The sequence below is a fragment of the Hymenobacter sp. 102 genome (assembly GCF_049949205.1).
Lineage (GTDB): Bacteria > Bacteroidota > Bacteroidia > Cytophagales > Hymenobacteraceae > Hymenobacter.
This window is the reverse complement of the sequence record NZ_CP188173.1, coordinates 170,746-226,893: the sequence shown is the minus strand read 5'-3', so window position 1 is coordinate 226,893 and position 56,148 is coordinate 170,746. Positions and strand designations below refer to the sequence as shown.

The window sequence follows — 56,148 nt, the reverse complement described above, 5'->3', positions numbered from 1 at the left end:
CATTCTCATTGATGAAGTCCATCGAGCCTTAGCGCTTTATAAGGCAGGTAACCGTCAGCAGCTACTCCAATACGTGTTACGCGTGGCCTCCACTGCCGAGCAGCCTTTCTGGCGTGTGCTCACGGCACTAGTCGAGGTATTGCCTGCTGGCTCAGACGACCAGACTCAAGCTCTCGGCCTACTCGCCGACAAGGAAAGCGTGCTGCGCGAAGCTATCCTACTCCAGCAGCAGCGCCCCGTCACTGTCCAAGGTCAACTCGCACTCTAATTTAGGTTATGCCCATCTCCCAATTTCAGCAGGACAACCTGTATAAAAGCCTTGGTCTGTTCATCGACGGTTTCCGCCCTTATGCCGTATCGGTGCTCCAGCGGCACTACGGCGAGACGTGGCCAGGTGACTTTGTTCGAGGTTTATCCGAAGGGCAGCGCAAATCCTGGAATGACGGACAGCGCGCAGGTACCTTACCTGAGAACCTGCTTGATTTTCAGTACCTGCCGTCGTTTTCCCTTCAACTAAAGGAAATACTTCGTAACGATTTTCAGCGCACTGTCAATAAACTGCCCACTTGGCTCGGCGAAATCACCGATGTTCGCCACAAGATTGCCCATTTCCAGCCTATTGACGAAGACGATGCATCCAAGGCTTGGATTCATATGAAGGCTATTGCCAAGCAGCTAGGCATGAGCGAGCTGGAGGTAGAATTGCAGAAGCTCCAAACCCTAACACCAGCTACTGCTGCCGTAGCTACTCCCGTTGTCGCCGCTCCTAGTGGACCTCGGGCTTGGTTTCACGTCGTCACGCCCCATCTTGATATCCGAGAAGGCCGTCTGGACGAGAGTGTCTTCGCGGCCAACCTCACTGAAGTAGCACTAGGTACCGGCCGGGCCATGTATACTAACTCGGGCCTGTTCTTCTCCAAAACCTACTTCACTCAGGGGCTCAAATCTGTCGCCCGACGTGTAATACAAGGCCTTAATGGTGCCGCTGATGCCGAGAACCGCGTCATGTCTCTTCAAACCGGCTTTGGAGGCGGTAAAACGCATACCCTGATTTCCCTGCTACACCTTTGCCGCCTAGGCAGTAGAGCTGCTACCTCCGCCGATACTGCCGAACTGGTGGCCGCAACTGGAACTCCTAACTTCCAACAGGCTAGTATTGCAGTTTTTACTAACGCTACCAACGACCCTGCCAGAGGCCGCAACCCTGAAGACGGCATCCATCTTCAAACCATCTGGGGGGAACTTGCTTATCAGCTGGCTGGTCGTGATGGCTATGAGCTTGTTCGACCCAATGACGAACAGCTTATTGCTCCGGCAGGCCTATTCACGCAAGTGCTAGCGTTGGCTTACCGGAGCAAAGGGCCCTCGCTAATTCTAATTGATGAGTTGGCTGATTATTGCGTTAAGGCTTCAGCCCGTATAGTGGGGGGGAGTACTCTCTCCGACCAAACTATCAGCTTCGTACAGGAATTAACCGAAGCAGTTGCTGGTACTAACCACTGCGTTGCTGTCATCACCCTGCCCGTTAGCCCCCAAGAAGTTGGCAATACGCCTCAAGCTCAGCAGATATTAGAGTCTCTGCAGAAGCGGGTCAGCCGCGTTGGCTCCGATACCCAACCCGTTGCCGACGAAGAAATTTTTGAGGTTATCCGTAGACGCCTGTTTGATGAACTAGGTAGCACCTCCCTACACCAAGCTGCCCTTGATCAATACGAGTCGCTCTACCAGCAGTCCGCCGCTGACTTACCCCGCCACGCTAACTCATCGGAGTACCGTGCACTCATGCACAAGGCCTACCCGTTCCACCCCGAACTAATTGATGTATTCCGCCTACGTTGGGCCAGTCACCACAACTTCCAGCGCACCCGCGGTGCTTTGCGCCTACTGGCCGCCATTCTCAGCGACTTGTGGAAGCGCCACCAGTCACTGCCTGGCCAAAACTTAATCATCCACACCTCCGACGCACGGCTACAAAACCTTGATCCGATTACTGGTAAAATTAAGGAACTCTACGGCAGCGGTTACGACGCAGTCATTACCGCCGACGTAGCTGGCTCCTCGTCAAATGCCTTTAAAATTGACCAGGCTCGCCCCGAATACCGCCAGTGGGAACTCACCCAAGGCATTGCCGCCACAGTGCTGCTAAACTCCTTTGGTCGTGACAATTCGAATAAGGGGTTGAGCATTCCTGAAATTAAGCTCAATGTCTTAAAACCAGCTGCCTATAATCCAAACACGGTTAACAGTGCTCTTGATGAGCTCGAAGAACATGCCCATTACCTTTACTACACCCAAAGTGGTAGTTCTAGGCGCTACTGGTTCCATACCAAGCCCAACATTAACATCCTGATCAATCAGGCTAAGAATGAGATCAAAGACCCGGCCGTCAATGCTGATATTCTGCGTCGCATAGAGGAGAAGAGGAGGTTGGTTCAGGTTTTCAACCTACTACCTAATCCCCTTGACGATGTGCCTGAACAGCAGCGTCCTACTTTGATAGTGCTCCACCCAGACTATTCAGTTGCTACTGGAGGTAGTCCTGATAAGGATACCGTGAAGCACATTCAAGCCATGGCTACCAAGCGAGGCAACAGTGAGCGAATATTCCGCAATACTCTACTGTTCTTGCTTTGCAATACCATGGGTGCCACCAAACTCCGCGCTGATGTGCGGGATTACTTGGCATGTCAAAATACTATTTCAGAATATAGTAGCCAACTCGAAAAAGAGCAGAAAGAAGAGCTTAAACGTCGCTCTGATGACTGTGCTCGTGAGATTGAATCCTCGCTAGTCAAAGCATACTCCGTCGTTGTTAAATATTCAATCAAAGGCGGAGCGGAGCATTTGTCCTTTAAAGAATTCAGTTCTGCTCTAGATAACCAGCTCAACCAGAATTTGCCAGCTCTGTTAAAGGAGGAAGAGTGGCTTCTCGACAGCGTAGGCTATCAGACACTCGGCCGCCACAACTTGCTTCCGACTCCCGAACAGCCCTTAAGAACCCGAGAGGTCTACGAAGCCTTTTTGCGCTTTGATGACAAGCCTATGATTACTAAGGTAGCTGCAGTGCAGGACAGTCTACTGCGTTACTGTCAGCAGGGACAGCTTGCCATTGCCGCTGGGGATGGCATCACATTTTCGAAGATCTACTTAGGGGAGTTAGTTCCAATGTTTGACGTGACCGATCAAACTTATTGGCTCGTCGATAAATCGTTAAAGCCGGCGGATACGCCCACTCTTCAGTCAGGACCAACCCCTGATCCGGGATATCAGCCAGGCGGAGTTCCTCCCACACCAGGACAGCAGCCTGACCCTAATCCGTCGCCGAATGGTAGTTCGGTCTATCGGTCGGTAACTGTTTCCGGGAAAGTGCCTTTGGAGAACTACAATCAGCTTTTTACCAGCTTTATTCTTCCGTTGGCCAAGAACAACGTGGAGATAGAGATTATAATCAAAGGCCGCTCCACCGCATCAAATCCATTGACCGAAAACAGCCCTGAGTACAAGGTGATAAAGGAGTCTGCCCGTCAGCTTGGACTAAGTCTTGACGTTGAATAAATTTTTAAATGATTCTATTGTCGTTATATTTACTGATGCATGTACAACTCATAACTCTCTCTCGAGAAAGTTATGAGTTGTCTGCTTAGTTAATATTCAAGGTTTCAAGCACAGATTCTTATATAGTAATTTGTTTTGTGAACATCATTGCGTTATTTGTAATTTAATTTATGATAATATGAATATTGGTTTTTGGAATATAGAATCTAAGCCTAAAAAAAAGAATAATAAGATCTTTTTAAAAGATCTTAGTGACTATATGGTTATGCTTACCATAGAACGTCAATTAGATATTATTTGTCTTGCTGAAACTAGAGATGATATCAATCTTTCATTTATAACTAAGCTAAATACGATAGTAAGGGATAGTTATTCAATAATTAAGTGCTCTAAAGATAAACTAACCGTTATTTCTAGATATTCAAATACTTCATTTGAAGATAAAAGTCATTTATATAAATCAACTCGATGGACCGCGCATAAGCTAACTATAGATTCTCTTATCGAGTTAAACTTATTTGCTGTTCATTTTCATTCAAAAACCTCTTGGTCTGAAGCTAGTTTGGCCCTTGAATGTGTAAATTTCGCTAGAGACATACTTGTTGTTGAGGAACAAACTAAATGTAAAAATACTATTTTAATAGGCGATTTTAATATGAATCCATTTGAAAATGGATTAGTTGCTGCAAATGGTTTGAATGCTTTATCGGATTTGGAGTATGCTATTAAAACTCCGAAAGGGAGAGATATAGATGGGACTTTCTATGAATTTTTCTATAACCCAATGTGGAGCTTCTTTGGTGATATCAATAGACAATATGGCACATACTACTATCGGACTCCTGGACATATTTCACATGAATGGAATATATACGATCAAATAATAATGCGACCTAGATTAAAATCGTATCTTGATGATCCATTTTTGAAGATCATAAAAAATATAGGTGGAGAGGATATCACAAAAGTTTTTAATCGACCAGATAGAGAGGTTTACTCTGATCATCTGCCTGTGATTTTAAAATTAAAATTCTAATGAACATGAATCAGGAAAACATTTGGAAAAACTTTGACTTCTCTAAGTCAGCAGATGAGTCTGCATACAATCTACTAATATCGCAATCAGATCAGTTGCTAAAAGCAACTGGTGGGGAATTAAAAATGGATGTAGATGCTATTGACTCATATAAAGAGGGTGATCCGGTAAAAATTGTGGCTATATATACTCTCTATGTTGTTGCTCCTAAATTGGGAAATTTTAGAAGAAAGATTCTAAATGTAGTTGAAGGTGAATCAGAAGGTCGATTTCCAGTTGATATTTATTGCGTTATAGATGGTCGCGAAGCCAAGGGGGTGAATAAAATTGACTTTTTGGAAACAGTAGCAATCATGCTAAAAAGTCCACGAGTTAAGTCCTCGATTGAAAACCTATTCCAACAAAGTAAGCAAAATAATAAAGAAAATTAGTTTTATAGTGGTTTGTATAGCTATGCTAATGATTGTTTTATTCATAATTATCTATCTATAAATTGTGAGCTCACGAATAGTTTATAAACCAAGCTTCTGCGCAGCATTGTGCTGCCTAACATCATCTATACGAGTGTAGCGACGAATCATCGCACTCGTCTTGTGCTTGGTTTGATTCATGATCTCCGAATCATCGGCGCCCGCTAGCTTAGCGACTGTAACGAAAGACGCGCGCAAAGAGTGGGCAGAATACTTGTCACCCAGGTAGCGCTGCACCACCGCGTTAATGGTTTTGTCCGAGAGCCGGTCTTGCGTCAAGCGCTGGCCCATCCGTAGCCGAACGAAAAGCGGGCCGGTTTCACGCTCAAGCACTCGCAGCCAGGCTTGCAGTGAGCGGATGGGGCAAACCTTGGCTTCGGGGGAGTAGAAGACTGCCTTTTCCTCGTGCTGGCCTAGCTGGTTGGTTTTGCTGCGCTCGAGTCGAATAACGAGCCCTTCCTCAGAGAACTCAAGATTTTCAATATTCAGTGCCGTCAGCTCCGAGCGGCGGAAGGCCCCGGTAAAGCCCAGTAGCAGGATGGCGCGGTCGCGCAGGCCGCTAGCGGTCGTAACGTCAATTTCGCGCACTAGGCGCTTAAGCTGCACCAGTGAAAAGGCCGGCGCTTGCTTTTGCCGCACGCCGTGCACGCGGCTAATGCCATCGAGCAGTATTTTAAATTGCTTTTCCCCGGTAGGCGCATCCAGGTTCCGGAGCACGTGCGCTTTCTTGATGGCGGCCAGATGACGCTGGATCGTGGCCATCTTTTTTCCGGCGTCGGCCAGATACGTCACGTAGCCGGCCAGCGTGCTAACGGTTGCGGGCAGCGGCTCCACTTGGTTGGCGTTGCACCAGTGGGCGAAATGGCGCAGATCGGAGGCGTAGGCCCGGGCCGTATTGGGGGCGCCCTGCAACCCAGCTTCGACGTAACGGGCCGTCTGCTCGGAGAGTGCCGACAAGGGAGCGGACGGAACGGTGAGCGCAACGGATTTCATAGGCGTCTACTTGGAGCTACGGCAGGCAAGTGGCCGGACTTTGTGGGAAGATGAACGAAGATACTGTTTAGTTCCGATAAGTAAACCTTATCAGAAGTAAAGTAAAAAGTAAATCACGGTCACGGTTTGCCGGATTGGCCTTGGTAGCCTTTCGCCGCACGACTGTTCGGCTATTCGGCGGCCGGCTTCCACAGCCTTAGCCGGCGGCGCTGCCAGAGTCGCACGGCTAGCAGGAAAGTCAGCAGCCCCGGAATCAGGAGCAGTAGAATCCAGGTATTGGCCTCGGGGTAGCTCGTGCCGGTAAGACCCGCCAGGTTCACCATGAAGTCGACGCAGTACCAGTAGGCCAGCCGGCCCAGACGCAGCAGCAGGGAAAAGATGGAACCGATCATGAGCGCGTAGTTTGCTGCTGGCGGCGGATGGCGCGGGCGTCGCGCAGTACGGCGTAGGTCAGGTGCAGCAACAGCAGCGGGATGCCCACCAGGAACACGAGCAGGTTGGCCAGCACGTACATCGGGCCGCCCCCGCCGGCTGACAGCACCCGGATAGTAAGCCCGTAGAGTGGGCGCAGCCGGAAGTAGGCCGGGCTGTTGGCTGGCAAGGCGTGCGGGCAAGCGTGGTCGTGGCAGTAGCGAGTGCAGCGGCCGGCTACCCGGGCCGCCGTGGGCGGGTGCGGGGCGGCAGAGTTAACGGCAAAGCCCAGCAGCAGCGGCAACAAGGCCAGCAGGAAAGTGAGCAAGAGGGGGCGGAAGGTGGGCAGCATCAGGCAGCAGGATGAATACCGGGGAAGAGCCAGTTTCAGGCTTCGGGCAAATATGGCTTCCCATCGATCAGGCACTCGAAGCCGCTCAGATCGTCGAGCCGGTGAGCCCAAGCCTCCCGGTGGGCCTGACTTCGGGATGCGGCCACTACGTGCACGGCCCGGGGTGGGAATTTCACGTCAGTGCGCCGCAGATACGCCGGCTCATCGAGGACTGTGGCCGGGCAAAAGCATGTCGCCCGCCACTCTACTTTATACAGCGCGTATCCGGAAGGCGGCTTGGCCAGCCCAACCTTGGAGAGCATATCGAGCGCACCGCAGTGCGTGCAGGTCATACAACCCACGCTGAGCCAGCTACCGCGCGTGTCCACGTCATGCACCTTGAACGGACGAAAATCACCGCAGTCGCCACACAGCCACTCGATCGCGATTTGCCCGGAAGGCTGCCGAATCCACTGTCTAACATAGGAACTCATAACGATACGGGAATAGAAAGTCTATCAAGGTCAAATATCGGCAATGGCAGGCATAACGCCAGCAATAACCTTTGTATCAGCAACTCACGCGGAGAACAGGTAAGACCAGGTCGGGCGAAGGGTAACAATAACGGCCTGGTGACCTTACCTTAGCATAGAGCACATCCTGGGTAACAAATCCGGGGTCTCGGGCTTACCTTAGTAGACCATGAACGGGTAACAATTCCTGAGCCCGGTAATATATTGGTATATGCCCGTTGCTAGGTGGTAACAAAACCCTCCGGCCCCGGCTATATTAGGACAGCACCACAGCACCGCGGAACCTGGCCAGGCGCGCTGCTTTTGCTCTACCTTCTTCTCCACTCCTTTTTCCTTTCTCCGATGATTTCAGCTCAGTTCACTGTGTTTTCCCAACACGGCCGGTTCGGCCTGCTCTGCAACGGCCAGGAGTTGCTGGCTCCCGAGTACGACGCTGTCTGGCCCTTAGGCCACGGATTCTACGGGTTTCGCCAGGAGCGTCGCTACGGCATCCTGGCTCCCGACGGCCGTATAGTGCTGCCGGTGTGCGTACCAGCCTGCTTTGCCGGCTACCGAATGCTGGATATGGGTCAGCAGCTGGCTTACGCCTCCCAGGGCTCGCAGCGGGGCCCGCGCGACCTGCAGCGCGACTTTCCGGGCTTGCGGCTGCACCAGGACATTCCCTACCACCCCACCGACTGGTGGGCTGAGCAGGCACTGGCGGACCTATGGGAACTCAACAGTCCGGGCCGGGAATCCCTGTTGCTGCCCGTCCGCTCCCGCCAGTTGGCGCTGCACTCCAACGGCACCTGGAGCTGGGAAGACCCTGAGGCGGACGCTGACCAGCTGGTGCTGTGCGGTACCGGTGAGGCTGGCGGTTTCAGCTGGCGCAACCAGCAGTCGGAGCTGCTGCCCCCCGATACGGAGCAGCTGCTCCGGTGGCAGGCCCGCTGCCAGCAGGTGCTGGCAAGCCTACAGAAAGAGAGCGACAGCCCCGTCCAACCGGTTCAGCCGGCTGCTCCGGACGCATGGCAGGAGGCTGACTACCACGAGCGGGCGCTGGATGCGGTGCTGAAACAGGCCGGCATCCGGGGACTGTTTATGGTTGACGACCTGGACTTCGCTGACTACGTGCCCTACGACGAGGATGAGCTCTCCCCGGCGGTGCGCGCTGCTTGCTACGAGCACCTGGGTCAGTACGTTGTGCTGGATGAGGCCGGCCGGGAGGCCGCCGCCGAGCTGCTGCAGCTGGCCTGGCTCTGTGCCAACGGCTGCGTGGAGGTGGACTACGCCACAGGCTGGGCCCTGGTGGATGAGCGTTACGACTGTTGCGGCGACTTCGACCCCGTGCTGCTGGAGGAAACCACGCCGCTGGCCCTGTATACCTACTACTGCCTGCACGAGCTAGAGCCGCTGCTGCGCCGCTGAGCAGCTCCGGCAGCAGCCTTCACTACTCAAACCAGCTTTCCGGCCGGAGCGGGCTGAGCACGAGGCCTGCCGGCGCGCGGCCGGAGATCCGCTGATGGTAAGGCGAAATGAACACTTCCGCTACCAACTGATTATTGGCGTCCGTGACCCGGTAGCAGTCCACGGGATTATCGATGCCTGCCGCAGTGCGGGAGCCGGTGCGCCGCCACTCTACCGGGCGGCCATCGGGCAGGCGCAGACGGCGCAGGTACAACGCTGACGATACGATGCCGGCCACGGGTACGGGGTTGGTCGGCACTATGCCGAAGGGGCCACTGCCGCCGGGCACCTGGTCGGCATCATAGCCAACCACTCCTCCCGATTCCTTGACCAGCAGTGCAGTGAGTTGCTGCTCATCCTCAACCGAAACGGGCACGCGGGCGAACAGCAAGCTCAGCAGAGCCGTGGTCAGTTGGGCTGGGGTGAGGACGTAGCCGAATTCCTCACTCAGCACCGTGGCCCGGGAGTTGAGCTCCGCTGCCGAGCGGCAGCCGGGCTGAATCACGGACACCGCCCGTCGTATCAACTCCTCCATCTCATGATCCGGTAGTGTGTCGGGGAAGAGAACCAGCAGCTGCTGCAGGGCCGCCCGCTTCTCGGCAGGTGTATCGGGCAGCTGAATTTGGTCGGGGCTAATGGGGTCGCTCATGGGTAGAAGAGGGAAGTGACTCACTAGGCAGCAGCCTGTTTGCGCGGAGAAAATTGGGGAGAGTACGGCCGCAGGACAATTTCAGTCCACTGCCCGTACTGCTACGTGGAGCCGAGCAATGTTTGCCTTCTGTGCCACCGTGCGGAAACGGCCGCGCAGATTATTTGTCAGGTTTGAGGAGGGCGTTAGGTCACGTGCATTCCAGGGCAGTTCGATACTGGCTGTCCCGTCATGAAAGTGGCGGGTGATGGTAGCATATTTAGTCACCAAAACTTGCTGCAGAAACGCCTGTTCATCAACTTCCGGCCCGTCACCGATAGAATATGTGATGGGGTATGGTTTCATTCTCACCGTCCGCCGGGTCTTTGCACTTTCAGAGTTTTCTGGCTTAATCACCCCTGTTTTCTTGCCTTTCACCGGCCGCCGCACCACCAGCTCCAGCGGGGTTTCGGGAGCTGTCCATTCGCCCTGCAACTCCGTTGCCAACAGCAATGGCTCCAGTTCCAGCAGCACATCCCCGTATATTTCCTGAAAACGCTGTTGCACGTAGGTCAGCAGCAGAAGGTTTTCCCCAACATCCTGCCCACCCGATGCCTGCCACTTTTTGGCCGGGCTCAGGAAGTAGTTTGCCGGATGCACGGCGCGCAGGAAATGTGCCACCATCTTTTGGCGGTGGTCAGAACTCACAGCCTGGGTTAGCCGATAAACCTTGTCCGGGTTACCCCACCAGTTGTACTCTCCCCGGGGAAACAATTCATCCACTGTACGGCGATAGTCAAACGAGTAGTGCGCATTGACGTGATGCAGATGGGACAACTTCCAGCCCCGTTCCCCAAAAGGAGGCGCTGTAGTCCATCCGAACGCCGATTGAGCCCTTTCCGGTTTTGCTAGACGGACAGAAACCGGAAACCGCCTATTTGCAACCGCTTCTTGCAACTCAGCCAATGTTGGCTTGTTGCCGGCTAGTACCTGTGCGAATATTAGTTGCGGTAAGTAATTGTCGCAGTAGGCATAGCCAAAACCGGTCGGATCAAGCGTGAGAAACCCACGGCGCAACCGATGATACTCCGTCTTGTCGGCGGAAGCGTAGCGACGCACAAACAAGATGGCGTCAGGTTGGGTCACGTAATTTAGCAGCAAACGATGCCAGTGCCGCACTACGTCGGCGGATGGCAACTGCGGTTTGATGAACGTATCGTACAACTCCCCTACGGTGTTGACAGTGACTTGCGGTATGTAAGGGAGTTGGCTCTCGGTTAGTTTGTTGGGAATCCAAGTCACGTGGTATAGGGTTATCAGATTGAACAGGGAAAGACACTCGTTTTGCTACTCCGCCGCCAATGCAGCCAGGCCGGCGTCGTAGGCATCCAAAGCGGCTTGGATGGCGGCGGGGGTAGCATCCTGTTGGTTCTGGGCAGCGCGTAGCTCTGCCCGCAGCAGGGCACGACGCAACAGCCCGAACTCCGCCGCGTAGGCCGGGCACTGTGCCAACCCGGCCCGGCATAGCTCCCGGGCAGCCTCAAACACCGCAGTTTCCTGGGGCTGGATAAAATGGTAGCCGGCCGGTAGCAGCAGTTCCAGACAGGCTTCGCAAGCCTCCCCCAGGGCCGGGCCAGCCAGCTGCCAGGCCGCCTGGCTTAGCCACTGCGCGGCGGCCCGCTGCGTGCCCAGGCCGGCCGGCTCCTGCTGCAACTGTTGCGTGAACTGCCAGCGCAGATACTCCGGATCCGGCAGCGGCGGCAGAAGATTGGCCACGTCACCCAGCGGATATGGCCGCTCGTCTACCGTGACCTCCACCATTCGGAAAGGCACCCAAGCGCTCTGCTCCTGCTCCTGCAGGTCGTCGGACGAGTACAGCCGAAAGAAGGCATCCCGCTTCACCTGATAGGGCTGCTCGGTGAAGAAGAACCCGCAGGCTTCCCCGAAGTGCGTTTGTGCCGCCTCGGGCCGGCGCAGCCGGTAGGCCGCCCAGGCCGCGTGATGCCGCCAGCGGGTCTGGTTCCATTTGAACTGTGCCAGGTACAGCTCCTTTTCAACCGGACCGTCTCGTTTGGTCGATACCCGGGGTAGCGAACGGGCAGCCAGCCGTTCGTACTCAGCCAGCAGGGCGTTAAAATCTAGCTTCCCCTGTGCCAGCAGGCACCGCACGAGCAGCTCCCGGTAAGGGGCATGCAGGGATTGTCGGGCTACTATTACCAAAGCATCCGCCAGGGCCTTTTCCGGCAGGCCGTGAGCCAGATAATAGTCTGCCCGTTCAGCTAAGTACTCCGCAGTGTCCGGCTCCCTGAGGCCAGACCGCTCGAACAACGCTAGCGCGGAAATCCAGCGCTCGGCTGGTGGCTCCAGATCCGGGTTGGGAAATAGAATATATTGCTCTACCCGCGTAGCCCGCCAGTTACCCCGCAACGATGTACCGGCCTTTAGATCCTGCAGAGCTCCCCGAAAATCGTGCGCCAGGAAACGGATAACGGCGCGGCTTCCTGCCGCCCACAGCAGCGCCGGGTCGAGTGCCAGGGCAGCGTCTAGATCGGCCAGGGCCTTGTCGAGTCGGTCGTGGGCCAAGTGAAATTCACCCCGGCCAGCTAGGTACCGCGCGTTGGCCGGTTCCAGCACCAAGGCCTGGTCGTAGGCCTGCAGCCGCTGGGCCTGCCCCTCGCGGGAAACAGCGTAGTCGTTGTAGCCGTAATAGGCGGCCGGAAAAGCTAGGGCCTCGGCGTAGCGATACCAGGCGTCAGCCCGGCTGGGGTCGAGCGCCAGGGAGGCGGCCAGGTCGTGCCGGGCGTCGCCGTCGCCGTCGCTCAGCATGGCCCCGATTCCACGCCAGTACAGCTCGTCGGCCGTGGTGGCTGGGCTGCGGGTTGCCTGGCTGCCGGCCGAGAGGTCGATGTGCCCGTCCGTGTTGCTGACTCCTTTCCTGTTCAGCAGCAGGCCGTAGCGGGCCCACAGCTCGGCGGAGTCGGTCACCAGCACCACGGCCTGCTCGTAGCAGGCCGCCGCCGCGCCCCAGTTCTGCATCTGCTCGTGCTGCAGTGCGGTTTCGTACAGGGTTTGAACAGGCTCCGGAAATTTCGGCATGACAGATAGAAAGGCTGATTAATCAAACAGCGTATCGACGGGATGTAGCACGTGGACGTTGGCCTGCTGCTCGTAGTCGGCCAGCTGGTCTGGCTCCAGAAACGTAAGCTGGAGGTAGCTGAGCAACATACTTCTCGCTTCCGGACTGGGGCCAGCACTGATCAGGGGCGTAGTCAACCGCCGCCAATACGGGTTATTGATGGCATCGAGGCGGGCGAGTACGCCTTCCGCAAACTGCAGGATCGCTCCCTCCTGCAATAGTAGGTGGCTGCCATTGGCACGTTGCATCCCAATGGCGTGGCAGACGGGTTCGGCCGCAGGAAATGAGTAGCGGTGCTCTCCACCGGATTGTACATAACTGGTACAGCGGGTAATAATCGTAACATTTTCCGGTTCCGCGACCAAGCGCAAGCGGGTGATATGCGGCGTGATGAACGCCCGAGTAAGTGGGTCAGCCGGGAAGCTGTACCACTGAGCCAGCGCTACGGGAGGCTTGGATTTTGACATCAGAAAAAGAAATTAACGGGTAGATAATAGGGGCGCACGCCGCCTCAAGGTAACAGCGTAGCCCGGATGCAGGATACGGGTATCGAGCACGCCTGTCCAGGGTTCTTACATAACCTTTACCTGCTCTTGGCTTACAGCCAAATTGCTAGTTATGATTAGATGTCATGGCAAGGTAGAGCGCGTGGCGAGCAGACCGATCATTTCCTGCTGGTGCGCTTCAATAGCTGTAAGATCCCACGTGTTGCACTGCTGCATCATGAGTTGTTGCTTCAGGCTTTCTATTGCGGAAGACTTGTTATAATGCTCCGCCTTGGCTTTTGGCGAATAGTTGCTTAGCTCCGAGTTTTTGCTGGCGCTGATCAAACACAGGTTGCCGAATGAATTGAGGATTTTCTGATCTAGCGGATTGCTGATCTCGCCTTTGGGATTCTGCGGGTAAAAATGCTCTACTGAGCTACGGAACGTGAACTCAAACTCCTCGATGCGAGGAATCTGGTAATCCTTGCGCAACTCAACCCGTGATGTTTTCCAGATCAGGTAGTCCAGCCGGTTAAAGATGAAGTTCGGGACGTGCGTACCCTGGTGCAGCACATCTTCGTTCACGGTGTGGTTGACCGGTACCGCTTCGTTTGTAAAGATGATGGTGTGATAACTAAGGGGAGTCGTCGCGAACCGGTCGTAATAAAAGGCATCGGAGAGTTGCTCCAAATACCGGATATAGTCTTTGGCGACCAACCCGGGCCCCGTGGCGTGCAAAAAGCGCAGTACTCCGGCCAGCCAGTGCTTGTACGTTGCTTGGGGGAAGGAAACGTGAAACATGGCCAACAACATCACTGCTTGCCGGGTGTCGGCCTCGCTCTCAAAGGTGTTGCCAAAACGCTCGCTGTCGGAGGATGATTCTGGCTTAAGGCTCCGTAAGCGCCACTTATACTGATCGTGAGTATACTCACGCTTGATGACGTATCGATCCAGCAGCAGTCGGCATTTCAACAGGCAATGCAGAAACCCCTTCACGAAAGCAGCTTTGTCAGGAGTGTTCTGGAGTACTTTTCCAAATGAATCAATCAACTGGTTGTCATCCAGTGCAAGGTCACGGGCAGTATAGACCTTGAGCGTGAGCAGCAGAAAGTTCGGAAAGCTCACTACCGAGCCCAGGCGCGGCTCGCTTGTTTCTGCCTCACTGTTCGAGGCGCCTACCTGTTCCGGGCTGTCGAGCAGGTCGAGCAACTTGGCCCCCGATGTCTGCGGCGTGTTATCCGCCACCGAGCCCACTACTACCTCCCTGATGTGGTCAAAAGAGTCCGGCACGCGATCCAGAGCCCCGGAACTGCTGGTAAACAGTTGTGTCCGTAGCTGCGAATCAAAGGCTTTAACCATGTGCTGGTCCATGATGGAGCAGGCATCCCAGATCCGGGCACCAGCCTGCAGGCTCGCGGACTCCCCTTGCAGGTGACCAAGTAGCTGGGCCTTAAGCACCTCGTGTTTTTCGAGCTGCTCACCCCGGCTGTTCATAATTTCAAAGTAATGATTGAGGTCGGTATCGGCGGGCACCTGTACCTGCAGAATCTTCACCCGCTTAAGCAAGCAGGTATGGAATTGATCCGGACTGTGGTTGGCGTCGCTTCCCGCATGTCTCTGCTGGAGCTGTTTCAGCTCCCGGGTCATATCCAGATACGCCTGCTGCATGCGTCGGTCCTTTGCCGTGCTTCGCACGCTAGGGTCGCGATCCGCCAGCCGGTGAAGCGTGGCTGATGAATTAGGCCGGCTGTCGAAGCGCAGTCGGGAGGCGTGCGCTTCGGGTACGGAAAGTCCGAACTCATTCTGCAACACACTTAATAGGATGTTGAGCGTGGTGAGTCGCTGCTGGCCATCAATAACGGCCAGTTCATCTTGTCCGGCAGCAGGCCGGTGGTGCACAATCAGGTTGCCGATATAGTACGTGGTTGTTGCGCCGGTCACTTCCCAAATGTCCCGGACCAGTTGTGTTACCTGCGCCTCGTCCCAGGCATAGCTACGTTGATAGAGTGGCACGGTGTAGTTGTAGCGGCTGAACAGCTGCTCGATGGATAGTTCTTCTAGTAGTTCCATGGTCACGGTTACTCGATTGCTTTCAGGTCGCGGAATAGCTGCATAATCCCGTCTAGGTGAGCGACCGTACCTTCACTTCCTTTGTGGTTTACCGGGGTCAGCGACTTGGCAAAGAACTCCCGCGGGTCCGTGGCCTCCCGGATCAGGCGGATCAGCCCATCCTGGGCTTTAGCGTAGTTGTCGACAGTAACTGCCCGAACTGCTTTGTTTTCGAGCCGTAGAGCATATGCCCAGAGAAAAATTCGGACGACGGCCTCTTCTTCCTTATGGTCACCAAATTTATCCCAGTAGTAGAGTAGGCAGCAATCAAACAGATTACGCACGTACTGGTCACCTTGCCGGCCGCGGCCCCAGTAGTGCGCCAGCTCGTGCAAGATCCGCTTGGCCATTCCCCCACCCTGCCACGCCGGCACGCTGCTCCTGGGATCTCCCACCCTGGCTTCCAGCTCACGAATGCGAGCTGCGTACTGCCCAACGTACTCAAAAAAGCGCGCGCCGTTGAGTATTACCTGATCCAATTGGCAGGGATAGGGCATACGCTGCCGGTCAAGCACCCGGGCGTGATCCTGGTTGTAGCCCTGAACGGTTAAGTGGCACATGCGGGCCGCCTCGGCAAAAGGCAAGACTGGTGCAGAACCAATCGTGAGACCCTTGAATGTATCGATGCGTTCCTTAGTGAAGTGTAGCCCGGATCGGCCCTTGGACCAAGCCCGAATCTTAAACAGGTAGCTACTGAAGTACCGGGGCAAGTCCTCCGTTAGCTGCTCCCACTGCCCGGCACTGGCAATGCGCTCGGCCTCCGTGTTACTCTCCATCTCACGAAGATGGTAGGCTTTGAGTAGGTCGTGGGGCGCTAGATCTTTGCCACGCGTGTTCTGGGAATCAAAGAACTGAAAGGCCTCGGCAATGTGCTCCAATTCGAGATAAACCAGCTCACAGCGTTGAAAGAAGAAGTCAGCATCCTCGCGCTGAAATTCCTCCACGCGTTGTTGGATCAGCTGCGCGTTGCGGCGCAGATTGGCCTGGCTGATTGGATTACTGATGCAGGATTGGGCCAGGCAGAGATCAGCGGCTTGCTTACCTGCTGGAGTAGCTGCCGGGTGCCTGCGTAGTAATGCTGCCGCCAATAGGCTGAGGGTATACAGTCGCTGTTGGCCATCTACGACGTCGCGCGCTTGGTTAGAGTGCCCTCGGTCGTAGTGCACCACCACAGTTCCTAGGCGGTATGCACTCTTGTCGCGCTCGCGGTGGTAAAGGATATCATCGATAAGCTGATTTACTTGTCTGGTCGACCATTTATACGGGCGTTGATAGGGAGGAATTCTTAACCGCTCCTGGGAAAAAAGGAGTGTCTGCAGATTACTGATCTTTTTATGCATCAATGGTGGTTCACAAGCGTAATAAGGTTGCAGTAATGGCGTCGCGAAGCTTCGGGTCCACGTTTACTTCTTCGGCGAAGGTGGGCCACTGGTTAACGGTCTCGCTGATTTGCGTAATGATACTTTGGGCTTTATCGCCTGCGCTTCTCGACCGAATGGAGCGTCCGATAGTGAGCAAGTCATCGCGGGAAATACCCTGCCGCTTGCCGTTTACACTCAACGCGTGCTGGCTTACCCAGGGGCTACCGGGGCGGTAGGCGTGGCACACGTCGTAGGCAGGGGCTAATTCCCACGCGTGGCCTTGTCTCAGCCGAAAGGCGAAGTTCTTCGTGTGATCGTCACAGTTGCGCGCCATCACATTAAAGACCATCCGCCGGAACATCTGCTCCGCTTCGGGATAGGTAAGCGTAAGCTCCCGCATCGTTTGAAACAACTGCTCGTAGCTAAAGCTAGTCACGGCATTGTAGTCGAAGTGCTTGGTGGCGCACAGGGTCTGCACGTGGTGCTTGGTGCTGCCGCCTTCCCGGTCGAAGCGCTTGGTCATAAAATGCGCCCGGCCATTCTCTTCCAGCAGGCGGGAGGGCATCATCTCAATGCCACAGGCGCGGGCCATGTTGTAGTAGGCCATCTCCACCCGCCCGTAGCCGTGGGTAGCTCCCAGCTGCACATCACTCACGCCGTCGAGTTTGAGCAGCCAGTGTTCAAAACCCTGGGGCGCTTTGGTTTGCCCGGACTTTACCTCGCCCGTTTTTTCGTTGTAGGCAATCACCGCTTTGGGCCGAGCGCCCCCGGCGGAAGTACCGATTTTCAGGATTTCCATCAAGGCCTTTTCCTCGCCCTGATTCATGTGGGCCAGAAACTCCTGTTTAGCGGCAAGCATCTTTTGCGCCACCGTTACCAAGCTGTCGATTTCGACGGAAAACGTATTCTTGTTTTCCTTTAGCGAGGTAGGCTCAAATTCCAGTGCCCCCATGCCCCGTTGGCCGATAAAGCAGAGCATCTCCACCGGATTCATGCTATCCGTTGGGCGGCCCTGCTGTGCTAGCCACAGATTGATGAGCTCATGGCCGTAGCGGTCGGGCAGCACATCAGCGAGCAGCCCGGGTAAGCCCTTAAAGGCATCAAGTCCGCTATCAGGTTTCTGGCGTAGTTCAGGGAAGGAGAAAATGGTCTGCGACGAGGTAATGGGCATCTTGAGCGGCGCCAGATCCACCCCTCGTCTTTTAAAGGTTGGATCGTACTCAAAGGTGGCGAGACCGGTCGCTTCGTCCCAGATAACGGCCCCCACGAACTCTCCCCAAATATGGATTCTAGCTGCTTGCATCGTTACCAATCGGTGTTGCGTTTCTTGCCCTGCGGCGCTTTACTGCCTGTGTCGCTTGGCCTTGCTCTAATGCGCTTGGTTTGTTCTAGCTTGGCAATGGCTAGCGGGCTGATTAGTGTGGGGACCGTGAACGCCTCCATGGTATAGAGCAAATCGAGCACCCGCAGTACCTGAATCAGAGTGGCAACGGTGACCGTTTGTCCCCGCTCCAATAAACTCAGGGTTGATCGACTGATACCGGCAGCGTGAGCAATGGCCTCTTGCGATTTGTTGCGGGCCAGTCGGTGGTGCTTCACAAAGGCCCCAATGTGTGCTGCCAAAGCATCATCACTCATGGCTGACCATTTATTGTAGGATATATCAGTCATAAGAGCCGGAAAGGGGTAGTTTTTGGATGGCTTATCATGCAAGATATATTTATTAGTGATGTATTGTAATAATGATTGATAAATCATGCAACAAAGATTAAATATAGACTTAATGCATGAAATGTCGGTCGAAAACACATACGATTGTACAGGAGTCAGATTAGAAGAGGAAGTACCTGTCTTCTGACAAGGGAATGGTTGGGAAGCCATGTCAAGGAGTGCAGGTAGCGAAGCTGTGGCCAGAACACTGGAACTAGAGAGATTTCGGGCGTATCCCAGTCAACTCTGCTGGGTACCCCTCCGCAAATGGGCTCGCAATAGGCTCATAAAGAACTCTCGGAGCTGGTTTGCTGTGAGTAGGAAGAAGCTGTAAAAACAAACGGGAGCTCTCCAGTACTTGCCTATTCTACAACTTAGTGATGACACTCTGCTGCGCCAAGAGAGTCGTCGGTAGTAGGCTGGGCCCCTAAGGCTAAAAAGTAGTACCGATTTATGGGCTCACCCCCTACCGGCACGTGGTCGTAATCCTTGAATTCAAGCCAGATTCGTTATTTTTTGAGCAACTGAATTGGCTCATTATTGGCTCATGCGGTAGCGTTTCATCTACCTAAGGTTTGATACGACCAAGTAGCAGAGTTCAACAATAGACTTACTTACGAGCGTGAACAGCCCTACAAGTACCAGTAGGGCCGGGGTTTGATCACCGGAAGGATTGTTGGCTCAATGCAAGAGTGCTACCGGTATTGCTCTTATTGGCTAGCTTTGCCGCCCTAAGCAGTTATCGCCGTAGCGCATGCAGGCCTTAAAACTTACCGATTTGCATCGTCGCCTCCGGTTAGCACCCAGCCCTACCAACCGGCTGGGCGGGGTGCACCGGCAGCCGCTGCCCATTCAGCAGCGCCCCGCGCTCTTTGTAGGCTCCCTCGCCTAACGTCCCCATTTGTTAGTTATCGGAACCTGTGGCCAGGACTGACAAGTAAGTATGAGCAGTCCTTATTGGTCTCGATAGGGTGACGATAGAAGCAGCTATCGAATAGGAATGTTGATTATCAATTTGCAAATTGCAAACCAAAAATCAGCTGACCGTAATGCGACAACATAATGGCATGCGCCCGCAGGATGTAGTCGTTCTGCTGAAGGTGCTGTTGCTGGAGGATACCATCTGGCAAGGCAAGGACTTGGCCACTGCCTTGTTCTTAAGCCCCACCGAAATATCGTTTAGCCTGAAGCGGTGCCAATACGCCCGGCTGCTGGAGGGCGCTGACCGGCGCGTGGCTCGGCGAACCTTTCTGGAGTTTCTACTCTACGGTTTACCGGTGGTGTTTCCCACGCAGCCGGGCGCCCAGGTACGGGGCCTCCCCACTGCCCACAGCGCCGCCCCGTTGCGGGAGCAGCTGGTAGCCGAGCAGCTGTACGTGTGGCCCGACGCAGAAAGCGACTGCTGGGGTAGCGCCATCGAGCCCTTGTACCCGCGCGTGCCGCAAGCGGCCAAAGCCGATACGCGCCTCTATGAGCTGCTGGCGTTGGTTGACGCGGTGCGGGTGGGCCGCCCCCGGGAGCGAAAACTGGCTGGGAATTTATTGAAAGCCTTTCTGTTGCCGGCTCATGTCTAATACGGCCAACCTGGCCGCGCTGCAGGCCGTGGCCCGGGCGCTGGGCCCCTTGCGGGAACGGGTCGTTTTCGTCGGCGGCAGCACCGCCGGTCTGTACAGCACTGCCGCCCGCGCCGCCGAGTCCCGCCCGACCATGGATGTGGATTGTATTATTGAGGTCATGCCCCGCATGGCCTACTACGTGCTGGAGGAAGAGCTACGGGCCCTCGGGTTTCGGCATGACCAGGAGTCAAATGTCATTTGCCGCTGGCGGGTCGCGGGGCTGGTGGTCGATGTAATGCCGGTCGGGGAAGACAATATCCTGGGGTTCTCGAATCCGTGGTATCCCGAAGGCTTTGCCCACGCTATTCCTTACGTGCTGCCCGACGAAACCACGATCCAGATTATGCCAGCGGTGTATTTTATCGCCACGAAGCTGGCGGCACTGCGCAGCCGCGGCATGAGCGACATCCGCCTGAGCAGTGATCTGGAGGACATCGTGTACGTGCTGGATAATCGCCCGGCACTGGGTGCAGAGGTAGCAGCCGCATCGCCTGCCGTACGCGCCTACATCGCTGCGGAAGTCAGCCGACTGCTGCTGCATCCGGAATTGCGCGAAGCTATCGATTGTCAACTACCGTACGGGTCTGGTGACGAACGAAAGTTTATTATCGAGCGGCGGCTTCAGACCCTGACCTCCGTTGGGCAGTAGTGAACAAGTAAATGAACCTGAGGGAATGTTCCTCGGCATATAGTTAGTCCTGCTCGTGGGTGTGCAGAGTCATTGGATGTGCCATTGCGCGCGGTTAGGTAAGGCCTGCTCGGATAAACCAAGCTTATAAGTGGATAAGGGATTCAGGCTGGCTTTCAGCTTGGTAGCCAGCGTGACTTCACCCATCCCTTCCAGCAGAGCTCCCAGCAGAGCGCGTGTGGCCGGGTTGTAGTCCTGTGCCAGGCGAACCAAGGCGGCCTGCTCAAGTGATGGCAGTTGCTTTATCTGCTCGCGCAGGCGGAGCAGGGCCGCGGCCGGCGAGGTATCGGGCAGGCGCTTAATCTGCCGCAGGGCGTCGAGCAATTGGCAGAGCGGAACCTCCTCTGGCTGCACATCGGCCCGGCTGCGCACGAAGCGCACGCGCACGTTGCCGACTTTCTTCGGCCGCCCCGGCCGGGAGGTGGCAATCAGAATTTCCTGGGGCACCTGCGTGGTCAGCCTCAGACGGTTGAAGGCCGCTACGCCGGTGGGGTAGCCCCGCAGCTTTTTGCTGGAGGTTTGCAGCAGCACCTGCAACACCTGCTGCTCGGAAACCGGTACCGGGCCGAACCGGCTCTGCAGGGGGAGGCGGTACGTGCCTTTGGTGACCTGCTGCACCACGCCTTCCTGGCGCAGCCGGCTCAGGTTCACGGCCACCGTGCCCGGCGCGATGTCCAGGCTGGCAAAGTCCTGGTAGCGCACGAGGGCACCCGGCTCCAGCTGTTGCAAGCGGTTGATGATTTTCTGGCGGGCGGTCGTGGATTTGGTCACTTTTTCCATCTGCATGGGGCTGATAAAGATATACTAATTGTAAAGTTTTTTACTGCAAAACATTACAAAGCACACGTTGTATTCCGGTGAGTAGCAGACTCAGGTAGTACTACGCAAAAAACCGAAACACCCGCCTGCTACCTTGTTAAAGACAACGGGAGGGTGTTTGCGAAGTGCCACACGGCGTGGAGATGCTAATGGTTGTGAGGGGCGTAGCGGTCCTGTTAAGGCTACCGGAAGCCGCGGGCGCGGAGCAGGTCGCGGTTGGACAGCTTGAGCTTAACATTACGTCCGCCCCCCTTTTCGTACACCTCGATAACCAGGTTTTTCTGGTCAGGAATGGTGAACTTCCTGAACACGAATACCTGCTGGAGCTTGCCGGCGGCTTCAATCTTTTTCAGGTTACCGTTATAGACGTAGGTGGGCGTCAGTTCAATGGCCTGCTCGGCCGTGCGCTTGGCCACCTTCTTATCCTGGATGTAGAACTTGACGAAATCCACGTCATACGTCACATTGGAGCGATTGCGCAGGTGCAGCGGGAAAAACAGGGTTTCCTGCTGGTAGCCCACGCTGCCCGCGCGCACGCTGAGCTGGTCTTTCGTGTCGCTGGCCGCCGAGCCGCCGCGTGCCAGCGCCTGCTTGGAATAGGCATCCAGGTTGCCCTGCGGAATGGGCGTGTTCGACAGGATGGCCTCGCTGCCACTGCTGGCCCGGGCAGTGGCGCTGGTCATCGTGCTCAGGTCCAGGCTCAGCACCTTGGGGTCGTGCTGGTAGTTGACAACGAACATGTACAGCTTGCCACCGGAGGTCAGCACGGTCATGTTGGTTTCGGTCAGGCGGTTGCTGGCCGCTTTCACGCGCACGATGTTGTCGGCACCCGTGGCCTTGGCGGCCAGAATGCCCGAGTTACCCAGATCGACGTAGGTGACCGGGTAGGGAAACACGAGGTGCGTGGTTTTCTGGTCCGAGACGTAGAGGGGGAGTACGGGCAGCCTGGCCGGGCCCGCGCTGGGCGCGCCCAGGTCCAGCCCCAACTGACGCGGGTTGCGCTGGTAGCCCACCACGAAGGAGTAAAGCTTGCCGCTGGCCGTGAGCACGGTCATGTTGGTTTCGCTGAAGCCGCTGCCAGCCGCCTTAACCCGCACGATGTTTTCCGAGCCCGTGGCCTTGGCCGCAATCAATCCGGAACTGCCCAAATCAACATACGTGACCGGGGACGGGAAAACCAGGTGGGTGGTTTTTTGCTCCGACACGAACAGCGGATACGTCGCGAGCTTCGCCGGCGCCGGCGCTACGGGCCGGGTGCTGGCCAGCGTCGTGGATTGAGCGAGGGTGGGCGCCACGGCCAGGCTGAGGGGCAGGGTGCAGAGGGCAAGGGCGATTCTCATAGTAGCTTATTTATCAATCTTCAACATGACCTGGTAGCCGGCTTTCAGGCGCACTTTGACCAGGCGGATTTTCTTCTGGCCGAGGCCCTTGACGGCAGTAACCGCGACGCCGGCCGCGGCCAGGGTGGGATCGGCGCTCATGGTCATGGCGTCGGCGGCGTTCAGGCCATCGGCGCCGGCCTGCTTGGCCGCGTCCCGGGTGATGGCGCCCGGAATGTGCAGGCCTTCCAGCCCGTCCACGTCGTAGACTTCGAGGGCCACCGGAAAGACCCGGTTACCGGTTTTCAGCGTTTCGATGCTGATGTTCAGCCGCTCCCCGGCCAGGCTGCACTTGCCGTAGATGAAGGTGTTGGCCGATAGGGTGCGACCATTGACCACGGCCGATTCCGTCAGGCGCATTTTCACCAGTGAGCCGCTGACCACTTCCTGCGATTCGTGAATGACGGCCGGCAGGGTGTTGGCATCTTCGGTAGCCGCATGGCCGTCATCCAAACCGGTAAACGAGGCCGTGCGCCGTCTGCCCGCGCCGCCCCCACCCAACCGGGAAACGACGGCATCCTCATCGACCACGTTAGCCCGGGTGCGGGCTTTTTTCCTGGCTTTGGCCACCACCGGCGCGGCCGGGCGGGCTACCCCTCCCCCACCGCTGTTGCTTTGCGCCAGCAGCTGGGCCATCTGCAGCTGAGCATCCTTCTCGGCCAGCTCCCGCTCGTGCTGGCTGCGCATCAGCTCCAGCTGCTCCTGGGGCGTGAGGGCGCCGGGCGCTGCCGTCGGGGCTGCTGCAGTGCCGGGCGCAGTCCCACCGTTCAACTGGGCCTGCTGGGCGGCAATGAGCTGCTGCTGGGCTGCCACCACGGACTTGTCCACCGACCCGTTGGGCCCGGGCTTGCCGTCGGCACCGATGGAGTAGGACAGGCCCGAGCCGGCCGCCGTATCGAGGCGGGCGTCGACCAGGCCCCGGTTGCGCAGGGTATCCACCGGGCTGGCGTAGGCTTCGAGCTTGCTGGCGGTGATGGAGCCTTTTTCGGCCGTGGGCAGGGTGGTGTTAAAGCCGGACGGTACGTTCTGGGCCTCGGCGGGCGCGCCCTGCCCGCCGCCGCCCAGGTAGAACATAACGGCCAGGAAGGGGACGCCCACCACCGGCAGGAAGGTGGCCATCTTGCGGGTGCGCAGAAAGTGCGCGTCATGCGGTTTGGTTTCCATCGGGTAGGGCTTAGCGGGGCTGGGTGCTGAGGTCTTCGTTGCGCAAAACCCGCCAGTTCTCCATCAGGAAGCCGTGCGGGTTGTTCTCCGAGCGCGTCACGTCGCGCAGGGAGCATTCCGAGAGGAAGTTGCGGGTGGTCACCGAAGTGGCCCGGATGACCCGCTGGTGCCCGTAGCACCGCGCCACCAGGGGGCGCGCGTTGGTTATCACCACGCTGTCCACGCTCATTTCCAGGCTGATGTTGGCGGCAATCAGGTCGTTGTAGAAGCCCTTCTCCTTGAAGTTCTCGTACTGCCGCTTCGCGGAGTTATCGGCCAGGTACAGCGCCTTGTTCACGTTGCTGTCAATGGCCTTCTGGTCGGGGTCCAGGGTGAAAAACAGCTCGTGGAAGCGCGTGACGTGGGCGCGGGCCTCCACCGGCCGGTTGGCCCGCGCATCCCGGGCGCCGGCCGTGAGCAGCTGCCCGCCTTCCAGCACGTAGATGCGATTGGCGGCCGCGGTGGTGGTCTGAAACGCGAAGTAGGCAATGGTGCCGGCCAGCACCAGCACCGCCACAATGAAGAGCAAGGCCAGAGTCTTGACCTGCTGGAAGGCGGAATCAATAGTTTTCAGGGATGCGAACATGACTAGGGAGGGCTAGTGAGAGGATAGGGAGCGGGTCACTCAGCTTTTGCGGCTGAATCGTTCGCGCAAGGCCATGCCGGCCCGGTGGCCGAGCTCCTCACTGCGCGACATGTTTTGGGTGGTGGCCCAGCCGGCTGCGCCCTGAGCCACGCCCGCGCTGGTCCGAAGGCCGGCCCCGCTGGCTGCGCCCGCTATGGCGGCGGTGGTGGCCGTGGTGGTAGTGATAAACGAAGTGGCCGCTCCACCCACACCCGAGCCGTCAATCAGCATATCCGCCGCCTTGGGGACGCAGATGTACCCGACGATGGCCAGCACGAGCATACACAGGTAGGCAATGTCAGCCGACTCCACACTTCCGCCGGCGCTGAGCTGGCGGATGTTCTCATTGAGCATTGTTACTTGGACGTGGGCCAGTACCGCCGCATAAATGTTGGCTACCGGCACCCAGAGCGAAATCGTGAGGAAATAGCCGAACCACTTCAGGAGTCCCCCGCCAAAGCCCGGAATGATAGCAATGCCAAAGGCTAGCGGACCGGCGACGCTGAGCAACACCAACAGGAAAGTGGAAATGAGGCTAATGGCTAGCTTGGCGGCCAGTGCCCCCAACTCAAGAATAGATTTAGTCCACTCCCGGAAATTCTGGCCCACGCTGTACTGGACCTGATTGAACGCCAGACTGGCCTTGCGGCCCACGTCCAGCGCCCCAAGCTTGCCCAGCTCCTTTTCGTAGTCTTCGTTGATTTGCATGTCGGCTTTGGCTTTCGCATCGGCGGCCAGACGGTCGCGCTCTGCCGTGAGCCGGTTTACTTCCGCCAATTGCCCCATCCGGATAGCATCGGTGCCATGGGCTACGGACATGGTGATGCCGCGCAATGCACCGCACAGGGGCACGAACAGCAGGATGGCCAGACCGATAGCAAACGGCCGCAGCAGCGGAAACAGGTCGATAGGCTCGGCCCGGGCAATGTTGCCCCACACCTTGCTGCTGATGTATAACAGGGCTCCGATGCCCCCGATGGCCCGTCCCAGGTTGATGAACAGGGAGGTGAACGAGAGCATTTCGGTGTAAATGGCGTCGAGCTTCTGCTCGTACACGGCCATGTTCAAATCAATTGCGGTCGGGTCCATGCGGGCAGTGTTAGAAGCGGAGCGAGAGATTTACTTAGCTACTTGGGCATATTCCCCTTCCCCGGAAATCAGGAGGTGGTTTTTCTCACCCAGGTAGATGATGTCCATAGCTCCGAATCCGGTGTTGACGGTGAGCTTGTGATTGTCCTTGTCATAGGTGAGCGGGTATTCTTTTTTACCTTCCAGCAGCGTCAGATTATCTCCGCGCTCCTGGATAGTCATATGCGGCCGCTCGGGGCTATCTAATGATTGCCATTCACCCAGAAACTGGGCTGTTTCGCTGTTGGAGGAACACGAGGTGAGCAGCACCATTGTCAGGGCGGCAACTGCTGTGAGCAATTGATTTAGCTTGCTTTTCATCGGATCGAAAGTGGAAGTGAAAGGAAAGTGTACCCCCTAGCGGGCAGTCATAAAAGCATTTACCGCTTCCCGGTCCCGCACCTGCTGCGCCTGGTGCTGCGCGATGGCCCGACACTTGTTGCTGAAGTAATTCATCAAATCGTGCTGCTTGCTGATGCGGTCGGCGATGTTGTCGATAAACTCAATGCGCTCCGGGTCGGTCATCTTCGCCTTGTTCGCGCTGAGCACCCCGGCCAGCTCCCCAAGCAGGGCCACGTTTTCCTGCAGGATGGTTTGGTAGACTGTAGAGGCTTCGCTGAGCTGCGCGGGCGTGAGCCGCTGGGCCCGCAGCTCCGGAATGGCACCGGCGAACTGGTTAATCATTTCGCCCTGGTGCGTATAAATCTCCCGTACCCGGCGATAGTTGCGGACCCCAGCGCTGATTTGGAGCAGGCTGCTGTACCATTGGTCGTGCAGCTGCTGGGTCTTGTCGACGATGCCTTTAATCTGGCCGCTCACAGCTTTCATGTCGCCGGCCAGCTTCTTGCCCTGCCCCATCAGGGTAGTAGACACGCCCTGGTGGAAAATCTGCTTGCGTGAGCTTTGCTCGGCTACTGGAGCCGATATAACGGCCTGCGCGCAGGCTGGGCCCGCCAGCAGGGTCAGGACCAGGGTGAGCATTTTGGAAATTGCTTTCATAGAGGAGCAAGTCAGGGGTGAGTCGGCGGTTAGCGGGCGCTCATCAGCGCGTTGAGGGCCTGCGTATCCTGAGCCTTCTGCTCGGCTAAGTGCATCTGCACGTAGTTGCGCTGCGTGTAGTAGTTGATGAGGCTCAACTGGTCGGAAATCTTCGCGTCCAGCTTGTCGATGAAGCGCATCCGTTCGGCATCCGTCATCTTGAGCATGGCCGGGCTGACGATGGTTTGCAGGTCCGAAACGGTGTTGGCGCCCTCCGTCAGCATTTTCGAGTACACGCTGGTCATAGTGGAAAGCTGCTCCGGCTGCACAAAGGGTGACTGCCGCAGGGTTTCAATGGCCGTAGCATAGGTCTGGATGATTTGGCCCTGCTTCTCAAACACGGACTGCACGCGCCGATACGTGCGCACAGTCGTGCTGACCTGCTGCAGGCCGTCGTACCAGGTCTTGGCCAGCTGCAGGTTTTTCTCCGAGAATACCTTGGTTAGCTCCTGCTCCTTCACGCCGGCCTTTACCAGTACGTTAGCGGCTTTGGACAGTCCCTTCATGGTATTTTGCAGGCCGGTCTGGACGCCGGACTGTACTTCCAGCACCGGGGCCGTTACCACGAGTTGAGCAGAGGCCTTTGTGGCACCGAAAGAGAGGATGGCTAGGCCCAGGATGGTGACTTTCGCTTTCATCGTTTTTTCCCTTTTGTTGATGGTGAAGCCCCCTACCCTTCGCGCAGCTCGGCCGCGAAGAGCTTGATGGCCGTGGGCATGTCGCCGGTCTGGCGCAGCTTCTCGAACAGCCGCACTTTCTCGGTTTCCTCGGTGGTGTAGGTCACGTATTCTTCCTTCGACACCTCGATGGCGTACACCTTCGACACGACCCCGCCCAGCGAGATGAACACCTCGGTGTAGCGGCCGCGCGCGGGCTGGTTGTCGCGGTTGATGCTCAGCACCAGGTCTTTTTCCTTGGGCGTGAGCGAGAGCAGGGCCTGAATCTCCTCGAAGCGGTTGATGAACTTGCGCTGGTCGAGCAGAATCTTGCAGTCCGAGTTGTTGATGATGGCGTCCTTGACAATCTCGTTGCCGATGATGTCGTCGATTTCCTGCGTGACCACGATGGCCTCGCCGAAGAACTTGCGCACCGTCTTAAAGAGGTACTTGATGTAGGCGGCCATGCCGGGCGTGGTTAGCGCCTTCCAGGCCTCCTCAATCAGAATCATCTTCCGTACCCCCTTGAGCTTGCGCATCTTGGAGATGAAGGTTTCCATGATAATGAGCGTGACCACCGGAAACAGGATGGGGTGGTCCTTGATGTTATCGAGCTCGAAGACGATGAACGGGGCCTGCACCAGGTCCAGCTCCTTATCGGAGTTGAGCAGGTAATCGTACTCGCCGCCCCGGTAGTAGGGCCCGAGCACGTAGAGGAAGTTGTCGATGTCGAAGTCCTTCTCGCGCACCTTCTCCTCCTCCAGCACCCTGCGGTAGGTGCCCTTCACAAACTCGTAGAACGTGTTGAAGCTGGGCTGAATAGCCGGGTTGGCTTCAAGCATCACGTAATACAGGCTCACGGCCGTGGAGAGCGACACGTACTCGGACTGACTGACCGCTTCGTCGTCTTTCTTCCAGAGCGCCTGCAGCAGCGTTTTGATGCTTTCCTTCTTCTCCACGTCGAGCTTGCCCGAAATCAGGAAGGGGTTGAAGGCAATGGGGGCATCCTCCTCGTAGGTGAAGTACACCCCGCCCACCAGCTCGCAGAGGCCTTTGTAGGAGTTGCCGGTATCCACCAGCAGCACGTGGGCGCCCTGCTCGTAGTACTGGCGCACCATGTGGTTGGTGAAAAACGACTTGCCCGAGCCCGAGGGACCCAGCACAAACTTGTTGCGGTTGAAGATGACCTGCCGCTTCATCGGCTCGTCGGAGATGTCCACCAGCACGGGCTTGCCGGTGAGGCGGTCGGAGAGCTTGATGCCCTTGGTGGCGCCGGTGGAGCGGTAGTTGGTTTCCGAAGCCCAGAAGCAGACGGCTTGCTCAATGAAAGTGTAGAAGGTTTCCTCCGCGGGAAAGTCGCCGGCATTGCCCGGAATGCCGCCCCAGTAGAGCGCGGCAATGTCCACGGTGTTCTGCCGGGGCTTGCAGTTCATCTGGTTGAAGGCAGCATTGACCAGCTTGCGCACCTCCGTCAGTTCCTCCTCGCTCCTACCCCAGGTCAGCACGTTGCAATGCACCCGCACCGGGCGGCGCTTGTGGGTTAGTAGCTCGTTGAGAAAGGCGTGGTAGTACTCCACGTTGATGGCGTTCTGCCGGGAGTAGAGCGAGAGGGAGGTGAGCCGGTCCTTCTTCTGCTCGAAGGTTTTCACCGTTTTCTGGGTGTTATCCAGAAACACGTACTGGTTCAGGATGTGACTGGTACCCAGCAGCAGCCCCAGCGGTGCGGCAAACGAGATGGGAAAATCCGAGTACTCGGTGCTGTAGGCCTCGTAGCGGATGTCGGTTTCCACCGCGGTGGGCAGGTCATCGAGGTTGGCCACCGAGAACATCTGGCAGAACTCCTGCCCTACCTTCAGCCCATTGGTCAAATCCAGGTCCACCTGCAGGGCCTGGTCGGAGAGGTCCAGCGAGAGGTACTTTTCCAGCAGCCCGGCCTTTTCCTGGGTGCCGGCCAGCTCATCGGAGGTAAGCCGGTGCGAGCGGATAAAGGGGGCGTTGGTAGGCCCCACCCCTTCCAGCGTGCGCACGAACTGGCCCACGCTGTCCAGGAAGCTTTCCAGCACCTTCGTGTCGAGCATGTCCTTGGGCACGATGTGGCGGCGGGCCAGCAGCCCCGAGGTGCTGCCCCAGTTGGGCCGCTCCGACGAGGTTTTGGTGATGTAGAGGTAGCAGAAGTGGTTCAGGAACGGACGCTCGTTGAAGTGCCGCTCGTAGGCAGCGGAAAGCAGCGTGCGCTCGGCCTCGAAGCCCGGGGCGTACTTGTCTTCCACGTACCAGTCCTGCTTGTGCACCACGCAGTGGTCGGGCAGCAGGCGCACAGCCTTCACAAAAGCCGCCTGCAGCTGGGCGTAGTCCTCGCGCGAGAGGGTGAAGATTTCCGGCAGCTCCAGGCGGAACGCCACCGTCACGTCCGCGTTTTTCGAGACGAGGCAGTCCTTTTCCACCTTGTAGATGGGCTGCTTGGATTCCAGGGAAACGGAGGGCAGAACCTTATTGCTCATGGGCAGGGGGAAAAGCACTCGCACCGGCCGCTACGCGCGGCCGGGCGGGTCCTGGTTGAGGCGTTGGAAAAGGCGGCTGTGCCGGTTGGTGATGTAGCGGGGCGCGGCGCGGCGGGCGGCAGCTTTCATCAGCCCATGCTCGCCGAAGCGGCGGTTTAGGGCGAAAACCCCGGCCCACATGCCGCCCCCGGCCAAAAAGGTGAGCAGCACGGTGGGTACCAGCGGCACGCCCGCCAGGTAGCAGGTCACGAACAGGGCAAACACCAGCCCGGTGCCGGCCACCAAAAAGTAGATGTTGCTGCCCACCAGCCCCTTGAATTCGACGGGTTTGTTGATGCCCCGGTTCAGGTCGTAGACGGGCATGTCCTAGGGGCTTACAGGAAGAAGGAGCGCACCACCGTGGCCACGATGACCAAGAAAATCATCGAGCCAAACCACGACACGGCCGTTTTCTGGGTGTCCTGGTCGCCGGAGTTCCATTTGCTGTACACCTTGATGGCGCCGACCAGGCCCAGCACCGCCCCAATGGCGTACATGAGCTTGGTGAGCGGGTCGAAGTAACTGGTGACCTGGGTAGTAGCATCCTGGATACCGGCCGTGCCGTTGCCGCCCCCGGTCTGGGCATAGAGCAGGTGCGAGCTAAGGAGCAGGGCCAGGATGGCCAGCGAGGTACTAAAACGCTTCTGGTTCATACGAAGGGGAAAGAATGAGACGTAAGGGATGGGCGGGCCGGGCACTACAACTCGTCGGCGCCGAAGAGGGCCGCCAGCTCGGCTTGATACTCTTCCAGGTGCTGGGCCATTTGCCCGGCTAGGCAGCTGCCCTGCAGGCCGGCCGGAGCGGGCGGGTTCTGCCCCGCCTGCAGCAGGGCGATGTACTCGCTGACTGATTCGGCGGCCACCAGCTGCGGCGCGGGCCCGGCGGTGAGGATGTCCAGCGGGGATGCGACCGGCTCCTCGAATGAAGCCAGCGGCTCGTAGCCCTCCGGCAGCCGCTGCTGAAGTGCAGGCTCGGCGTCAAGGAGTTCGTCAGGTTGGTGGTCAGCGGCTGCCGGTGGGTTCACCTCGGCATTGGCCTCGCGCCGCACCAGCTCGGCCAGGCGCTCATCGGCCTGGTCGGGAGCTTCAGTCCGGGTCTGGTCCTGCGCCGCGGCCTGTTCTTCGGCTGAGGCCACAGCAGCATCCAGCGGCGTGCTGTCGTCGGCGCTCTGGTCCTGGCCGGTGGCCGTGGCGGTGGAGGCCGGCAACTGGCCTTCCATTACCGATTCGGTGGCGGGGGGTAGGTTCTCAGCGGCACCTTCCTCCGCGGCCGGGGCTTGCGGAGCTGCTGCGGTTGCCGCCGGCTGGGTCGGCGCAAAGGCCGATGTCGGTCGCACCAGGGCGGGCGGAGCCGCTACGGTGGCCAGGGGGCGGCTCGCGCCGAGCTTACTGTTCGTAAGCAGTGAGGCAAGTTCGGTGCGGTAGTAGAGCAGTCCGACCACCAGATAGTAGAGCAGAACCACGACCAGCATAAACAGGCCAAACTGGCTCCAGGAATAAGCGCTGAGCATCGGCAGCAAATAAGCGTGGCACCCCGGGTCGGCCGACCCGAGCGTGGACGTGCCAAACCCGCAGGTTTGACTTGTGCAAACCTATCCGGCCCCGAAACCCGATTAGTAGAAAGTTGACGAACGGTTAAAATCGGATGGTGAGGTGCACCGACTCTACACGAGTGGATGACCTTTCCTGGCCGTTTTCGCGCCGAATAGCCTTCCTCCGGCTGCTTCCTGAGAACCTGACCATTCCCGGAACCGGGTCTTGGGCGGACCTATGGGCTACAATTTGTGCTAGACTAACCGGAATATGGGCAACGCCTGCCGATACCCCCCTATCGACCTTTGCATACTACCGCCTGCCAGCGAACAGGCAGATTATCCTCGTACAGAAAGTAACCGAATGAATGAACAAGTCAACGCTTTCGAGCCACCGGCCGCAAGTGTAAACCAGGCCGTGGTGTCCATCAGCCCAATCAGGCTGGCTGCCCCAGGGCGGGGCCAACAGCTAACGGTTCGGGTGTCATCCCCGCCACCGGTAGTAACTTGCCCGTTATCCTGTTTTCCCACGGCAATGGTTCCTCGGCCGACGCTTACGGTCCGCTCGTGCACGGCTGGGCCGCGCAGGGTTTTGTCGTGATTCAGCCCACCCACCTGGATTCACGGACACTCGGCCTGGCCTCCACCGACCCGCGCCGGTCCCTGCTCTGGCGGTTGCGGGCAGAAGACCTGCTGGGCATTCTCGACCAGCTCGACCAGGTGATGGCGGCCGTACCGCATCTGCAGGGGCGGCTCGATCCGCAGCGCATTGCCGTGGCAGGGCATTCCTGGGGGGCGCAGACGGCTGGCATGCTGCTGGGCGCGCAACTGCCCGACCCCGTGAGCGGGCAGACGGTGAACCTGGCTGACGCCCGCATTCGGGCCGGTGTTCTGCTGGCGGCCCCCGGCCGTGGTGGGGCCGACCTGACTCCCGCCACGGCGGCACAATTTCCTTTTTTGCATCCTGACTTTGCCCCCATGACGACCCCCACTCTGGTGGTAGTAGGCGACCGGGACGTGTCGCGCATGACCACGCGGGGCTACGACTGGCGGGCCGATGCGTATGCCCTGAGTAGCGGGCCCGGCTGCCTGCTTACGCTATTCGGGGCCGAACACTCCCTGGGCGGCATTCCGGGCTATGAGTCGCGGGAGACAACCGATGAGCACCCGGCCCGGGTAGCCCTGCTGCAGCACCTGACCGGGGCCTACCTGCGCAGCGCCCTATACCCCGAAGACCCGGCCTGGCCACGGGCCTGCGCCGCCCTGCACGCAGAAGCCGAGCCGCTGGGCCGGGTAGACTGCCGATAAGGCGGAATGGGCTCAGGGGCCAATGCCCCCCCCTGATGCGGCCCCAACTGCCATTCCGTTGGCGCAGGCCGATGCCGGATAGCACCGGTGGATTTTTTCTTTTCTCTCTTTGATTTTTTATGACAACCCATCAACTGCCCGCCCCCACATTTCTGCTGGGTGGCGACCTTCCCCTCAACCGTCTTGGCTACGGAGCCATGCGCATCACCGGACCCGGTCTCTGGGGTCCGCCTGTCGACCGGGCTGCCGTGCTGGCCCTGCTGCGCCAGGTAGTGGAACTAGGTGTCAACTTCATTGACACGGCCGATATGTACGGGCCTTTTGTGTCGGAGGAGTTGATTGCGGAGGCCCTGCACCCCTACCCGCCCGGGTTGGTTATCGGTACCAAGGGCGGCGTGGTCACCTTCATGCCCGGCCGAGAGGGTACCCTGCTTGATGGTACTCCCCAGCACCTGCACGAGGCCCTGACCGGCAGTCTGCGTCGGCTGCGGCTGGAACGCCTCGACTTGTACCAGCTCCACCGCCTCGACCCCCGGGTGCCGGCGGAGCGCACGTTCAGCTTTCTGGCTGAGGCCCGTCGGCAGGGACTGATACGGCACGTTGGCTTGTCGGAAGTTTCCGTAGAGGATATCCAACTGGCCCAGCAACATTTTCCGGTGGCGTCGGTGCAGAACCGCTACAGCCTGTTCGACCGCTCGTCGGAACCCGTACTGGAATATTGCCGGGCCCAGGGCATTGCCTTTATTCCCTACTTTCCCATTGGCGGGGGACAAATGCCTTCCACGGGCGTCGCGGAGCAGGTAGCCGCCCGGCATCAGGTGACGGTGCGGCAGGTGGCGCTGAGCTGGCTACTGCACCACGCCCCGAACATTATACCCATTCCGGGTACGACCAGCCTAGTGCATCTGCGCGATAACCTGCGGGCCACGGGCCTACACCTGACTGCGCAGGATATGCACGAGTTGGATACGCTCCGGTAATTCCGGGGTTATTTCAGCGCGCCGCAGGAACATAAACCTAGTTCCGGAGGTGGTAGTTAAGTCAACACACGGGCTGCTTACGTCCTGTACCCACGTCTGATGAAGATTTCCGCCGCTGACCCGTTTACCGAGCTTGCCACTGTTGCCGACTTCACCCGGCACTACGGCTTTGCCACGCCCGCCCATCCTCAGATGGCTGTTATCGATTTGGCGCAGTATCCGCTCACCCAGTTTCCCGCCAGGCCGGCTCTGCGGCATCTCTACCTGATGCTACTGAAGCGCCACTTTCACGGCCAGCTTCCCTACGGGCAACAGGCCTACGACTACCAGCGGGGCGTGCTGGGGTTTTATGCGCCCGGCCAGCCCGTGCAGCTGTGCCCCGCCGAGGCGGCTGCGCCCCCGCAGGGCTGGTTGGTAGTGTTTCACCCCGATCTGCTACCCCGGTCGCCAGTGGGCATGGGCAGTTACCCGTTTTTCGCGTATCGTGTGCAGCAGGCGCTCTCGCTCACGACCAGTGAGGAAGCCCAGCTGCTGTACGCTGTGCAGGGGCTTCGTCAGGAAACGGAGCAGCCCACCGACGCGTTTAGCACGCCGCTGTTGCAGGCGCAGTTGGGCGTGGTGCTGCAATACGCCAGTCGATTCTACCACCGCCAGTTTCCGGTTCCGCCAGCCGGCGGCCCTGACCTGCTCAGCCGCTTTGAGGCGCTGCTGACCCGGTATCTGGAAAACCTGGGTGAGCAGCCGCTACCGACCGTGCAGCAGTTCGCGGAAGCCCTGCACGTATCGCCAGCTTACCTGGGCGACGTGATGCGCGTGCATACGGGGCAGAATGCGCAGCAATACCTGCATCAGGCGCTGCTCGAAAAAGCACGGGGCCTGCTGCTGAGCACGCGGCTCAGCGTCCGCGAAATAGCCTTTGCCCTGGGTTTTGAGAGCCCATCATACTTCAGCCGGCTGTTCAGGCAAAAAACCGGCTACTCCCCCGTGGCGTTTCGGCAGCGGGCCCGCGCCCAGTTTGCGGCTTGAGGCAGGGTGGTGCATGGCCTGCCGGGACATCGACGCACCAATCCAACCGTTACCCCAGCAAGTGAATGCGGTTCTTGAGTTCATCCTTGCAGGACCGGCTTACGGGCACGTACTCCGTGCCCAGCAGCACGCTGCTTTCCTCGTAGGCCTGCACGTGGTCCAGGTTGACGATGTGGGAGCGGTGGGTCTTCAGGAACTGGTCGGGCAGCTTTTGCTCCAGCTCCTTGAGGGTGGAGTCAAACACGAATCGCTCCCGCACCGTGTGCAGGCGCACGTAGTTCTGCAGGGCCTCGAAGTAGAGAATGTCGCCGAGCAGCACCTTCACGTGGCCCGAGCCCTTGCGCACGAACAGGTAGTCCTTGAACTTGGGGCAGCGCTCGGCGGGGCCCAGCACCTCTGTGCCGGCATCGGCCGGGTCCAGCACCGGTCCTACCGGCCCGGCCTGGTAGGCGTTGAACAGGGCCAGCTCAATCTGCACCCGCAGCGAGTCATCGGTGAAGGGCTTAACCAGAAAGCCGTAGGGCTGGGCCAGCTTGGCCCGGTTCAGGGTAGCCGAGTCGGAGCGGGCCGTCAGAAACACCACCGGCACGGCAAACTGCCGCCGCACGAGCAGCGCGGCCGCGATGCCGTCGCAGTCCCCGGCAATGTTGATGTCCATCAGCACCAGCTCCACGGGCTGGGTGGCCAGCACCTGCAGCGCCTCGTCGCTGCTTTCCACGGGCGGCAGGGGCACGTGGCCCAGCCGGAGTAGGGTGCGCTCAATCTCGGCGGCAATCAGCAGTTCGTCTTCCACGATGAGGATAGTGGCCATAGCATCGGTTTAGGGCCCGGTGAGCGGCCAACCTAGGTGCTGGCCACCACTACCCGGGTGCCCGTGGGTAGATTAGGAACAGTCGATACGCTGGCTTTTAACTGTCGAGCCAGCGTGTTAACCAACTCCAGCCCCAGCGAATGAGTTTCCTGGGTGCTGGTCGCCGCCGCCTCGTCTACGCTCGCTCCTGCCCCATCGTCCTGAACCGCAAGCCGAAAGCCGGCCTCACTTTTTTCCAGGATAACGGCCAGTTCACCCTGGTCGCGGCCCTGAAAGGCGTGCTTGTACGCGTTGGTCACCAACTCGTTGACGACCAGTCCCAGGGCACTGGCCTCCTTGGGATCCATCACCAGCGGCGCCAGGCGGCTGCTCACCTGAATGCGCTGCCGGGGCGTGGTAAGCGAGCGGTGCAGGGAATCCAGCAACTCGCTCAGGTACTCGTCCATGCGCACCTGCGAGAGATTGTCGGCCCGGTACAGGAACTCGTGCACCAGGGCCATGCTCTGGATACGGGCCCGGGAGCTGGCCAGGGCCTGCTGCAACACGGGATTTGGCAAAACACTACCCTGCCAGGCCAGCAGGCTGCTGACCAGCTGCAGGTTGTTTTTGACGCGGTGGTGGATTTCCTGCAGCAGCACCTCCTTCTCGACCACGGCTTGGCTGTTGGCCTCATTGGCCAGGGCCAGCAGGGCTTTCTGCCGCCGCAGCCGCCAGTAGAGGCCGCCGCCCACGCCGATGGTCGTGGCCAGGCCACCCAGCAGCAGCCAGAGCGAGTGCAGCTGGGCCCGCTGGCTACGCTGCTCGAACTCGGCCGCCTTCTTCTGCTCGGTGAGCAGCTGCACGTCGTAGCGCACCTGCAGCTGGGCCAGTTCCCGGGCCTTGTTCTCATTGAAAAGGGAGTCCCGCAGAGTTTGGGACCGGGCGTCGAACTCGTCGGCCCGGCGGGGGCGTTTCTGGTCGGCGTAGGCCCGGGCCAGACTGGATAGGGCGTCGGCCTCGTCATCGGGCATCCTACCCGCCCGGGCCAGGCGCAATGCCCGCTCGGCCATTTGCTGAGCCGTCCTGGGGCGGCCCTGCAGCCGGCGAACCCGCGCCAGGGCCAGGGCCGCGCGGGCAGCATCGGCCTCCTGGTCATAGCGCTGAAACACGCTCAGGGCACGTTGTAGCTCCACGGCGGCCGCCTGCAGACTGCGGCGCGAGACCGGCTGGCGTTCGGCGTAGATGGCCCCGCGCAGCTGATAGACCCGCCCCAGCCCCTGGCCGTCCGCGGCGTGGCGCAACTGCGGCAGTGCCCGTGACGCGTAGTACAGGGTAGAGTCGGGCTGGCGGAGTGCTAGGTGGGTGTCCGCCAGGTGGAGCAGCAAATTGCCCCGCTCCCCGGCTGCTACGGCCGCCGTGGCGGCCTGCTGCCGGTAGGCCTGACGCAGGTAGCGCAGGCCGGCGGCCCCGTCCTTGGTGGCTACGGCCACCAGCCCCATGGTCTGGATAAAGCGCCACTGCTCGCCGGGAAGATGGGCGCGGGTCAGCTCGACGCCCTGCTGACTGTAGCGCATGGCCGCCGCATAGTCAGCCGCCCGCTCGCAGTTTACCACCAGCTGGTACAGGGCGTCAGTTGCCCCTGACCAGTCTCGCCGGCGCCGGGCAAAGGTTACGGCCTGCTCTCCTACCCGGCGAGCTTCGGCCACATCCTGGGCAAATAGCCTGTCGCTTAAAGCCAGCAGCGCCTGCAAGCGCACGGAGTCCGGCAGCGGGGCGTGGCGCACCAAGGCCCGCAGCGAGTCGATAGTTTGCGGCGTCTTGGGTGCCCTATTGGAAGATGGTGTCCGGGTATTGGCCCAGGCGCCGGGGCTGACCAGTAGCAGGCCGAGCACGGCCCCGATAGCACCGCCCTTCACGCGGTAACGGATTTCGGGTAAGGTCTTAATGGAGAGAACAGTTGTGTAGACATAGCGGGTTGGTAGTTGAGCCCCCTCCCCTACCCCACCGCTAAGTGGAGTATTGGGAAAAGGCCAGAGCGGGAAACGGAACGGCCAGCTCAACCAGAGAAGGTGAGCCGGCCGCTATACGTGTGCAAACGTCCTGGGATACCAGTACGCCCTATTTTTTGGGTGCCATCATCTGGCGAATCTGCTTTTTCATTGCTTTCTGCAGCTGGGCCTCGTGCTCCTGACGAAAGCGATTCAGAATGTTATGAATGATATCCGGAGCCGACGCTCCCCCGCCCAGGATAAAGCCGAGCTGGGTGAAATACTGCTGGTGGTCGGCCGTGATGCGCAGGGTAGTCGTCTTCTTTTCCGCCGACGGCACAAACAGCTGCGCCAGGTCAAGCTCCCCTCCCCCTGCCATGACCGGCGCAGGGGTGGGTAGCTCATCATCGGTTTCTGCTTCGTCATCCTCTTCCGGGGCCCTAGCCGGAGCTGGGGAAGGCACTGGTGCGGGGACGGCCGCGCGGGGCTTCTCCCCTACCGGAACCGTTGCTGCGGGTTCTATTGCCTGAACGGGGGCCGCAGGTACGGCCGCCACCTCTGGGGCAGGTGCCGCCTTTTTTCCCGCGGGTTCCTTTGCTGCAGCTGGCCGTAGGGTTACGGCAACAGGAGGAGTAGCCGGCGCCGCAAGAGTTTCCGGAGCTGCAGGGGTGGGTGCTTGGGCAGGAGCTGGCGCGAGTGCCTCTGGCCGGGGCGCGTCGCCCATCAGGCTGAACGCGGCGACGCCCGAGGTCAGGGCCGCTAATTCACGCTGGCGCCGCTCGGCCGCGGCTTCTTTGGATTCGGGTGTTTTCTTGGCCATGGGAGCGGGCGTTAGTTAGCGTTGTCGTCGAGGGTTTCAAGGGCAGCGGGGGCGGGCTGCTCAAATTCCGTGGGCGTGAAGTTGATGGTTTTGCCCGAGGGGGTAACCGCGCCCTTGCCGAGCACTAACTCCAGAATCTCGGTAATGAGGCTGCCCAGGCCGAGTTTGCCCAGCTCCTTTTCCGGCATTGGAAACATGGTGGAGCGCTTGTCCTTGATGCTGACCAGCGACTCTACCCGGCTGTTGAGCAGCGGGTAGCCCTTTTCACGAAACAGCTCGGCGGTCTTCGTGTAAACCGTCCGTTTCTCCGCCTTGAGGAATTTGTTCCAGAAGGCGTAAAAGCCTGCCAGGTTGGATTCCGGGCGCTGCTCATGGGTGAAGTTGCCCAGGATGTGCATGTAGGACATCGTGGAGGCAATGGTGCCCATGTCCGGCTCCATAGGCAGGAAGATGTAGTCCACCCGCTCCAGCAGCTCGCTCAACCCCACGACGTTGACCGTACCGGGTGTATCCACCAGGATAAAATCGAACTCTTTCTCGGCCAGGGTGTCAATCGCCTCTACGGCCTTTTCCACGCTCGAGATGGCAATCGGGTACGGCGTTACCCCTTGCTTGATGAGCCGCTCCTGAAAAGCCACGTCGGATTGCAGAAGCTGCTGCTCGTGGTTGCGGTAGGCGTGCAGGGTGTTCTGCGGATAGTCGCAGTCAAGCATCGCCACTTTGTAACCGTAAAGGTAGCATAGCGCCGAGGCGACATGCGTGCCGATGGTGGATTTGCCAGCTCCACCCTTCTGAGTGGCAAAGGCAATTACCCGAGTATTCATCATTGGGTGAAGGGGTTTAAAAAGTTGGTAGGCGTTAGAGATGCTTCACTATATCTATGAAGCGATGCTTCTTTGCTTCAATACGTCATCGCCTCCTAAAAATACATGAAGCGTTGAAGTTGCGAAGCGATGAAGCAATGTATCGATGATTCACTGCTTTGTCAAATAAATGAGTTCTTGAAACAAAGAAGCGCTGCCTCAAAGATATACAGCTTCATTGAATTACCGAAGTGCAGAAACGAGATTTCATTGTAACATTGCTTCAATGTCTTGATGAAGCATTGAAGCATACACTATCAGAAGCATAGACTCATTGAAGCATATAATCAATGAATTGTTGATGCACTGAAGCATAAAAGCACATGCTATATGAAGCATAGATATAATGAAGCATTGAAGCAAAAAAAATAACTATTTATTTACGAAGTATTGAAGCGCTGAAGCATAGAAGCAATAATCATGATTAATTAAATTATACGCTGGCACCTGTTTGATGCTCTGAAGCATTGAAGCGCTGCTTCCTTGAAGTGTTATCACGGCATATAGTACTTAAGATGTGTTCATGGGCTTGAGCCCGCCGATACTGCACTTTGCTACACTCTTTTATGCTTCGTTGAAGCACTGAAACAATGAAGCTAAGAAGCATCAAAACCTTAATCCTAGCCCCGACCAACGTTCTCGTTCAATCCAGTCGTTCATCGATAAGCAAGCCATGTCATTGTCCGGACAAAATGCGCTTGCCCGTTTCAATGACACCGCCATATTCGCAGGCTCACAGGGCTTGGCTTGCTAACTTTAGCTGCTTAGATTTACGTAATAGGTTTGCAGCTGATTTTTGGTAGCCTATTCATCATCAAGTGTAGTAAACAGCTCATGGAAGAAGAAAAGCCAGACGAAACAACTACCGAGGCCGCGCGCACGCTGCGCATTGATGTACGGGTGAGTCCGGATGAGAAAAAGGAACTGCAAGAGCAAGCGCAGGCAGCCGGTTACAAAAAGGTATCAGCGTATTTGCGTGATGTTGGACGGGGCGCAGAGATAAAGGAAAGTGTGCCGCCGGACTTACGGCGGCAGTTGGTTAGCATTGGTACTAATCTTAATCAGATTGCCCGCCTGGCCCAGGCCGGAAAGTCGTTTAGCAACCACGAGGCGCAGCTGGTAGAGGCGCTTAAAATTATCAGAGGGTACTTGGTATGATTGCGAAAACCATCGCGGGTAGCGACTTTGAGGGTGCGCTAACGTACGGGGCTGGGCAGCGGCAGGGGAGGAGTAAGGAGCCAGGAGACGCGATCCTTTTAGTGGTATCCAATGTGATTCCCGGGAGCCCGAAAGAGATGGCGCAGGATATGCAGGCCGTGGCGGCGCGGAGTAAGCGCGTGCAGAAGCCCGTGTGGCATACGGTGCTGTCGTGGAAGGCCGGCGAGATCGTGAGCCAGGCGCAAAAGGTAGCGGCGGCCAAGCGCTACTGCGAGCTGATGGGAGCCCCGATTGACCGGCACCAGGTGGTGGTGTACGAGCACCGGGATAAGCAACACGCTCACGTGCACATCTACCTGAACCGGGTGCCGATTGACGGCGGCCCGGCGTTGCGCACGGATAATAATTTCTATCGTCAGCCAGCTGTCACGCGGCAGATAAGCCAGGAGCTGGGCATGGATCCGTTGCCCGAAAGGCGGCGTAGTTTGAAGGCACTAGACCCCACCAAAGAAGCGGCGCGGCAGCGGGTAAGCCAGGTGCTGGCGCAGCTGCTGCAGCAGCCGGATAGGGGAGGGGAGCAATGGCTGGCGTTGCAATTGCACCAGCTGGCCATTGAAATTCGCTACACCCACGACAAGGGCGGGGTGCTGCGCGGCGTCAGCTTTGCAACGGAAGGCGTGGCCCTGCGGGGCCAGGAAGTAGGTTACAAAGGCGCGCAGCTGCGGGAGGCCCTGGCCGCGCCCGTGAAGCCGGCCATGGAGCCGGCGGTTGAGCGGAAGGCCCGCCCCGAGGTATCAACCACGTTGCCTCAGCCGGCGCCGCCTGAACGGACGAAGCAAGCCCGCCGGAAGGGGCATAGGTAGTAGGCAGGGCAAGGGGTGTCAACATTCGTGTGGTGAGCGTGCACCTCACCGCTGACTTTCGGCCGCTCGTCAAGTAATCCGCGCCAGAGGTCAGGCAGGAAAGTAAGTTGCTTGATTCACCAAGTGGTTCAAGCGATGGAAGACGAAAAAGGATTACGGAAAATCATGGAGTTTATGCGCCTGCTGGCCATCGGCCTAGTGGCCGTAAACATCTACTACTACTGCTTCGGCTACTTCCGCGCTCTGGGCTGGACGACGGGCGTGGTGGAGCACCTGCTGGAAAGCTTTACGCGCAATACATTTCTGTTCAAAGCCAGCTGGGTGAGCAAGAGCCTGGCCGTGGTACTGCTGCTGCTCAGCTGCCTTGGCACGCGGGGGCGGGCTAGTCAGGAACTCAAAGGCCGGACGGTAGCCGGTTCCGCCGCGCTGGGGCTCCTGCTGCTATTCGGGTCGGATATGGTGCGCGGGCTGACGCTGGGGGCGGGGATGACGACGGTGCTTTACGCCGGACTGCTGACGGTTGGCTTTCTGCTCTTGTTGAGCGCCGGGGCGTGGCTGAGCCGGCTGTTCAACAACGACTTGCTGAAGGACATCTTCAACAAGGAAAACGAGAGCTTCCCGCAGGAGGAGCGGCTGATGGAAAACGACTACTCGGTGAATCTGCGCACCGAGTACTGGCTGCGCGGCAAGAAGCACCGCGGCTGGCTGAACGTGGTGAATCCGTTCCGGGCCACGATGGTACTGGGCACGCCCGGCTCGGGCAAGAGCTTTGCCATCATCAACGAGTTTATCCGGCAGCACTTAGCCAAGGGCTTCTGCATGTACATCTACGACTACAAGTTTGACGACCTGAGCCGCATCTGCTACAACACGCTGCTGCGCCACCAGGACAAGTTTGACCGGCCGGTGGGCTTCTACGTCATTAACTTCGATAACCCGCGCAAAAGCCACCGCTGCAACCCGCTGCTGCCCGAGTTGATGACCGACATCGTGGACGCCTACGAAAGCGCGTCGACTATCATGCTGAACCTGAACAAGAGCTGGATTCAGAAGCAGGGCGACTTTTTCGTAGAATCGCCCATCAACTTCGTGGCGGCCATCATCTGGTTTTTGAAGCTGTTCGAGAAGGGCAAGTACTGCACCTTCCCCCACGTCATCGAGTTTCTGAGCCGCGACTACGAGGAGATTTTCCCGGTGCTGGCCTCCTACCCGGAAATTGAGAACCTGGTCAAGCCGTTCGTGTCGGCGTTTCAGAAGGACGCCATCGAGCAGCTGGAAGGACAGATTGCCTCGGCCCGGATTCCGCTGAGCCGGCTGGCGTCGCCCCAGCTCTACTGGGTGATGTCGGGCAACGACTTTACGCTCGATATCAACAGCAACGAGGAGCCCAAGGTGTTGTGCGTGGGCAACAACCCCGAGCGGCAGGCCATCTACGGCGCCGCGCTAGGCCTCTACAACGCCCGGCTGGTGAAGCTGGTCAACCAGAAGGGCAAGCGCAAATCCTCGCTAATCATCGACGAGCTGCCCACCATCTACTTCAAGGGGCTGGATAACCTCATTGCCACGGCCCGCAGCAATAAGGTGAGCACCTGCCTGGGCTTCCAGGACTTCTCGCAGCTGGAGCGCGACTACGGGCAGAAGGAGGCCGAGGTCATCAAGAACACGGTGGGCAACGTGTTCAGTGGGCAGGTGTCGGGTAATAGCGGGAAATGGCTAAGCGAGCGGTTCGGCAAGATTCTGCAGCGGCGCCAGAGCCTGAGCATCAATATGCGTGAGACGAGCACCAGCCTTTCCACGCAGATGGACAGCATGATTCCAGCTAGTACCATTGCCAACCTCACCCAGGGTAATTTCGTGGGAGCGGTAGCCGACAACTTCGGCGAGGAAATCGACCAGAAGGTGTTTCACGCCCGCATCCAGGTAGACGTGAAGGCCGTAGCGGCGGAAGCCAGCGGCTACCAGCCCATCCCTGATATTACCAGCTTCATCAATCCGACTACGGGCAAGGACGAGGCCGAGGAGATGATTAAGGCCAACTTCAACCGGGTGAAAACGGACGTGAAAGAGCTATGCGCCCGCGAACTGACCCGCATCAAGCAGGACCCAGCATTGCGCCATCTGATTAAGGAAAAGGCCGAGCAGTAGGATCATTCATAGTGCGGTGGTGGGCCTGCCTGAGGATGCCGTTCGTGTACCCAGCCGGCACCTTACCCCCCAATTCCGACCACTCGTCAAGTTTCTGCTCCGCGCCTAGTGGTGGCTGATAGGTTTGCACAAGTCGAATTCCGGGCTGCCCGGCCCCGTGCTAAGCGGTCAGGGTGGCTTTTTCCTTCCTCTATTCCACTTTCCAATGGCTGAGCAAGATGACGAGATGACCCCAGCGTCGGTGCCCCAGATAAAGTCCGGCGACGCAAACGAATCTTTGACTACGGGGCAGGCGCAAACCCCGCCGCAACCCGTACCCCAGGCCGAGGAGGTGGCCCTACCTCCAGGCGTTGCGCCGGCCGGGGATAAAGCTCCTGCGGCGTTGACACCCGATGAGCAGCCGAGCAAGGCCCCGCAGGCGCAGACCACAGCGGTATGGGAGGGGCAGGAGGCCCCCACTGCCGACCCTGCTACCGATGCAATGGCTACAGCGCCCGTGGGCGAATTGCGCATCACCTGGCAGCAGAAGGGCGATGAGGTAGCCCCGTTGCTGGAAATGCGCGCTTACCTCGACCAACTGCGGGAAGCCGGCGTGGCCGTGGGAGCGCTGCAGTTCGAGCGTAACCCGGCGGGCAAACTCACGGGGGGCTTTGCGGTCAGCTACGACCCCGAATCCAACAAGCTGGGTCAGCTGGAGGCGACATTACAGGGCTTCCGGCAGATAGGGAATGGCGTGGGCGTGGTGGAAAAGCCGGAGCAGGCGGCCGCCCGCCGGCAGGAGGCGGGCTACGATGACGGCTACGAGCCCCCGCGCAGCAAGCAGGTGCGGCAGGCCTTCGGCGCCGGGCAGTGGGACGCACTGAGCGCCCAGCTCGCGGCCGTGCCCAAGCACGCGCTAACCGTTCCGGAGCAGGGGCAGCAGGCCGCAGCCGAGCAGCGCGTGCAGCAGCTGGCCCAGCAGCAGGGCAAAACCACCGAGCAGGTGCTGCGCGACGGGAAAAGCATTTTTGACATTGACACCAGCGGCAACCCGGCGTCAGCCTTTCTGAAGAACTTCTATGCCCATCTGAATGGCGGCCCCAAAACCCGGCAGCACCTGGAAGTGGACTATGAGCAAACCCGCCAGGATTTGCAGGCGCGCCTGCTTCGTAAGGCAGGGACTGCCCAGGCGGAAGTGATGCCCGACCAGGCGCCAGCTGCCCTAGGTGCCCACGCAGTGGCCGTCGCCGACGCCGGCAAGCCGGCTCCGGCCGAGGTGGTAGCCCCGCCGGCCCCCAGTGCCCCGCCATTCCAGGCCAGCGACGTGCCGCAGCAGGTGCTGGCTTCGCTGGGCCTGACCCTGCAAATGCTGGAGCAGAGCGGGCAGCTGGAAAAGCTGCTGAGCGGGCGGCAAACTGACTTGCTGGCCATGCAGGTGACGGGCCGGCCGGACCAGGACCCCATTGGGTTTGCGGGGAAGATGGTGCTGCACCGCGAAGCCGACGGCACGGCTACCCTGAAAATGGAGTTGCCTCAGGCCCGGCTGGTGATTCCCAATGAGATTGGAGGAATGCCCTTCACGCCCGAGCAGCGGCAACGACTGGAAGCCGAGGGCAACGCCGGCCTGCTGCGCGGCCTCAAGGACGAGCAGGGCCGCACCTACAACGGTTACGTAGCCGTGGACAAGGCCATGAACAAGGTGGTGATTCTGCCCGAGGACAAGGTGACGCTGCACGATACTATTGCCGGCGTCAAGCTCACGCCCGAGCAGAGCCACGACCTGCGCGAGGGCAAAGTCGTGGCCCTGGCCGGCATGGCCAGCGGCGACGGTGGCCGGCAATTCGACGGCACCGTGCAGGTAAATGCTGCTAAGGCCTGCATCGAGGTGCGCCCCGCCTCGCACGAGCTAATCCAGCGCCAGGCGCCGCAGGTGCAGCAAACGGTACCGGGTGCTACCAAGATGGTGGTGGCCACGCCGGCCAAGGAGCAAACGACGCAGGTGAAAACCCGGGGTCCGCGCCACTAAGCGGGCCAACTGCTTCCACGCCATCATCTATTCACCCCAAGCCCGGAAGCTCTTTTCCGGGCTTCTTTTTTCTGGGCTGCCCCCGGTCTAACCCATCCCCAAGCCATGGAACACGAGCTGACTTTTCAAAAAATCAAGGAGCAGGTGGAGTTGCCCGAACTGCTGAGTCATTTTGGCTACACCCTGAAAAAAGGCGAGCACCTGGGGCGGGGCAAGTGGCATGTATTCGAGGGCGACGATACCCTGGTCGTGTTTAAGGGCCGGGGCGGCGACTGGATGTATTTCAACGCCCAGGATGACCGCGACAAGGGCAGCATCATCGACTGGATGAAGAACCGGGTAAGCTCGGGACGTATTGCCGGCATTACCCAGGCGCCGGGTCGTACTCTGTGGCAGGCAGTCAACGACCACTTCCGCGCCTACCTGAGCCTGCCCGAGCCGCAGCGGCCCCGGCTCGATTTGCCGCCCATCGCCGAAACCGCGCCCGGCGAGAAGTTCCACAGCATCTTCACCAAGGACTGCCGGCCGCTGGAAGACACCACCTACCTCGAAGGGCGGGGCATCAGTCAGGCTACGCTGCGGCACCCGCAGTTCGTCGGGCGCATACTCAACCACCGGCACACCGTGCAGCGGGCTGGTCTGCCGCCCAAGACCTTCGTCAACACGGCCTTCCCGGCCTACCACGAAGGGCGGGTGGTAGGGCTGGAGCTGAAAGGCGAAGGCTTCAAGGGGCAGGCGCCGGAAAGCCAGTTTTCCCGCTCATTGTGGCTGAGCCGGCTGCCCGAGGGCCGGCCGGCGGCGGTGCTTATAGTCAGCGAGTCGGCTCTGGATACGCTGTCCTACGCGCAGCTGCACCCCCAGGAAAGCGCCCTCTACGCTTCCACCGCCGGCACGCTCACCCAGAATAAGATTTTCGAGCTGCAGCGGCTGCTGCGCGAGGAGCAGATTCCGGCCATCCGGGCTGCCTTTGATAATGACACCCAGGGGCACCATTTCGACACGCGGCTCTTGGCGGGCCTGGCCAGCGACCAGAATCCGATGAAAGTGGTGCGCGAGCATGAGCACCAGCTGACCGTCGAAATCATGGCGCCCCAGCCGGCCGGCGTGCAGGCATTGAGCCGCCGGTTGCAGGCGTACAACGAGCAGACGAGTCAGCAGTTCAGCCAGGCTAATGGAGCCCCCGGTACGCCGGCCACGAGCCCGACCCTGCGCGATGAGCTGATACACTCCCAGAAGCTGGGCGCCCACACCTACCAGTTTCACCTGCCCATGAGCCCGGGGGCGCTGCACGCCTTCAATCAGGCGGCCAGCCAGACGCTGGCCTTCGAGCACCGGGTGGAACTCGTGAAAAGCCAGGGCAAGGACTGGAACCAGGATCTAAAGCAGGACCAGTTGCAGCAGGTGGTGCGGCGCGAGCTGGGTGACGTGGACGAGGACCAGTACGGCTTCGGCCAGCAGCACTGGGACAACCCGGAAATAAGCGGCAGCGGGAATATTGCCCAGCTGCACCAAGCCCAGGCCGAGGCCCGGACCCAAGGGGAGCGGCTGCTAGTGGTAGAGCTGCGCGAAAGCCGGGACGAAACGGCGCTGCTACCCACCCTGCGCGAGAATCTGGAGCGCATCGGCCTGCACATCGACCACGCCATCCGGCAGCCGTCCGGCGTAGCCCGCGAAATACTAACGGAACTGACCTTGCGCTACCCCGTCCAATCACCCCAGTTGCCGGCCATCAGCGACGCAGTGGATGCGCTCCGGCAGAATCCACGGGTCACGGTGGTAGAATCCGGGCAGGACGCGGTGGAGCGTCGGCAGCTAGCCGCCGCCCGGGAGCAGGAGCGCCAAGCTGGCCCGCCATTGCGGCCCAGTGACTCCCCCGCCCGTGACCAAGCCCGTCAGGACTTTATCGAGGCGGCGCGGCAGCTAGTCCGCGAGCTGCGCGTGTGCGCCGCCGGCTTGGAGGCCGCCCGACTGCAGGAAGTCAGCAAGCAGTTGCTGACCCGGCCGGCGCTGACGGGTATTAACCAAGAGAATGTCGCAAGGGTTCTGGCAGTGGTGGATACGCTGGGCACGCTGAAAACCAGCCCCGCCGTATTGCAGTTGCGCCAAGCGGCGCAGCTGCTGCAAGCGTCCAAGCCCCCAACTCCGGAAAACCGTCCCCGGACCAGCCCCCGGTGGTAGGGGTTGCCAGGTGCCATGCGTCGAGAAGTTTACTAGCTAATGAGGGAGGCTAGTATCAGAAGCATTGACTGCTATCCGGCAATCTTCAATTTCCCGCTGCCGCATCCGGAAGCGTAGCCACCCGGTGAGCAGCACAACGCCGGCAGCCCCAACCGCCCAGTAGCCCAACGAACCCGCGCGCACCGGATGGAGTTGAATCAAGGCCAGACCGAAGCCCAGCATAGCCAGGCTGGTACGTACATAAGTGAGAAACGTGCGCTCGTTGGCCATGCGGGTGCGGGCCGCGGCCAGGCCCTGCTGGTCGTAATTGGGTGGTAACGGGGAAAGTTCAGGCATGCGGGAGCAGTATAGCGAAAGCCCGGGCTACCCCGGGCATTACACCACTACGAACGTCGCGTGCGGATGAACGACCATGGGCCGGTGCTGGGTTAGATAGGCCCGCATAACGGCTACCACGTGCTGCCCGGTTTTGCGGCGGTTACGGCCAACCTGATGCGGTACGCCCTGGGAGGTGATATACGCGGCCGTATAAGTCCGTTCCGGGTCCAGGGGCTGGTCTTTGATAAACACCGTTTGCAAGCGGCTGCCCTTGGGGTTCTCGGCTTTGAAGTACGCTTTCAGGCCCAGCGCCCGCTTCACGTAGCCGCCCATCTGGTGCAGCGGGTCCTGGCTATAGGTGCTCTCCAGGTTCTTCTCCAGCATCTGGCGCAACTCCGCGCCGGTGAGCTCGACCGTTTCAATCTCCGAGTCCATCGGCACCAGATCGTAGAGGTCGTTGAGCTGCACCGGGCCGGGAGGTATGGGCGCCCCGTAGCGCCAGCCGTTGGAGAAGTACAGGTCGGCGGGCACCAGCGCCCGGATGCTGGCCAACAGAAAATCGTCGGCCGGGCATTCCACCGACGTGCCCCGGTGCAGCCCGGTAGCGGTGACGCCCACCACCTCGCGCAGGCTGGCATAGGGCAGCAGGGCCGCGTCGATGCGCGCCTACAGAGCCGGGTCGGGCGTCAGGTCCGCGCTGACTTCCCGCAACTCATGGTCGTGGGCGGTGACGCGACCGTTTTCCACGGTGAGCGTGAGGCGGCCGACAAAGGAGCCGTGGGCCCCGGACTGCATAACCAGACAGTCGCCCGCGCGGAAGGGTTCGTAGAGGCGGTTGTGGGTGTGGCTGCTCAGGCACACGTCCACGCCGGGGTGCGCCTGCAGCAGGGCTACGTCCTGCGGGAAGCCGCAGTGGGAAAGCAATACTACCAGGTCGGCGCGCTCTGGGCCGCGCAGTTCGGCCACGTAGCGGGGCAGCTCCGCCGTGCCATCGGTGAAGCGCAGGCCCTCACCGAAATGGGCCGGCATGGTTTTGTCGACGATGGGGCAGGCCAGGCCGATGACGCCCACGCGCAGGCCAGCCGTTTCGTAGACCTGATACTGCGGATACACCAATTCGCCCGAGGCTTTCTCATACACATTGGCGGCCAGCAGGGGGTAATTCAGCTGCTTAACCAACTGGCGCAGCCGGTTTGGTCCATAGGCAAAATCCCAGTGGGCCGTCATACCGGCCACGCTCAACTCGTTGAGGATGGGCACCAGAATCTCGCCCTGGGTATCCACCACCGGCCGGGTGCCGTGAAACGTGTCGCCCCCGTCGAAAAGCAGATTTTCTGGGTATTGCTGGCGCCACTGCTGCAGCAGGGTGGCAATGCGGGCGTAGCCCCCACAAGGACGGTACTCGGGGCCGGTGGGCCCGTAAAACAGCTCTTGGTGCAGGTTCAGGTAGCCATGCACGTCGTTAAGCTGGAAGAAGGAGAGGGTGGTGCCCATAGTGAATTGCAAGGCTAAAAATCTTCCAGCATGCCGCCTGCATCCTCGTACACGATGGGCTCTGGAAACTGGATTCCGTGGTGGTCAGTTAGATATTGCCGGCTCAACAACTTAACCAAGTACTGCGCTTCGGATAATGGCATCGGATTGGCAGGCGGTTGGTTGTTGCTAGGGCCGTGACGCGCTAGCAAGCCCGAAGCGCCGAAGTTGTCCGCTGTGCGGGTGAACAGTTTGTACTTGGCGTTGGAAATGCCCGCCGTCTGTAGAAGACCGTCAAAGTCACTTTCATAATGGCGCAGCGTATCCACAATGGCGTAGAGCGTGCGTAAGTCCAGTTCCTGGCCCAGTTGGGTCAATAGCGTAAGCACATCGGGCTCCGTGCGGGCAAGCAGCAAGGCTTGGCTCATCGGGCCGCTGCTGTAAACCGGATGCACTGGCTCAGCCAGCACAGTGGCCGTGTAAGGATGCTTACTTGGCTCATCCGGCGTTTCGGAGTCGAGCCCTTTATCAGCCCATAAATCATACAGATTATAAAGCACCGGACGTGCTGACCCAAAAGGTGAATTGGGAGATAAAGAGGCCAGTACGTAAATGCCATGGAACATATCAAGCAACTGCCGGGCCCTTCCCCAAACCTGCGCTGGCTCACTTAATTCGTCCAGATGAGCAGATGTGAAAAAGAACTGAGGAGCACCGCTGTCGTACTCCTCGTTCATAAATGCCAGATCTGGACTAGGGTTGTGTGCAGATAAGTCAAAGAGTAGTGGATGCGAGTAGCCCCGAATGGCAAAGCGGTAGTGGTAACCTTTCATAAGGTAGGTGTAGCAAGGCCAGTGTTAGCCTGATTAGAGTTAACTAGGCCATACGGCTCTGCCGTGGGCACGTTCAGGCAACAACCTGGCTCTATGCGGTTATAGGCAGCAACCAGAAAGATTACGCTTTGCCGGCCAGAAGGTACCCGAAAACCCGGCAATTACATCTTCCAGCCGCTGGGCGTGAAAGGCATCATGCCCGTGGCCTTCCAGGTAGGAGTCGATGCAGTAGACGGGAACCGGGGCCGTTTTCACGCGCAGCGTAGTAAGGGCCGGAACAGGTAGGAGCTTAGCGGCCGAACCAGACGCGTACTACTCAGGTGAAAGGTTGAAGCGGGCCGGGCGCAACTGCCGGTGAAGGCGTCTACGCTATCCGGCGCGGGCAGGCAGTACATGCGGCGGCGAATGACGAGAGAGGAAAGTACTGTTAGCCCTCCGATGGCAGCCAGGGCGGCCCCCAGGCCCAGCGTATCGGCCAGTATGCCCGTAAGCAAGGCGCCGATGGCGTAGCCCACGTCCCGCCAGAGGCGGAAGATGCCTACGCTGTGGGCCCGCTGGGCCAGGGGGGCATACTCGGCAATAGCTGCCAGAAAGGTGGGATATACCAAGGCCGTACCGGCCCCTAGCAGGCCTGCCAGCAGTAGAAACACCGGGTAAGAAGAAGTAAACAGCATAGCCAGCAGCACTGCCCCCTGCAGCAGCATGCCCCAGAAGAGCAGGTCTTTTTTGCAGAGCCGGTCGGCCAACGGGCCGGTCACCAGCTGGCCCAGCCCCCACACGGCCGGGTACACGGCGGCCACGGTACCAATCTGGGTGAGGGTAAAGCCTTTGCTGGCTAGTAGCAGTGGCAGCAAACCCCAGACCATGCCGTCGTTGAGGTTGTTGACCAGCCCGGCCTGCGTGACGGAGCCCAGGTTGGGGTGGCGCCACGTTACATCCCAGAAAGAGAGGGGCGGCCCAGCTGAGCTGCCGGCCGGAGCCTGAGCCGCTTCCAGGGCCACGTGGTGGCGCGTATCGCGTACCAGCAGGGAGCCCAGCAAGCCCAGCACAGCCAGGACGATGCCCAGATAAAAGGGATAAGGCCGCAGGCCGTACTCGGTGGCCAGCCAGCCCGAGGCAAACGCCGTAGCGGCCACGGCCAGATAGCCGGCCGACTCGTTCAGGCCCATGGCCAGCCCGCGCTGCTTGGAGCCCACCAGGTCAATCTTCATCACCACGGTGCTCGACCAGGCCAGGCCCTGATTCAGGCCCAGCAACACGTTGGCGAAAATCACCCAGCCCCAGGAAGGGGCCCAGAGTAGCAGCAGAGGCACGGGCAGGCCAATGAGCCAACCAATAACCAGCAGGTTTCGGCGCCCCACCGTATTGGCCCAGGCCCCGGCGTAGTAGTTGGCCACGGCTTTCTTAAGCCCAAACACCACGATGAAGGAGAGAATGGCCGAGCGGGCTTCTAAGTGGAATTCCTGCTCCGCCAGCCGGGGCAGAATCGTGCGCTCCAGCCCCACCATGCCCCCCACAAAGGCATTCACCAGGACCAGCAGGCTGAACTGGTGCCAGTTTTCACGCAGACCCAGACGCGGAGTAGTCATGGCTAGTAGCTAATGGGGGAGGAAGTATAGGAAACGTAGTTGTTTAGGGGTGCACGATAGCCCAGCCCTGGGCCTGGCGAATGATCAGCTCGCCGTTGCCGGTGGGCACGTAGCTGATAAAGTGAAACAGCTCGTCCTTGCTGATCTTGCGCTCTTTCATCGTGTTCAGGCACTGGGCCAGCAACACGCCCTGCTGTTGGAGGGCTTTTAGATCCGCCTCGTAGGGCTGGGCTTTGCGGAACACGTCCGTACCGCCGCCGTAGGCCACCAACTCCATCTGCAGCTTGCCCTTGAGGCGCGGATCTTCCAGCGCGTTTTTCATGTTGCGCAGGGTCTGCTTGATGAGCTTGGGGTCGTCACTGTCCAGCTGGTACACCACTTTGTACTCCGCTTTGTCCGCCACAGCACCTGTGAATTCGGCGGCTGGTTTACCGGCGGCCGGGGTCTGGGCCTGGGTGGTGGTAAGGCTGGCCAGCAGCAGGGCAGAGGCCGCAAGAAAGCGGAGAGGAGCATTCATGGCGAAGGGGAAAGGGTTAAAAATCGTAGTTGAGAATCAGATTCACCAGGTGCATGTCTACCTTGTTGACTTCGTAGCGGGCCTCGCCGTAGGTGTTGCCCAGGCGGCCCTTGTACACGTAGAGCAGCTGCCCGCGCAGTCCCTTGGCCCAGCCCGGGAAAGCATAGGTCAGGGAAGCGTTCAGCTGGCGATACGAGGGCATGCCGTACTTGTTGAGGGGGGTGTTTTTTACGTCCGGCAGGTAGTAGTGGCCGTAGCCAGCTTCCGCTTTCAGGCCCGGCACCCGGGCAAAGGAGTAGCCTCCCAGCACGGCCGCCGCGTCCACGCCCCCGAAGCCTTCTTCCCGCTCGCGGGGCAGAAACGTGTAGAACGGCTCGCGCCCCCACTCCCGCGGAAACAGGAAGCGACCGGTGCGGGTGATGCGGGTGTAGTTGCCGCTCATGCTCCAGGCCCCGCGCTGGTAGCCCAGGCGGGTGCTCAGGGCGTGGGCCTGCCGGCCCGGGGCGCTGTAGGCCAGCTGCGGATTCGGGTTGCCGCCAGAGCCCACCGTGCGCTGGTAATGATACTGCGCGCCCAGCGTGAGCTGGCCCGTGCCCAGGGCCCGGCCGGCGGTCAGCTCCGCAAAGCTGGCGTTGAACAGGTTATCGGCGTAGTAGTTCCAGGCTTGGGCCGTGGTGCGCGCCCCGAGCTGCCGGCTGACGCCCGCAATCCCCACCCCCCGGCTGCGCAGGTTGCCCGCGTACAGAGCCCGCTGGCCGGCCTCCGTCACGCCCGCCGGGTACAGGCCCACGGAGCCGCCTACTGAGGTCCAGTCGGTGGTGGAGCGCACGGCCAGCCCGGTCAGCCAGCCCGCGGAGAGGGTGGTGCGGGGCAGTTCTTTCACTTCTAGCCACAGCCCCTCGGCGTAGTTCGGGCTCAGGCGGCCGTCCTGGGGGTTGAGCAGCGGGGTAGTGAGCAACTGCCGGCCTAACGTGAGGGTGGACTGCCGCCAGCGGTAGCGCAGAAACAGCTCCTCCGCCCGCCCGGTGAGCCGGCGCCGGCCGGGGTTCGTCACGTCAAACAACCCCACCTCGTAGCGGCTCACGGCGCCCGTCAGCGAATCCGGCGTCGCCAGGTCACTGGAGGCCAGATTGGCCCAGAAAAAGCCGCCTATGCCGACTTGCAACCCGTGGAAAGAGACCGTTTCAAAGCGGGCCCCGGCCCCCAGGCCACTGGCGTAGTAATCGGGGTAAGAGCCCTGGTTCAGGGTGGCCATCGAGTAGCTACGCACCCGCCCGTGCCAGCGCCCCCGGCGGAAAGCCTCCGGCAGGGAGCGGGCCCGCACCGTATCCGGCGCTGCCGGGGCCGGGTAGGGCGGCAACTGCGTGCGCCCCGTTACCGGCCGGGTTAGGGCCGGCTCGGCGTGTTGCGCCCAGGCCGCCGCTGGCAGCAGCAGGCTGGCCACCAGCAGACGAAGGATACGTGGCATGGCAGACTTACTTGGCCTTGGCCAGTTGCGGGTGAGCATCTTCGATGGGCTGGTAGGGCCCGTATTTGTGCTGGCGCTCCGAAAAGGAGTCGGTATAGGGCCCGAATGGATGGTCGACGGGCTTTTGGCTGATGTCGGGCCAGTCCCGGGGTGTATTCAGGTGCGGCCGGGGCTGGGAGTTGACGAAGGCGGCTACGTCCCAGGCCTGCGCGTCGGTGAGCTGGGGGTGGTCGAAAGCGGCCCCGAAGGGCATGGCGGCCTTCACGTACTTGGCCAGATTGGTGACGCGGTACAGGCCCGCGCCATCGTTGTAGCTGTGCTTGCCCCAGAGCGGCGGGTACTGGTACTCGCGCCCGTCGGCCAGCGGCTTGCCTTCCCCGTTGGGGCCGTGGCAGCTCTGGCATTTGGCGGCAAATACCGCCTTGCCCACTATTGGGTCGGCGGAGCGCGGCAGGTAGGCCAGCTTCGTGAAGCCGGTGCCGTACACCTTTTTCCCTTTGGGAATGTCATGGCCCAGCCAGTTGATGTAGGCCACGATGGCGCGCATCTCCCGGCTGCTGTCGGCCAGGGCCCGGCCGTTGAGGCTGCGCTCCAGACAGTCGTTTACCCGCATTTCAGTCGTGACCAGCGTGCCCGAGCGGGCCCGCATCTTCGGGTAAGTGGCGGCCACGGCCAGGTAGTTGTTGGCAAAGCCCTTGGTGCCCGCATCCAGATGACAGTTCTGGCAGTTCAGGCCGTTGGTCAGGTGCGCCACCGAGCCCTGCGGCCCCAGGTAGCGGGCGGTGTGGGCAATCAGGTCGCGGCCGTAGCGGATATGCCGGCCGGCGGCCGTGCGCGGAAGGGTCGCCGTGTCGGGGGCGGCCGTGGCCGGGCGATGGTAGCTGCCGGAAGGGGGCGGCCCCTCGTTGGCTTCGGCCACCGGGGCCGGTGGGGGCGGGCTGGCCGGGCCGTACAGCTGGGTCAGTACCACCACCACGACCAACACCAGCGCAGACGTCAGCAGCAGCAGGATGCGCACCAGCCGGGACAGCCGGGCAACGGAATCAGACGGGGTTTCCATGGCAGCGTAGCGAAGGCGGGCACCGGTGCCCGGTAGTTAGTGAGGCAGCTTTTCGCGCAGGGCGCTGTAGGTCCAGGTGCCGGCCAGGGCCGCGAGTATCAGCACGGCCGCGCCGGCCACGCCGCTGCCCAACTGGGCGAACATCGGGCCGGGGCAGGCGCCGGTTAGGGCCCAGCCCAGGCCGAAAATGGTGCCCCCAATCCAGGTGCCGTGGTTGTACTTCTTGTCGGCCAGGGTGATTTCCTCGCCGTTGATGGTCTTGAGGCGGTTGCGCTTGATGAGCTGAATGGAAATCAGGCCGACTACAATGGCTGAGCCGATGATGCCGTACATGTGGAAGCTCTGGAAGCGGAACATCTCCTGGATGCGCCACCAGCTCACCACTTCGCTTTTCGTGAGGATAATGCCGAACAGTACGCCCAGCACCAGGTATTTCAGGTTTTTCATGTCAGGTAATAGAAGAGGGAATTAGGAGCGCGTGGCCAGCATGCGCACAATATTGGCCGGCCCGGAGTGGAAGCTGCCCTCGTGCAGAACGACGCCCAGCTCGTGGTTTTCCCGTACCGTGAGCCCAGCGAAATCGGCGGCCAGGGTGTCGGGGTCGTAGAGCAGTTCGGCCGATTGGGGGCCGCCGGAGGGCAAGCCCAACTGGCGGGGACTGAAGGCTTCCAGAATCAGGTGCCCTCCGGATGCCAGGCTTTGGGCCGCGGCCGCGTGCACGGCCCAGCGGGCCACGGGCGGTAGATGGGCATAGATCAGGCCGATGGCATCGTAGCCGCCGGGCTGCTGCCAGCGCAGGCTGGTCACATCGGCCACCTGGTAGTCCAGGTGCACACCCTGGGCTACGGCCAGGCGTTGGGCCTTGGCCCGGGCCTCGTCGCTGAAGTCCATCGCCGTTACCTGCCACCCGCGCCGGGCGGCGTACACGGCGTTGCGGCCTTCGCCTTCGGCCAGTAGCAGCAGGCGGCCAGGCGGCAGCTTATCCAGCTGCTGGCGGAAGTACGTATTGGGCTCGGTGCCGTAGGCATATGCCTCGCTTTCGTAGCGGGCATCCCAGTACTCGGCGGCCGCGGATTGGGAAGCAGCGTTCATGGCGGGTGGGGTAGCAGTACTGGGCTAAAACATCATTGGGTAAAACACCCACGTCATGAGCAAACCGCCCACGAAGAAGCCAATGACGGCCACCAGCGACACCCACTGCAGGTTGGACAGGCCCGAAATGGCGTGGCCCGAGGTGCAGCCCCCGGCGTAGCGGGTGCCGAAACCGACCAGGAAACCGCCCAGCACGAGGAATACCCAACCTTTCCAGTTCGCGAGGTTCTCCAGAGCAAACAGCTCC

At 59.6% G+C, this 56,148-nt stretch carries 54 protein-coding genes and 1 pseudogene (2 of these 55 cut by a window edge); 16 read left to right on the top strand and 39 right to left on the bottom strand.

The annotated features are described in order from the left end of the window. The 4 genes from ACN19L_RS23700 to ACN19L_RS23685 all read left to right on the top strand — a co-directional run. Nucleotides 1-268: the final stretch of a DUF1156 domain-containing protein gene (locus ACN19L_RS23700; protein ID WP_426491249.1), read on the top strand. The gene continues 2,819 nt to the left of window position 1, outside the view; the window shows 268 of its 3,087 coding nt (coding positions 2,820-3,087); its start codon lies off the left edge, out of view; the stop codon is at nt 266-268. Between the two features lie 8 nt (nt 269-276). Beyond that, complete coding sequence (locus ACN19L_RS23695) at nt 277-3,555, top strand: DUF499 domain-containing protein (protein WP_426491248.1); 3,279 nt, start codon at nt 277-279, stop codon at nt 3,553-3,555. A 178-nt stretch (nt 3,556-3,733) separates the two neighbouring features. Beyond that, nucleotides 3,734-4,591 (top strand): endonuclease/exonuclease/phosphatase family protein, encoded by an 858-nt coding sequence (locus ACN19L_RS23690; RefSeq protein WP_426491247.1) that lies wholly within the window; start codon nt 3,734-3,736, stop codon nt 4,589-4,591. 5 nt (nt 4,592-4,596) lie between these two features. Beyond that, nucleotides 4,597-5,022: a hypothetical protein gene (locus ACN19L_RS23685; RefSeq protein ID WP_426491246.1), complete on the top strand. Its 426-nt coding sequence runs from the start codon at nt 4,597-4,599 to the stop codon at nt 5,020-5,022. Between the two features lie 81 nt (nt 5,023-5,103). Here the strand turns inward: ACN19L_RS23685 and ACN19L_RS23680 are convergent, their stop codons facing one another. From ACN19L_RS23680 to ACN19L_RS23665, 4 genes are all read right to left on the bottom strand, one after another. Continuing rightward, on the bottom strand, nt 5,104-6,018 hold the full coding sequence (locus ACN19L_RS23680; protein WP_426491245.1) for a site-specific integrase: 915 nt from the start codon (nt 6,016-6,018) through the stop codon (nt 5,104-5,106). Nucleotides 6,019-6,224: 206 nt separating this feature from the next. After that, nucleotides 6,225-6,446, bottom strand: coding sequence for a hypothetical protein (locus ACN19L_RS23675; protein ID WP_426491244.1), 222 nt, complete (start codon nt 6,444-6,446; stop codon nt 6,225-6,227). After that, complete coding sequence (locus tag ACN19L_RS23670) at nt 6,443-6,817, bottom strand: hypothetical protein (RefSeq protein ID WP_426491243.1); 375 nt, start codon at nt 6,815-6,817, stop codon at nt 6,443-6,445. The genes ACN19L_RS23675 and ACN19L_RS23670 overlap by 4 nt, the downstream gene beginning before the upstream one ends. Before the next feature lie 35 nt (nt 6,818-6,852). Then, nucleotides 6,853-7,119 (bottom strand): hypothetical protein, encoded by a 267-nt coding sequence (locus ACN19L_RS23665; RefSeq protein ID WP_426491242.1) that lies wholly within the window; start codon nt 7,117-7,119, stop codon nt 6,853-6,855. A 552-nt stretch (nt 7,120-7,671) separates the two neighbouring features. On the opposite strand from ACN19L_RS23665, the gene ACN19L_RS23660 reads away from it, so the two are divergent. Then, nucleotides 7,672-8,736, top strand: coding sequence for a hypothetical protein (locus ACN19L_RS23660; protein ID WP_426491357.1), 1,065 nt, complete (start codon nt 7,672-7,674; stop codon nt 8,734-8,736). Between the two features lie 22 nt (nt 8,737-8,758). Here ACN19L_RS23660 and ACN19L_RS23655 read toward each other — a convergent pair whose 3' ends face one another. The 8 genes from ACN19L_RS23655 to ACN19L_RS23620 all read right to left on the bottom strand — a co-directional run bounded on the left by ACN19L_RS23655 (nt 8,759) and on the right by ACN19L_RS23620 (nt 18,252). Beyond that, nucleotides 8,759-9,424, bottom strand: coding sequence for a hypothetical protein (locus ACN19L_RS23655; protein WP_426491240.1), 666 nt, complete (start codon nt 9,422-9,424; stop codon nt 8,759-8,761). An 81-nt stretch (nt 9,425-9,505) separates the two neighbouring features. After that, entirely contained in the window at nt 9,506-10,705 is a 1,200-nt protein-coding gene (locus ACN19L_RS23650; RefSeq protein WP_426491356.1) for a hypothetical protein, read from the bottom strand. A 45-nt stretch (nt 10,706-10,750) separates the two neighbouring features. Beyond that, nucleotides 10,751-12,499 (bottom strand): hypothetical protein, encoded by a 1,749-nt coding sequence (locus ACN19L_RS23645; protein WP_426491355.1) that lies wholly within the window; start codon nt 12,497-12,499, stop codon nt 10,751-10,753. 18 nt (nt 12,500-12,517) lie between these two features. Further along, entirely contained in the window at nt 12,518-12,787 is a 270-nt protein-coding gene (locus ACN19L_RS23640; protein ID WP_426491237.1) for a hypothetical protein, read from the bottom strand. A 381-nt stretch (nt 12,788-13,168) separates the two neighbouring features. Beyond that, nucleotides 13,169-15,094, bottom strand: coding sequence for a DUF262 domain-containing protein (locus tag ACN19L_RS23635; RefSeq protein ID WP_426491236.1), 1,926 nt, complete (start codon nt 15,092-15,094; stop codon nt 13,169-13,171). 8 nt (nt 15,095-15,102) lie between these two features. After that, nucleotides 15,103-16,473: a DUF262 domain-containing protein gene (locus tag ACN19L_RS23630; RefSeq protein ID WP_426491235.1), complete on the bottom strand. Its 1,371-nt coding sequence runs from the start codon at nt 16,471-16,473 to the stop codon at nt 15,103-15,105. A 10-nt stretch (nt 16,474-16,483) separates the two neighbouring features. Then, entirely contained in the window at nt 16,484-17,797 is a 1,314-nt protein-coding gene (locus ACN19L_RS23625) for a type II toxin-antitoxin system HipA family toxin (RefSeq protein WP_426491354.1), read from the bottom strand. Between the two features lie 2 nt (nt 17,798-17,799). Beyond that, nucleotides 17,800-18,252 (bottom strand): helix-turn-helix domain-containing protein, encoded by a 453-nt coding sequence (locus ACN19L_RS23620; RefSeq protein ID WP_426491232.1) that lies wholly within the window; start codon nt 18,250-18,252, stop codon nt 17,800-17,802. 706 nt (nt 18,253-18,958) lie between these two features. Between ACN19L_RS23620 and ACN19L_RS23615 the strand changes: the two genes are divergently transcribed. The 3 genes from ACN19L_RS23615 (at nt 18,959) to ACN19L_RS23605 (ending at nt 20,469) form a co-directional block, all read left to right on the top strand. Further along, nucleotides 18,959-19,096: a hypothetical protein gene (locus tag ACN19L_RS23615; protein ID WP_426491231.1), complete on the top strand. Its 138-nt coding sequence runs from the start codon at nt 18,959-18,961 to the stop codon at nt 19,094-19,096. A 157-nt stretch (nt 19,097-19,253) separates the two neighbouring features. Continuing rightward, the gene (locus ACN19L_RS23610; protein WP_426491230.1) at nt 19,254-19,778 is read left to right on the top strand and encodes a hypothetical protein; all 525 of its coding nucleotides are present in this window, start codon (nt 19,254-19,256) and stop codon (nt 19,776-19,778) included. Then, on the top strand, nt 19,771-20,469 hold the full coding sequence (locus ACN19L_RS23605; protein ID WP_426491353.1) for a hypothetical protein: 699 nt from the start codon (nt 19,771-19,773) through the stop codon (nt 20,467-20,469). The genes ACN19L_RS23610 and ACN19L_RS23605 overlap by 8 nt, the downstream gene beginning before the upstream one ends. 69 nt (nt 20,470-20,538) lie before the next feature. Here ACN19L_RS23605 and ACN19L_RS23600 read toward each other — a convergent pair whose 3' ends face one another. The 12 genes from ACN19L_RS23600 to ACN19L_RS23545 all read right to left on the bottom strand — a co-directional run bounded on the left by ACN19L_RS23600 (nt 20,539) and on the right by ACN19L_RS23545 (nt 31,406). Continuing rightward, nucleotides 20,539-21,288, bottom strand: a complete 750-nt coding sequence (locus ACN19L_RS23600) for a type IV toxin-antitoxin system AbiEi family antitoxin domain-containing protein (protein ID WP_426491228.1) — start codon at nt 21,286-21,288, stop codon at nt 20,539-20,541. 221 nt (nt 21,289-21,509) lie between these two features. Next, nucleotides 21,510-22,667, bottom strand: coding sequence for a conjugative transposon protein TraN (gene traN, locus ACN19L_RS23595; protein ID WP_426491352.1), 1,158 nt, complete (start codon nt 22,665-22,667; stop codon nt 21,510-21,512). A 6-nt stretch (nt 22,668-22,673) separates the two neighbouring features. Further along, nucleotides 22,674-23,870: a conjugative transposon protein TraM gene (gene traM / locus ACN19L_RS23590; RefSeq protein ID WP_426491225.1), complete on the bottom strand. Its 1,197-nt coding sequence runs from the start codon at nt 23,868-23,870 to the stop codon at nt 22,674-22,676. Between the two features lie 10 nt (nt 23,871-23,880). Then, nucleotides 23,881-24,495, bottom strand: a complete 615-nt coding sequence (gene traK, locus ACN19L_RS23585) for a conjugative transposon protein TraK (protein WP_354580995.1) — start codon at nt 24,493-24,495, stop codon at nt 23,881-23,883. Between the two features lie 39 nt (nt 24,496-24,534). Next, nucleotides 24,535-25,623, bottom strand: coding sequence for a hypothetical protein (locus tag ACN19L_RS23580; protein ID WP_426491224.1), 1,089 nt, complete (start codon nt 25,621-25,623; stop codon nt 24,535-24,537). A gap of 30 nt (nt 25,624-25,653) precedes the next feature. Further along, nucleotides 25,654-25,983 carry a hypothetical protein gene (locus ACN19L_RS23575; RefSeq protein WP_426491223.1) on the bottom strand — a complete coding sequence of 110 codons (330 nt, stop codon included), beginning with the start codon at nt 25,981-25,983 and terminating at the stop codon, nt 25,654-25,656. Between the two features lie 36 nt (nt 25,984-26,019). Continuing rightward, complete coding sequence (locus ACN19L_RS23570; RefSeq protein WP_426491222.1) at nt 26,020-26,661, bottom strand: hypothetical protein; 642 nt, start codon at nt 26,659-26,661, stop codon at nt 26,020-26,022. Nucleotides 26,662-26,690: 29 nt separating this feature from the next. Beyond that, entirely contained in the window at nt 26,691-27,338 is a 648-nt protein-coding gene (locus tag ACN19L_RS23565; protein WP_426491351.1) for a hypothetical protein, read from the bottom strand. Nucleotides 27,339-27,370: 32 nt separating this feature from the next. After that, nucleotides 27,371-29,857 (bottom strand): TraG family conjugative transposon ATPase, encoded by a 2,487-nt coding sequence (locus ACN19L_RS23560; protein ID WP_426491350.1) that lies wholly within the window; start codon nt 29,855-29,857, stop codon nt 27,371-27,373. A gap of 30 nt (nt 29,858-29,887) precedes the next feature. Continuing rightward, a complete protein-coding gene (locus ACN19L_RS23555) occupies nt 29,888-30,220 on the bottom strand; it encodes a DUF4133 domain-containing protein (RefSeq protein ID WP_426491349.1) in 333 nt (110 codons plus the stop codon). Nucleotides 30,221-30,231: 11 nt separating this feature from the next. Then, entirely contained in the window at nt 30,232-30,549 is a 318-nt protein-coding gene (locus ACN19L_RS23550) for a DUF4134 domain-containing protein (RefSeq protein WP_073285643.1), read from the bottom strand. 44 nt (nt 30,550-30,593) lie between these two features. Then, nucleotides 30,594-31,406: a hypothetical protein gene (locus tag ACN19L_RS23545; RefSeq protein ID WP_426491348.1), complete on the bottom strand. Its 813-nt coding sequence runs from the start codon at nt 31,404-31,406 to the stop codon at nt 30,594-30,596. Between the two features lie 385 nt (nt 31,407-31,791). Here ACN19L_RS23545 and ACN19L_RS23540 point away from each other — a divergent pair. The 3 genes and pseudogenes from ACN19L_RS23540 to ACN19L_RS23530 all read left to right on the top strand — a co-directional run bounded on the left by ACN19L_RS23540 (nt 31,792) and on the right by ACN19L_RS23530 (nt 34,741). Beyond that, a pseudogene (locus ACN19L_RS23540) lies at nt 31,792-32,735 on the top strand (alpha/beta hydrolase family protein). Between the two features lie 119 nt (nt 32,736-32,854). Continuing rightward, nucleotides 32,855-33,715, top strand: coding sequence for an aldo/keto reductase (locus tag ACN19L_RS23535; protein WP_426491346.1), 861 nt, complete (start codon nt 32,855-32,857; stop codon nt 33,713-33,715). Between the two features lie 99 nt (nt 33,716-33,814). Continuing rightward, nucleotides 33,815-34,741: a helix-turn-helix domain-containing protein gene (locus ACN19L_RS23530; RefSeq protein ID WP_426491345.1), complete on the top strand. Its 927-nt coding sequence runs from the start codon at nt 33,815-33,817 to the stop codon at nt 34,739-34,741. 49 nt (nt 34,742-34,790) lie between these two features. Here the strand turns inward: ACN19L_RS23530 and ACN19L_RS23525 are convergent, their stop codons facing one another. From ACN19L_RS23525 to ACN19L_RS23510, 4 genes are all read right to left on the bottom strand, one after another. After that, on the bottom strand, nt 34,791-35,552 hold the full coding sequence (locus ACN19L_RS23525; RefSeq protein ID WP_426491344.1) for a LytR/AlgR family response regulator transcription factor: 762 nt from the start codon (nt 35,550-35,552) through the stop codon (nt 34,791-34,793). 32 nt (nt 35,553-35,584) lie between these two features. Continuing rightward, nucleotides 35,585-37,447 (bottom strand): sensor histidine kinase, encoded by a 1,863-nt coding sequence (locus ACN19L_RS23520; protein ID WP_426491343.1) that lies wholly within the window; start codon nt 37,445-37,447, stop codon nt 35,585-35,587. Nucleotides 37,448-37,649: 202 nt separating this feature from the next. After that, a complete protein-coding gene (locus tag ACN19L_RS23515; protein ID WP_426491342.1) occupies nt 37,650-38,339 on the bottom strand; it encodes a hypothetical protein in 690 nt (229 codons plus the stop codon). Between the two features lie 11 nt (nt 38,340-38,350). Continuing rightward, a complete protein-coding gene (locus tag ACN19L_RS23510; protein ID WP_426491341.1) occupies nt 38,351-39,166 on the bottom strand; it encodes a ParA family protein in 816 nt (271 codons plus the stop codon). 819 nt (nt 39,167-39,985) lie between these two features. Here ACN19L_RS23510 and ACN19L_RS23505 point away from each other — a divergent pair. The 5 genes from ACN19L_RS23505 to ACN19L_RS23485 all read left to right on the top strand — a co-directional run bounded on the left by ACN19L_RS23505 (nt 39,986) and on the right by ACN19L_RS23485 (nt 47,551). Beyond that, a complete protein-coding gene (locus tag ACN19L_RS23505; protein ID WP_426491340.1) occupies nt 39,986-40,360 on the top strand; it encodes a plasmid mobilization protein in 375 nt (124 codons plus the stop codon). Further along, entirely contained in the window at nt 40,357-41,223 is an 867-nt protein-coding gene (locus ACN19L_RS23500; RefSeq protein WP_426491339.1) for a relaxase/mobilization nuclease domain-containing protein, read from the top strand. Before ACN19L_RS23505 ends, ACN19L_RS23500 begins: the two co-directional genes overlap by 4 nt. 135 nt (nt 41,224-41,358) lie before the next feature. After that, nucleotides 41,359-43,368: a conjugal transfer protein MobC gene (gene mobC / locus ACN19L_RS23495; protein WP_426491338.1), complete on the top strand. Its 2,010-nt coding sequence runs from the start codon at nt 41,359-41,361 to the stop codon at nt 43,366-43,368. 205 nt (nt 43,369-43,573) lie between these two features. Next, nucleotides 43,574-45,373 (top strand): DUF3945 domain-containing protein, encoded by a 1,800-nt coding sequence (locus ACN19L_RS23490; RefSeq protein WP_426491337.1) that lies wholly within the window; start codon nt 43,574-43,576, stop codon nt 45,371-45,373. Between the two features lie 105 nt (nt 45,374-45,478). Next, nucleotides 45,479-47,551 carry a toprim domain-containing protein gene (locus ACN19L_RS23485; RefSeq protein WP_426491336.1) on the top strand — a complete coding sequence of 691 codons (2,073 nt, stop codon included), beginning with the start codon at nt 45,479-45,481 and terminating at the stop codon, nt 47,549-47,551. A 36-nt stretch (nt 47,552-47,587) separates the two neighbouring features. Here the strand turns inward: ACN19L_RS23485 and ACN19L_RS23480 are convergent, their stop codons facing one another. From ACN19L_RS23480 to ACN19L_RS23430, 11 genes are all read right to left on the bottom strand, one after another. Further along, a complete protein-coding gene (locus ACN19L_RS23480; RefSeq protein WP_426491335.1) occupies nt 47,588-47,887 on the bottom strand; it encodes a YidH family protein in 300 nt (99 codons plus the stop codon). Between the two features lie 39 nt (nt 47,888-47,926). Beyond that, nucleotides 47,927-48,487 carry a 5'-nucleotidase C-terminal domain-containing protein gene (locus ACN19L_RS23475; protein ID WP_426491334.1) on the bottom strand — a complete coding sequence of 187 codons (561 nt, stop codon included), beginning with the start codon at nt 48,485-48,487 and terminating at the stop codon, nt 47,927-47,929. Between the two features lie 48 nt (nt 48,488-48,535). After that, nucleotides 48,536-49,363: a metallophosphoesterase gene (locus ACN19L_RS23470; RefSeq protein WP_426491333.1), complete on the bottom strand. Its 828-nt coding sequence runs from the start codon at nt 49,361-49,363 to the stop codon at nt 48,536-48,538. 14 nt (nt 49,364-49,377) lie between these two features. Beyond that, complete coding sequence (locus ACN19L_RS23465; protein WP_135435236.1) at nt 49,378-50,175, bottom strand: hypothetical protein; 798 nt, start codon at nt 50,173-50,175, stop codon at nt 49,378-49,380. Nucleotides 50,176-50,426: 251 nt separating this feature from the next. Next, nucleotides 50,427-51,764, bottom strand: a complete 1,338-nt coding sequence (locus tag ACN19L_RS23460) for an MFS transporter (RefSeq protein WP_426491332.1) — start codon at nt 51,762-51,764, stop codon at nt 50,427-50,429. Between the two features lie 43 nt (nt 51,765-51,807). Beyond that, nucleotides 51,808-52,281: a DsrE family protein gene (locus ACN19L_RS23455; RefSeq protein ID WP_426491331.1), complete on the bottom strand. Its 474-nt coding sequence runs from the start codon at nt 52,279-52,281 to the stop codon at nt 51,808-51,810. Between the two features lie 16 nt (nt 52,282-52,297). Then, nucleotides 52,298-53,749 carry an OprD family outer membrane porin gene (locus ACN19L_RS23450; protein WP_426491330.1) on the bottom strand — a complete coding sequence of 484 codons (1,452 nt, stop codon included), beginning with the start codon at nt 53,747-53,749 and terminating at the stop codon, nt 52,298-52,300. Nucleotides 53,750-53,756: 7 nt separating this feature from the next. Beyond that, nucleotides 53,757-54,809: a c-type cytochrome gene (locus ACN19L_RS23445; RefSeq protein ID WP_426491329.1), complete on the bottom strand. Its 1,053-nt coding sequence runs from the start codon at nt 54,807-54,809 to the stop codon at nt 53,757-53,759. A 36-nt stretch (nt 54,810-54,845) separates the two neighbouring features. Beyond that, complete coding sequence (locus ACN19L_RS23440; RefSeq protein WP_183405339.1) at nt 54,846-55,256, bottom strand: DUF6691 family protein; 411 nt, start codon at nt 55,254-55,256, stop codon at nt 54,846-54,848. Nucleotides 55,257-55,277: 21 nt separating this feature from the next. Further along, nucleotides 55,278-55,901, bottom strand: a complete 624-nt coding sequence (locus tag ACN19L_RS23435) for a class I SAM-dependent methyltransferase (RefSeq protein WP_426491328.1) — start codon at nt 55,899-55,901, stop codon at nt 55,278-55,280. Between the two features lie 24 nt (nt 55,902-55,925). Next, nucleotides 55,926-56,148, bottom strand: the 3' portion of a protein-coding gene (locus ACN19L_RS23430; RefSeq protein WP_426491327.1) for a YeeE/YedE family protein. The gene runs 338 nt beyond the window's last position; only the last 223 of its 561 coding nucleotides appear in the window; the start codon falls outside the window, past its right edge — the gene reads right to left on this strand; its stop codon occupies nt 55,926-55,928.

What these genes read in the sequence shown, in the direction of transcription:
- ACN19L_RS23470 (WP_426491333.1), bottom strand. Translation starts at nt 49,363, where the DNA reads ATGGGCACCACCCTCTCCTTCTTCCAGCTTAACGACGTGCATGGCTAC.
- ACN19L_RS23555 (WP_426491349.1), bottom strand. Translation starts at nt 30,220, where the DNA reads ATGCCCGTCTACGACCTGAACCGGGGCATCAACAAACCCGTCGAATTC.
- ACN19L_RS23580 (WP_426491224.1), bottom strand. Translation starts at nt 25,623, where the DNA reads ATGGACCCGACCGCAATTGATTTGAACATGGCCGTGTACGAGCAGAAG.
- ACN19L_RS23645 (WP_426491355.1), bottom strand. Translation starts at nt 12,499, where the DNA reads ATGCCGAAATTTCCGGAGCCTGTTCAAACCCTGTACGAAACCGCACTG.
- ACN19L_RS23445 (WP_426491329.1), bottom strand. Translation starts at nt 54,809, where the DNA reads ATGGAAACCCCGTCTGATTCCGTTGCCCGGCTGTCCCGGCTGGTGCGC.
- ACN19L_RS23625 (WP_426491354.1), bottom strand. Translation starts at nt 17,797, where the DNA reads ATGCAAGCAGCTAGAATCCATATTTGGGGAGAGTTCGTGGGGGCCGTT.
- ACN19L_RS23695 (WP_426491248.1), top strand. Translation starts at nt 277, where the DNA reads ATGCCCATCTCCCAATTTCAGCAGGACAACCTGTATAAAAGCCTTGGT.
- ACN19L_RS23440 (WP_183405339.1), bottom strand. Translation starts at nt 55,256, where the DNA reads ATGAAAAACCTGAAATACCTGGTGCTGGGCGTACTGTTCGGCATTATC.
- ACN19L_RS23635 (WP_426491236.1), bottom strand. Translation starts at nt 15,094, where the DNA reads ATGGAACTACTAGAAGAACTATCCATCGAGCAGCTGTTCAGCCGCTAC.
- ACN19L_RS23515 (WP_426491342.1), bottom strand. Translation starts at nt 38,339, where the DNA reads ATGGCCAAGAAAACACCCGAATCCAAAGAAGCCGCGGCCGAGCGGCGC.
- ACN19L_RS23660 (WP_426491357.1), top strand. Translation starts at nt 7,672, where the DNA reads ATGATTTCAGCTCAGTTCACTGTGTTTTCCCAACACGGCCGGTTCGGC.
- ACN19L_RS23560 (WP_426491350.1), bottom strand. Translation starts at nt 29,857, where the DNA reads ATGAGCAATAAGGTTCTGCCCTCCGTTTCCCTGGAATCCAAGCAGCCC.
- ACN19L_RS23525 (WP_426491344.1), bottom strand. Translation starts at nt 35,552, where the DNA reads ATGGCCACTATCCTCATCGTGGAAGACGAACTGCTGATTGCCGCCGAG.
- ACN19L_RS23530 (WP_426491345.1), top strand. Translation starts at nt 33,815, where the DNA reads ATGAAGATTTCCGCCGCTGACCCGTTTACCGAGCTTGCCACTGTTGCC.
- ACN19L_RS23690 (WP_426491247.1), top strand. Translation starts at nt 3,734, where the DNA reads ATGAATATTGGTTTTTGGAATATAGAATCTAAGCCTAAAAAAAAGAAT.
- ACN19L_RS23565 (WP_426491351.1), bottom strand. Translation starts at nt 27,338, where the DNA reads ATGAAAGCGAAAGTCACCATCCTGGGCCTAGCCATCCTCTCTTTCGGT.
- ACN19L_RS23545 (WP_426491348.1), bottom strand. Translation starts at nt 31,406, where the DNA reads ATGCTCAGCGCTTATTCCTGGAGCCAGTTTGGCCTGTTTATGCTGGTC.
- ACN19L_RS23570 (WP_426491222.1), bottom strand. Translation starts at nt 26,661, where the DNA reads ATGAAAGCAATTTCCAAAATGCTCACCCTGGTCCTGACCCTGCTGGCG.
- ACN19L_RS23620 (WP_426491232.1), bottom strand. Translation starts at nt 18,252, where the DNA reads ATGATTTATCAATCATTATTACAATACATCACTAATAAATATATCTTG.
- ACN19L_RS23510 (WP_426491341.1), bottom strand. Translation starts at nt 39,166, where the DNA reads ATGATGAATACTCGGGTAATTGCCTTTGCCACTCAGAAGGGTGGAGCT.
- ACN19L_RS23535 (WP_426491346.1), top strand. Translation starts at nt 32,855, where the DNA reads ATGACAACCCATCAACTGCCCGCCCCCACATTTCTGCTGGGTGGCGAC.
- ACN19L_RS23450 (WP_426491330.1), bottom strand. Translation starts at nt 53,749, where the DNA reads ATGCCACGTATCCTTCGTCTGCTGGTGGCCAGCCTGCTGCTGCCAGCG.
- ACN19L_RS23675 (WP_426491244.1), bottom strand. Translation starts at nt 6,446, where the DNA reads ATGATCGGTTCCATCTTTTCCCTGCTGCTGCGTCTGGGCCGGCTGGCC.
- ACN19L_RS23630 (WP_426491235.1), bottom strand. Translation starts at nt 16,473, where the DNA reads ATGCATAAAAAGATCAGTAATCTGCAGACACTCCTTTTTTCCCAGGAG.
- ACN19L_RS23665 (WP_426491242.1), bottom strand. Translation starts at nt 7,119, where the DNA reads ATGCTCTCCAAGGTTGGGCTGGCCAAGCCGCCTTCCGGATACGCGCTG.
- ACN19L_RS23550 (WP_073285643.1), bottom strand. Translation starts at nt 30,549, where the DNA reads ATGAACCAGAAGCGTTTTAGTACCTCGCTGGCCATCCTGGCCCTGCTC.
- ACN19L_RS23655 (WP_426491240.1), bottom strand. Translation starts at nt 9,424, where the DNA reads ATGAGCGACCCCATTAGCCCCGACCAAATTCAGCTGCCCGATACACCT.
- ACN19L_RS23600 (WP_426491228.1), bottom strand. Translation starts at nt 21,288, where the DNA reads ATGGAAAAAGTGACCAAATCCACGACCGCCCGCCAGAAAATCATCAAC.
- ACN19L_RS23640 (WP_426491237.1), bottom strand. Translation starts at nt 12,787, where the DNA reads ATGCAACGTGCCAATGGCAGCCACCTACTATTGCAGGAGGGAGCGATC.
- ACN19L_RS23465 (WP_135435236.1), bottom strand. Translation starts at nt 50,175, where the DNA reads ATGAAAGGTTACCACTACCGCTTTGCCATTCGGGGCTACTCGCATCCA.
- ACN19L_RS23605 (WP_426491353.1), top strand. Translation starts at nt 19,771, where the DNA reads ATGTCTAATACGGCCAACCTGGCCGCGCTGCAGGCCGTGGCCCGGGCG.
- ACN19L_RS23490 (WP_426491337.1), top strand. Translation starts at nt 43,574, where the DNA reads ATGGCTGAGCAAGATGACGAGATGACCCCAGCGTCGGTGCCCCAGATA.
- traK (WP_354580995.1), bottom strand. Translation starts at nt 24,495, where the DNA reads ATGTTCGCATCCCTGAAAACTATTGATTCCGCCTTCCAGCAGGTCAAG.
- ACN19L_RS23500 (WP_426491339.1), top strand. Translation starts at nt 40,357, where the DNA reads ATGATTGCGAAAACCATCGCGGGTAGCGACTTTGAGGGTGCGCTAACG.
- ACN19L_RS23670 (WP_426491243.1), bottom strand. Translation starts at nt 6,817, where the DNA reads ATGCTGCCCACCTTCCGCCCCCTCTTGCTCACTTTCCTGCTGGCCTTG.
- ACN19L_RS23610 (WP_426491230.1), top strand. Translation starts at nt 19,254, where the DNA reads ATGCGACAACATAATGGCATGCGCCCGCAGGATGTAGTCGTTCTGCTG.
- traN (WP_426491352.1), bottom strand. Translation starts at nt 22,667, where the DNA reads ATGAGAATCGCCCTTGCCCTCTGCACCCTGCCCCTCAGCCTGGCCGTG.
- ACN19L_RS23460 (WP_426491332.1), bottom strand. Translation starts at nt 51,764, where the DNA reads ATGACTACTCCGCGTCTGGGTCTGCGTGAAAACTGGCACCAGTTCAGC.
- ACN19L_RS23485 (WP_426491336.1), top strand. Translation starts at nt 45,479, where the DNA reads ATGGAACACGAGCTGACTTTTCAAAAAATCAAGGAGCAGGTGGAGTTG.
- ACN19L_RS23685 (WP_426491246.1), top strand. Translation starts at nt 4,597, where the DNA reads ATGAATCAGGAAAACATTTGGAAAAACTTTGACTTCTCTAAGTCAGCA.
- ACN19L_RS23575 (WP_426491223.1), bottom strand. Translation starts at nt 25,983, where the DNA reads ATGAAAAGCAAGCTAAATCAATTGCTCACAGCAGTTGCCGCCCTGACA.
- ACN19L_RS23455 (WP_426491331.1), bottom strand. Translation starts at nt 52,281, where the DNA reads ATGAATGCTCCTCTCCGCTTTCTTGCGGCCTCTGCCCTGCTGCTGGCC.
- ACN19L_RS23435 (WP_426491328.1), bottom strand. Translation starts at nt 55,901, where the DNA reads ATGAACGCTGCTTCCCAATCCGCGGCCGCCGAGTACTGGGATGCCCGC.
- ACN19L_RS23615 (WP_426491231.1), top strand. Translation starts at nt 18,959, where the DNA reads ATGCAGGCCTTAAAACTTACCGATTTGCATCGTCGCCTCCGGTTAGCA.
- mobC (WP_426491338.1), top strand. Translation starts at nt 41,359, where the DNA reads ATGGAAGACGAAAAAGGATTACGGAAAATCATGGAGTTTATGCGCCTG.
- ACN19L_RS23480 (WP_426491335.1), bottom strand. Translation starts at nt 47,887, where the DNA reads ATGCCTGAACTTTCCCCGTTACCACCCAATTACGACCAGCAGGGCCTG.
- traM (WP_426491225.1), bottom strand. Translation starts at nt 23,870, where the DNA reads ATGGAAACCAAACCGCATGACGCGCACTTTCTGCGCACCCGCAAGATG.